Origin of the sequence: uncultured Dokdonia sp. (assembly GCF_947492535.1) — a bacterium.
In the GTDB taxonomy this organism is placed as follows: Bacteria; Bacteroidota; Bacteroidia; order Flavobacteriales; family Flavobacteriaceae; genus Dokdonia.
In genome coordinates this window covers 173,014-230,684 of sequence record NZ_CANLNH010000006.1, presented here as the reverse complement: position 1 = coordinate 230,684, position 57,671 = coordinate 173,014, and the positions used below count along the sequence as shown (strand labels likewise).

59 protein-coding genes (2 of these 59 only partly in view) are annotated in these 57,671 nt (G+C 33.1%); 21 read left to right on the top strand and 38 right to left on the bottom strand.

Going from position 1 to position 57,671, the window contains the following annotated elements:
- A protein-coding gene (locus Q1A60_RS10555; protein ID WP_299764521.1) for a hypothetical protein crosses the window boundary here: on the top strand, positions 1 to 419 show its 3' portion. It extends 811 nt beyond the left edge of the window; 419 of the gene's 1,230 nt are visible here — the last part of the coding sequence; the start codon falls outside the window, past its left edge; its stop codon occupies positions 417 to 419.
- Positions 420 to 528: 109 nt separating this feature from the next.
- Here the strand turns inward: Q1A60_RS10555 and Q1A60_RS10550 are convergent, their stop codons facing one another.
- Positions 529 to 849 (bottom strand): DUF2704 domain-containing protein, encoded by a 321-nt coding sequence (locus Q1A60_RS10550; RefSeq protein WP_299764522.1) that lies wholly within the window; start codon positions 847 to 849, stop codon positions 529 to 531.
- A 284-nt stretch (positions 850 to 1,133) separates the two neighbouring features.
- Here Q1A60_RS10550 and Q1A60_RS10545 point away from each other — a divergent pair, with 284 nt between their 5' ends.
- Positions 1,134 to 1,700 (top strand): YceI family protein, encoded by a 567-nt coding sequence (locus Q1A60_RS10545; RefSeq protein ID WP_299764524.1) that lies wholly within the window; start codon positions 1,134 to 1,136, stop codon positions 1,698 to 1,700.
- A gap of 54 nt (positions 1,701 to 1,754) precedes the next feature.
- On the opposite strand, the gene Q1A60_RS10540 is transcribed toward Q1A60_RS10545, so the two are convergent.
- Complete coding sequence (locus Q1A60_RS10540) at positions 1,755 to 2,696, bottom strand: winged helix-turn-helix domain-containing protein (RefSeq protein ID WP_299764526.1); 942 nt, start codon at positions 2,694 to 2,696, stop codon at positions 1,755 to 1,757.
- A 167-nt stretch (positions 2,697 to 2,863) separates the two neighbouring features.
- On the opposite strand from Q1A60_RS10540, the gene Q1A60_RS10535 reads away from it, so the two are divergent.
- Positions 2,864 to 3,220 (top strand): hypothetical protein, encoded by a 357-nt coding sequence (locus Q1A60_RS10535; RefSeq protein ID WP_299764528.1) that lies wholly within the window; start codon positions 2,864 to 2,866, stop codon positions 3,218 to 3,220.
- Between the two features lie 213 nt (positions 3,221 to 3,433).
- On the opposite strand, the gene Q1A60_RS10530 is transcribed toward Q1A60_RS10535, so the two are convergent.
- The gene (locus tag Q1A60_RS10530) at positions 3,434 to 4,324 is read right to left on the bottom strand and encodes a phospholipase A (protein WP_299764530.1); all 891 of its coding nucleotides are present in this window, start codon (positions 4,322 to 4,324) and stop codon (positions 3,434 to 3,436) included.
- A 177-nt stretch (positions 4,325 to 4,501) separates the two neighbouring features.
- Between Q1A60_RS10530 and Q1A60_RS10525 the strand changes: the two genes are divergently transcribed.
- The 5 genes from Q1A60_RS10525 (at position 4,502) to Q1A60_RS10505 (ending at position 9,480) form a co-directional block, all read left to right on the top strand.
- Positions 4,502 to 6,118, top strand: a complete 1,617-nt coding sequence (locus Q1A60_RS10525) for an FAD-dependent oxidoreductase (protein WP_299764532.1) — start codon at positions 4,502 to 4,504, stop codon at positions 6,116 to 6,118.
- 271 nt (positions 6,119 to 6,389) lie between these two features.
- Positions 6,390 to 6,773 carry a BlaI/MecI/CopY family transcriptional regulator gene (locus Q1A60_RS10520; protein ID WP_299764534.1) on the top strand — a complete coding sequence of 128 codons (384 nt, stop codon included), beginning with the start codon at positions 6,390 to 6,392 and terminating at the stop codon, positions 6,771 to 6,773.
- Between the two features lie 2 nt (positions 6,774 to 6,775).
- Positions 6,776 to 8,134: a M23/M56 family metallopeptidase gene (locus tag Q1A60_RS10515; RefSeq protein ID WP_299764536.1), complete on the top strand. Its 1,359-nt coding sequence runs from the start codon at positions 6,776 to 6,778 to the stop codon at positions 8,132 to 8,134.
- A gap of 84 nt (positions 8,135 to 8,218) precedes the next feature.
- Positions 8,219 to 9,121 (top strand): M23 family metallopeptidase, encoded by a 903-nt coding sequence (locus Q1A60_RS10510; protein WP_299764538.1) that lies wholly within the window; start codon positions 8,219 to 8,221, stop codon positions 9,119 to 9,121.
- A gap of 89 nt (positions 9,122 to 9,210) precedes the next feature.
- Entirely contained in the window at positions 9,211 to 9,480 is a 270-nt protein-coding gene (locus Q1A60_RS10505; protein ID WP_299764540.1) for an EF-hand domain-containing protein, read from the top strand.
- Here Q1A60_RS10505 and Q1A60_RS10500 read toward each other — a convergent pair whose 3' ends face one another.
- The 3 genes from Q1A60_RS10500 to Q1A60_RS10490 form a co-directional block, all read right to left on the bottom strand.
- The gene (locus Q1A60_RS10500) at positions 9,481 to 10,422 is read right to left on the bottom strand and encodes a DUF1353 domain-containing protein (RefSeq protein ID WP_299764542.1); all 942 of its coding nucleotides are present in this window, start codon (positions 10,420 to 10,422) and stop codon (positions 9,481 to 9,483) included.
- 129 nt (positions 10,423 to 10,551) lie between these two features.
- The gene (locus Q1A60_RS10495) at positions 10,552 to 11,502 is read right to left on the bottom strand and encodes a DNA/RNA non-specific endonuclease (RefSeq protein WP_299764545.1); all 951 of its coding nucleotides are present in this window, start codon (positions 11,500 to 11,502) and stop codon (positions 10,552 to 10,554) included.
- 22 nt (positions 11,503 to 11,524) lie between these two features.
- On the bottom strand, positions 11,525 to 16,909 hold the full coding sequence (locus tag Q1A60_RS10490; protein WP_299764547.1) for a CHAT domain-containing protein: 5,385 nt from the start codon (positions 16,907 to 16,909) through the stop codon (positions 11,525 to 11,527).
- Between the two features lie 333 nt (positions 16,910 to 17,242).
- Here Q1A60_RS10490 and Q1A60_RS10485 point away from each other — a divergent pair, with 333 nt between their 5' ends.
- The 6 genes from Q1A60_RS10485 to Q1A60_RS10460 all read left to right on the top strand — a co-directional run bounded on the left by Q1A60_RS10485 (position 17,243) and on the right by Q1A60_RS10460 (position 21,395).
- Positions 17,243 to 17,824 (top strand): Crp/Fnr family transcriptional regulator, encoded by a 582-nt coding sequence (locus Q1A60_RS10485; RefSeq protein ID WP_299764550.1) that lies wholly within the window; start codon positions 17,243 to 17,245, stop codon positions 17,822 to 17,824.
- A 63-nt stretch (positions 17,825 to 17,887) separates the two neighbouring features.
- A complete protein-coding gene (locus Q1A60_RS10480; protein WP_299764552.1) occupies positions 17,888 to 18,505 on the top strand; it encodes a hypothetical protein in 618 nt (205 codons plus the stop codon).
- Positions 18,506 to 19,498 (top strand): 2OG-Fe(II) oxygenase, encoded by a 993-nt coding sequence (locus Q1A60_RS10475; protein WP_299764554.1) that lies wholly within the window; start codon positions 18,506 to 18,508, stop codon positions 19,496 to 19,498. It abuts the gene before it with no gap.
- 84 nt (positions 19,499 to 19,582) lie between these two features.
- Positions 19,583 to 19,879: a hypothetical protein gene (locus Q1A60_RS10470; RefSeq protein WP_299764556.1), complete on the top strand. Its 297-nt coding sequence runs from the start codon at positions 19,583 to 19,585 to the stop codon at positions 19,877 to 19,879.
- A gap of 122 nt (positions 19,880 to 20,001) precedes the next feature.
- Positions 20,002 to 20,598 carry a cyclic nucleotide-binding domain-containing protein gene (locus Q1A60_RS10465; protein WP_299764558.1) on the top strand — a complete coding sequence of 199 codons (597 nt, stop codon included), beginning with the start codon at positions 20,002 to 20,004 and terminating at the stop codon, positions 20,596 to 20,598.
- A gap of 53 nt (positions 20,599 to 20,651) precedes the next feature.
- Positions 20,652 to 21,395, top strand: coding sequence for an acyl-CoA desaturase (locus Q1A60_RS10460; RefSeq protein WP_299764560.1), 744 nt, complete (start codon positions 20,652 to 20,654; stop codon positions 21,393 to 21,395).
- A gap of 149 nt (positions 21,396 to 21,544) precedes the next feature.
- On the opposite strand, the gene Q1A60_RS10455 is transcribed toward Q1A60_RS10460, so the two are convergent.
- The 7 genes from Q1A60_RS10455 to Q1A60_RS10425 all read right to left on the bottom strand — a co-directional run bounded on the left by Q1A60_RS10455 (position 21,545) and on the right by Q1A60_RS10425 (position 28,245).
- On the bottom strand, positions 21,545 to 22,042 hold the full coding sequence (locus tag Q1A60_RS10455) for a DUF4291 domain-containing protein (protein WP_299764563.1): 498 nt from the start codon (positions 22,040 to 22,042) through the stop codon (positions 21,545 to 21,547).
- A 227-nt stretch (positions 22,043 to 22,269) separates the two neighbouring features.
- A complete protein-coding gene (locus tag Q1A60_RS10450; RefSeq protein WP_299764565.1) occupies positions 22,270 to 23,532 on the bottom strand; it encodes a hypothetical protein in 1,263 nt (420 codons plus the stop codon).
- 138 nt (positions 23,533 to 23,670) lie between these two features.
- Positions 23,671 to 24,582, bottom strand: coding sequence for a hypothetical protein (locus tag Q1A60_RS10445; protein WP_299764567.1), 912 nt, complete (start codon positions 24,580 to 24,582; stop codon positions 23,671 to 23,673).
- A gap of 99 nt (positions 24,583 to 24,681) precedes the next feature.
- Entirely contained in the window at positions 24,682 to 25,440 is a 759-nt protein-coding gene (locus Q1A60_RS10440) for a phosphoribosyltransferase family protein (RefSeq protein WP_299764570.1), read from the bottom strand.
- Positions 25,441 to 25,454: 14 nt separating this feature from the next.
- On the bottom strand, positions 25,455 to 26,909 hold the full coding sequence (locus tag Q1A60_RS10435; RefSeq protein WP_299764572.1) for a nicotinate phosphoribosyltransferase: 1,455 nt from the start codon (positions 26,907 to 26,909) through the stop codon (positions 25,455 to 25,457).
- A 112-nt stretch (positions 26,910 to 27,021) separates the two neighbouring features.
- Complete coding sequence (locus Q1A60_RS10430) at positions 27,022 to 27,699, bottom strand: NUDIX domain-containing protein (RefSeq protein WP_299764574.1); 678 nt, start codon at positions 27,697 to 27,699, stop codon at positions 27,022 to 27,024.
- A 51-nt stretch (positions 27,700 to 27,750) separates the two neighbouring features.
- Positions 27,751 to 28,245, bottom strand: a complete 495-nt coding sequence (locus Q1A60_RS10425; RefSeq protein WP_363322585.1) for an Lrp/AsnC family transcriptional regulator — start codon at positions 28,243 to 28,245, stop codon at positions 27,751 to 27,753.
- 34 nt (positions 28,246 to 28,279) lie between these two features.
- Here Q1A60_RS10425 and Q1A60_RS10420 point away from each other — a divergent pair, with 34 nt between their 5' ends.
- Entirely contained in the window at positions 28,280 to 28,990 is a 711-nt protein-coding gene (locus tag Q1A60_RS10420) for a sulfite exporter TauE/SafE family protein (protein WP_363322584.1), read from the top strand.
- Here the strand turns inward: Q1A60_RS10420 and Q1A60_RS10415 are convergent, their stop codons facing one another.
- The 5 genes from Q1A60_RS10415 to Q1A60_RS10395 form a co-directional block, all read right to left on the bottom strand.
- Positions 28,991 to 30,895, bottom strand: a complete 1,905-nt coding sequence (locus tag Q1A60_RS10415; RefSeq protein ID WP_299764579.1) for a hypothetical protein — start codon at positions 30,893 to 30,895, stop codon at positions 28,991 to 28,993.
- 136 nt (positions 30,896 to 31,031) lie between these two features.
- Positions 31,032 to 32,525, bottom strand: coding sequence for a T9SS type A sorting domain-containing protein (locus Q1A60_RS10410; RefSeq protein ID WP_299764581.1), 1,494 nt, complete (start codon positions 32,523 to 32,525; stop codon positions 31,032 to 31,034).
- A 49-nt stretch (positions 32,526 to 32,574) separates the two neighbouring features.
- Positions 32,575 to 34,677: an FAD-dependent oxidoreductase gene (locus Q1A60_RS10405; RefSeq protein ID WP_299764583.1), complete on the bottom strand. Its 2,103-nt coding sequence runs from the start codon at positions 34,675 to 34,677 to the stop codon at positions 32,575 to 32,577.
- 322 nt (positions 34,678 to 34,999) lie between these two features.
- Positions 35,000 to 35,653, bottom strand: a complete 654-nt coding sequence (locus tag Q1A60_RS10400) for a DUF6624 domain-containing protein (protein WP_299764585.1) — start codon at positions 35,651 to 35,653, stop codon at positions 35,000 to 35,002.
- Between the two features lie 225 nt (positions 35,654 to 35,878).
- The gene (locus Q1A60_RS10395; protein WP_300007664.1) at positions 35,879 to 36,112 is read right to left on the bottom strand and encodes a hypothetical protein; all 234 of its coding nucleotides are present in this window, start codon (positions 36,110 to 36,112) and stop codon (positions 35,879 to 35,881) included.
- Positions 36,113 to 36,217: 105 nt separating this feature from the next.
- Here Q1A60_RS10395 and Q1A60_RS10390 point away from each other — a divergent pair, with 105 nt between their 5' ends.
- Both Q1A60_RS10390 and Q1A60_RS10385 read left to right on the top strand, forming a co-directional pair.
- A complete protein-coding gene (locus Q1A60_RS10390) occupies positions 36,218 to 36,586 on the top strand; it encodes a hypothetical protein (RefSeq protein ID WP_299764589.1) in 369 nt (122 codons plus the stop codon).
- A 271-nt stretch (positions 36,587 to 36,857) separates the two neighbouring features.
- Positions 36,858 to 37,226: a hypothetical protein gene (locus Q1A60_RS10385; protein ID WP_299764591.1), complete on the top strand. Its 369-nt coding sequence runs from the start codon at positions 36,858 to 36,860 to the stop codon at positions 37,224 to 37,226.
- A 132-nt stretch (positions 37,227 to 37,358) separates the two neighbouring features.
- On the opposite strand, the gene mazG is transcribed toward Q1A60_RS10385, so the two are convergent.
- The 6 genes from mazG to Q1A60_RS10355 form a co-directional block, all read right to left on the bottom strand.
- Positions 37,359 to 38,132 (bottom strand): nucleoside triphosphate pyrophosphohydrolase, encoded by a 774-nt coding sequence (gene mazG / locus Q1A60_RS10380; RefSeq protein WP_299764593.1) that lies wholly within the window; start codon positions 38,130 to 38,132, stop codon positions 37,359 to 37,361.
- A 62-nt stretch (positions 38,133 to 38,194) separates the two neighbouring features.
- Positions 38,195 to 38,743, bottom strand: a complete 549-nt coding sequence (locus Q1A60_RS10375) for a hypothetical protein (RefSeq protein ID WP_299764595.1) — start codon at positions 38,741 to 38,743, stop codon at positions 38,195 to 38,197.
- Positions 38,744 to 38,858: 115 nt separating this feature from the next.
- Positions 38,859 to 39,275 (bottom strand): DUF5606 domain-containing protein, encoded by a 417-nt coding sequence (locus Q1A60_RS10370; RefSeq protein ID WP_299764597.1) that lies wholly within the window; start codon positions 39,273 to 39,275, stop codon positions 38,859 to 38,861.
- A 105-nt stretch (positions 39,276 to 39,380) separates the two neighbouring features.
- Positions 39,381 to 39,971 (bottom strand): peptide deformylase, encoded by a 591-nt coding sequence (gene def / locus Q1A60_RS10365; RefSeq protein ID WP_299764599.1) that lies wholly within the window; start codon positions 39,969 to 39,971, stop codon positions 39,381 to 39,383.
- Between the two features lie 4 nt (positions 39,972 to 39,975).
- The gene (gene ruvX / locus Q1A60_RS10360; RefSeq protein WP_299764601.1) at positions 39,976 to 40,386 is read right to left on the bottom strand and encodes a Holliday junction resolvase RuvX; all 411 of its coding nucleotides are present in this window, start codon (positions 40,384 to 40,386) and stop codon (positions 39,976 to 39,978) included.
- Between the two features lie 107 nt (positions 40,387 to 40,493).
- A complete protein-coding gene (locus tag Q1A60_RS10355; RefSeq protein ID WP_299764604.1) occupies positions 40,494 to 41,570 on the bottom strand; it encodes a T9SS type A sorting domain-containing protein in 1,077 nt (358 codons plus the stop codon).
- A gap of 252 nt (positions 41,571 to 41,822) precedes the next feature.
- On the opposite strand from Q1A60_RS10355, the gene Q1A60_RS10350 reads away from it, so the two are divergent.
- From Q1A60_RS10350 to Q1A60_RS10340, 3 genes are read left to right on the top strand one after another with little or no spacing between them, the layout of a single operon-like run.
- Positions 41,823 to 42,878: a thioredoxin-like domain-containing protein gene (locus Q1A60_RS10350; RefSeq protein WP_299764606.1), complete on the top strand. Its 1,056-nt coding sequence runs from the start codon at positions 41,823 to 41,825 to the stop codon at positions 42,876 to 42,878.
- A 14-nt stretch (positions 42,879 to 42,892) separates the two neighbouring features.
- The gene (locus Q1A60_RS10345; RefSeq protein ID WP_299764608.1) at positions 42,893 to 43,708 is read left to right on the top strand and encodes a 2,3,4,5-tetrahydropyridine-2,6-dicarboxylate N-succinyltransferase; all 816 of its coding nucleotides are present in this window, start codon (positions 42,893 to 42,895) and stop codon (positions 43,706 to 43,708) included.
- A gap of 9 nt (positions 43,709 to 43,717) precedes the next feature.
- Positions 43,718 to 44,779: a glycosyltransferase family 9 protein gene (locus tag Q1A60_RS10340; protein ID WP_299764610.1), complete on the top strand. Its 1,062-nt coding sequence runs from the start codon at positions 43,718 to 43,720 to the stop codon at positions 44,777 to 44,779.
- Positions 44,780 to 44,857: 78 nt separating this feature from the next.
- Here Q1A60_RS10340 and Q1A60_RS10335 read toward each other — a convergent pair whose 3' ends face one another.
- Genes Q1A60_RS10335 through Q1A60_RS10325 form a run of 3 tightly spaced genes read right to left on the bottom strand, consistent with a single transcriptional unit; the run spans position 44,858 to position 46,993 of the window.
- On the bottom strand, positions 44,858 to 45,175 hold the full coding sequence (locus Q1A60_RS10335; RefSeq protein ID WP_299764612.1) for a hypothetical protein: 318 nt from the start codon (positions 45,173 to 45,175) through the stop codon (positions 44,858 to 44,860).
- Positions 45,176 to 45,212: 37 nt separating this feature from the next.
- Positions 45,213 to 46,154, bottom strand: a complete 942-nt coding sequence (locus Q1A60_RS10330; RefSeq protein WP_299764614.1) for an NAD-dependent epimerase/dehydratase family protein — start codon at positions 46,152 to 46,154, stop codon at positions 45,213 to 45,215.
- Positions 46,151 to 46,993, bottom strand: coding sequence for a glycosyltransferase family 2 protein (locus tag Q1A60_RS10325; protein ID WP_299764616.1), 843 nt, complete (start codon positions 46,991 to 46,993; stop codon positions 46,151 to 46,153). The genes Q1A60_RS10330 and Q1A60_RS10325 overlap by 4 nt, the downstream gene beginning before the upstream one ends.
- A 75-nt stretch (positions 46,994 to 47,068) precedes the next feature.
- Here Q1A60_RS10325 and Q1A60_RS10320 point away from each other — a divergent pair, with 75 nt between their 5' ends.
- Positions 47,069 to 47,827 (top strand): glycosyltransferase family 2 protein, encoded by a 759-nt coding sequence (locus Q1A60_RS10320; RefSeq protein ID WP_299764618.1) that lies wholly within the window; start codon positions 47,069 to 47,071, stop codon positions 47,825 to 47,827.
- A 110-nt stretch (positions 47,828 to 47,937) separates the two neighbouring features.
- On the opposite strand, the gene Q1A60_RS10315 is transcribed toward Q1A60_RS10320, so the two are convergent.
- The 11 genes from Q1A60_RS10315 to lpxD all read right to left on the bottom strand — a co-directional run.
- Positions 47,938 to 48,171 (bottom strand): hypothetical protein, encoded by a 234-nt coding sequence (locus Q1A60_RS10315; protein ID WP_299764621.1) that lies wholly within the window; start codon positions 48,169 to 48,171, stop codon positions 47,938 to 47,940.
- A gap of 182 nt (positions 48,172 to 48,353) precedes the next feature.
- The gene (locus Q1A60_RS10310) at positions 48,354 to 49,166 is read right to left on the bottom strand and encodes a prohibitin family protein (protein ID WP_299764623.1); all 813 of its coding nucleotides are present in this window, start codon (positions 49,164 to 49,166) and stop codon (positions 48,354 to 48,356) included.
- A gap of 27 nt (positions 49,167 to 49,193) precedes the next feature.
- Complete coding sequence (locus Q1A60_RS10305) at positions 49,194 to 51,227, bottom strand: VWA domain-containing protein (protein WP_299764625.1); 2,034 nt, start codon at positions 51,225 to 51,227, stop codon at positions 49,194 to 49,196.
- Positions 51,228 to 51,251: 24 nt separating this feature from the next.
- Positions 51,252 to 51,998 (bottom strand): 3-oxoacyl-[acyl-carrier-protein] reductase, encoded by a 747-nt coding sequence (fabG, locus tag Q1A60_RS10300; protein ID WP_299764628.1) that lies wholly within the window; start codon positions 51,996 to 51,998, stop codon positions 51,252 to 51,254.
- 138 nt (positions 51,999 to 52,136) lie between these two features.
- Positions 52,137 to 53,009 (bottom strand): succinate--CoA ligase subunit alpha, encoded by an 873-nt coding sequence (gene sucD / locus Q1A60_RS10295; RefSeq protein ID WP_299764630.1) that lies wholly within the window; start codon positions 53,007 to 53,009, stop codon positions 52,137 to 52,139.
- A 62-nt stretch (positions 53,010 to 53,071) separates the two neighbouring features.
- Positions 53,072 to 53,485, bottom strand: a complete 414-nt coding sequence (locus Q1A60_RS10290) for a nuclear transport factor 2 family protein (RefSeq protein WP_299764632.1) — start codon at positions 53,483 to 53,485, stop codon at positions 53,072 to 53,074.
- A complete protein-coding gene (locus Q1A60_RS10285; RefSeq protein WP_299764634.1) occupies positions 53,482 to 54,420 on the bottom strand; it encodes a UDP-3-O-(3-hydroxymyristoyl)glucosamine N-acyltransferase in 939 nt (312 codons plus the stop codon). Before Q1A60_RS10285 ends, Q1A60_RS10290 begins: the two co-directional genes overlap by 4 nt.
- A gap of 21 nt (positions 54,421 to 54,441) precedes the next feature.
- Positions 54,442 to 55,008: an elongation factor P gene (efp, locus tag Q1A60_RS10280; protein WP_299764637.1), complete on the bottom strand. Its 567-nt coding sequence runs from the start codon at positions 55,006 to 55,008 to the stop codon at positions 54,442 to 54,444.
- 121 nt (positions 55,009 to 55,129) lie between these two features.
- Entirely contained in the window at positions 55,130 to 55,915 is a 786-nt protein-coding gene (gene lpxA / locus Q1A60_RS10275) for an acyl-ACP--UDP-N-acetylglucosamine O-acyltransferase (RefSeq protein ID WP_299764639.1), read from the bottom strand.
- A gap of 6 nt (positions 55,916 to 55,921) precedes the next feature.
- The gene (locus tag Q1A60_RS10270; RefSeq protein WP_299764641.1) at positions 55,922 to 57,328 is read right to left on the bottom strand and encodes a bifunctional UDP-3-O-[3-hydroxymyristoyl] N-acetylglucosamine deacetylase/3-hydroxyacyl-ACP dehydratase; all 1,407 of its coding nucleotides are present in this window, start codon (positions 57,326 to 57,328) and stop codon (positions 55,922 to 55,924) included.
- A protein-coding gene (gene lpxD / locus Q1A60_RS10265) for a UDP-3-O-(3-hydroxymyristoyl)glucosamine N-acyltransferase (protein WP_299764643.1) crosses the window boundary here: on the bottom strand, positions 57,325 to 57,671 show its 3' portion. 676 nt of this gene lie beyond the right edge of the window; 347 of the gene's 1,023 nt are visible here — the last part of the coding sequence; its start codon lies off the right edge, out of view — the gene reads right to left on this strand; it ends in the stop codon at positions 57,325 to 57,327. The genes Q1A60_RS10270 and lpxD overlap by 4 nt, the downstream gene beginning before the upstream one ends.

Genomic DNA, 57,671 nt, shown 5'->3' with positions numbered 1-57,671 from the left:
TAGCAATAGGTGCATTTACTAATGTCACTCAAGATAGGAGTATTGCTATAGGTGAAAACGCATTTGCTACTGCTCAAGATGCAGTAGCTCTAGGAGCCAATACTCAAGCAACTATTCAAAATACTGTAATTATAGGAAACGGTGAAATAAATGTTGGTATTGGTACAACTGATCCACAAACAACTCTAGATGTAGTAGGTCAACCAGATGTAGTTACAAGACTAGATGGTATCCTTCCTCCTAGATTAACTGGAGATCAATTGGCATTAAAAACCTATACAGCTACTCAAAATGGCGCTATCATTTTTGTTACAGCTGCTACAACTACTCTTTCGGGTCAAGTTATCAATGTTACTTCCGAAGGTTTGTATGTCTTTATGGCAACCACTAATACATGGGAATGTATAGGAGGCTGTTAAGTTTTTCACTAATAGTTTATAGCATAGTGATACCTTTTTACCGCTTTTGTATACATACTCATGCATATAAACAATAAAAAGGTATCTCTCTAAAAATACCATGTAGTATTTAGATCGGGCATTCACTACGACATTGTCTAAATGCTGACATACACTGATGAATTGGTAACGAATTGTTAGTACACGCTACAAATTCATTCCAACACTCATAAAAACAATCAGCAAAACGATACTCAGAATTGAGGATCATTTCTTTAATCACATTAAGTTCTTCTTTTGATTTTTCATCTAAGGCAAACTTTTCTAAAGATTCAAATTTCTCAATGATAATAGCCTCAATTTCTGCATCTGAACAATTTTCGATAGATGGATTTGTATGAAAAGAATTCATACTTATAAATACCACCAATAAAACAATTAAATTTTTCATAAGAATTATATTTTATGGTTATGGCTTAAAGGTATTTATCAATCAAATGCTAGAGGTAAAGGATTATAATACTGGACAGTTTATTTTTTTATAACGTATTGTTTTACAGTATTTAAAAGGGTTTTAGGTTTGTTTGGAATTTAAGTATTGTACAGTATTCCCGATGTATTTTCACAATTTTTGCTTTTATGGGTAAACTTTTACATCTTATTGACACTTCTTTTGCATCATTTTGACATTTTTGTAAGGCTCTCGATTTAGTTTTACTTCAAAATCAAATCATTATGCAAAAATTATTTAGTATTCTTATGATCCTTACTAGTGCTACAGTTACTAGTCAAGTACACTACAATCCTACTACCCATGCCTTAGATCTTCAAAAAAGTGTCTTGCACTGGAAAGGCTCTTATACCTTTAATATAAGTGAACACAATGGTGTGGTCTATTTTAAACGAGGTGAACTCGCTACAAATGGTGATCTAGTCACAGGAGGTTCTTTTGTCATAGATATGCAATCAATAGATAATGTACCTAATAGTAATCATGAAGGACCTATTGAACATTTAAAAGATCCCGACTTTTTTGATGTCTACAAGTTTCCTGAAGCCAAACTTATCATTACTTCTATTGAATATTTTTCGAATACCAATACTCATGAAATATATGCAGATCTCACCATTAAAGGGATCACACAAAATATCAAATTTTATGCAGATATCGACGGAATTAAAAATACGATGAAAGCACATTTTAAAATTGATCGTACACGATGGGGAATTACCTATAATAACAAAGCAAAGGATAAGGCAATCTCTGATGCTATTGAATTTAAAGCCGAGTTATATTTTTAAAAGATGTATTTGATGATTTCTTTCTTTGATTATTAACATTAAAGAAAGAAATCATTATTGATTCACCTCCAGCTTATACCCTACTCCATGTAGATTGGTAATTTTTATAGAGGTATCGTCTTTAAGCTTTTTTCGGAGTTTTGAGATATAGGTATCTAAGCTTCTTCCTACAATCACTCCATTATCCTCCCAAACTCTCTTGGTAAGTTCGTCTCGTTTAATCACTTGATTGGGCTGTGATACAAAAATGGCTAACAACTCACATTCTTTCTTTGAAAGTCCAATTTCTATAGCCTCTTTTACCAATTTATTTTGTTCTGGGTAAAACTTAAAAATTCCAATAGCTGTATGTGTAGTACTCGTATTGTAGGTGTTGCTGGGTACGCTTTCGCGAAAGCGTATAAATAAACGATCCCAATACGCAAGAATCATAAGTATACTAAAGAGTGTAAACAACAATACTAAAAGCATATCTCTACTTAAAACAGGCGGTGGATTTTCTATAAATTGTGTTTTGATTGTAAAACAATTTTCTGGTAAAACCCTACTAGCACAAGGAACAATATCTCTTTCTACATCATTTAAAATACTATAACTATAGGCAACTTCTTGATCTTTACATTGAATCACTTCGACGAGGTATTGCCCAGGAAGTTCTGCCCTTTTAAATGCTTCTTTTACAATGGTAACAATCGTATTTGGAGTGATAGATAAAGGGCGCTCAAATGACACTTCATAATTTAATCTATCTATCTCGATTACAGGTAATACTAAAGAGGTACTATCTTGATGTTCGAGTAGTAATTGGTTACCAACATCGCGCAAAGAGATTTTTACTCTCTCTGAAAAATGTATCTCCTTATGATCTGGGATAAAAAAAAGCCAGAGCATGCAAATGAATACAATTGCAGCAGCTCCAAGATAGCCATATTTTCTTCTTCTCATATCTAGCTGCAAATAACCTGTAAATTCTTGACTTTTTGTAGTGATTGACACTTCTTTTACACTTTTTTGACACTTTTTTATGCTTGAAAAATCACTTGTTTTAAAAAAGTACAATTTTTAAGGATTTTCTTGTAGCAACATGCTGTAGCAATGCTTGCATCTTTGCAGTGTATTATTAAAGTACTCAAGTTTAATTATTAATAAAAACACAAAAAGACATGAAATTAGTAACAAAAAGAATACACGCATTTTTAGATTATCCTGTGGCTATTGCACTAATAGCACTCCCTTTCTTATTAGGTTTGGGGAGTTCTAATCCTTTAGCCCTTCAACTTTCTGTAGCAACTGGAATTGCAGCATTTGTTTTAACCTTATTAACAGACCACCATTTAGGTGCATTTAAAGTTGTATCGTATAAGATGCACTTAATTGTAGATTTTGCGGTGGCTGTGGTATTTCTTCTAGCTCCTTTCGTTTTATCGTTTGAAGGAATAGATATGTACTATTATTTAATTAATGGGGCTGCTGTACTTATTGTCGTGAGTTTGCATAAACCAGAAACCGCTATATCATGATGAGTACCATTTTATAGCAATTATTAAATCTGGTTAAAGTATATTGCTTTAGCCAGATTTTACTTTTTAAAGAAAAAAAGCAAAGCCTATGTATAGGCTTTGCTTACCCCCATTTGATGTCTTATTTAGTTACTAATCAGAATATGAATCAAAATGAAAGGATAGGTCAAAAACACATATAATCCTTTTAATTTAGATATCGTATCAAGTTTACTACCAATGTAATAATGAAATACCCAAACCAAACGTAGTTTGTTTATGATTAAAATCTATTAAATTTTCTCCATACCCATGAAATACTTGGGCTTGTAATTGTAAGTTATCTAATAATTGAAAGGCATAATCAAGTCTCACACTGCCTCTATTCCTATTTCCAGTACGTAATGAATGTTTTGCTAGAAGCCTCATAGTATGTCTGCCTTTTGAAAACATACTAAGTAATTCTGCACGCCCAACATAATCTTCTATACCGGGATTATTATCTTCAATAGGGTCTTCTGGTAAACGCCACCAAGGTCTTACTATAATACTCCAAGAAGGGCGTTCCCATCCAAATTGTAATATCACTCGATTCCAACTTCTAGAAAAGGGATTTGATCTTCCGTTACTTTCATGGTTAATACCTATACCACTTAATACGCCTTCAAAACCAAATAATTTATACGGAGTATGAAAAATAAGCATAAGTTCAGGTTCATAGTTTGTTTCTCTAAAAGGTCTAGAAATATTTGCGCTATATAATTGCCATCGTGATGATTGTGTATAGCCTATCCATAGGTCTCCTCCTATCTTATCTCCAAATAGATTTTTGACGGCTCTAGATTTAAAACTCAACTGAAATTTAAGTTCTGTATTTGAAAATTTTGTAGCTGTCGTTACTGAGTTTAAAGGATTATCACTTACAGGAAGGTTATTAATTGCTGTTGTATAATTTGCAAATAAGATATATACAGGTTTGTAAGGAATAATTTTAAACAGTTTTGTACTATCATTATGAATCAACCAGCGTTCAGATAGTGTACCTCCGTTATTTTGAAATAACGATTGTCCAATACTACTAAACGAAGTAATACAGCATAAAAGTAAAAAGCTAACAATTCTCATGGATGGTCTTTAACTATAATTAGCTGCAAAAATAAAGGTATATCTGTTGTATACGCTTTCGCGAAAGCGGAAACTTTTAAAAAAGAATTTGACATTATAGTTTTTGTATAAGATTCTGTTTAAGAAATAATTACATTTTATATCTTACAGAAGTATTAACCATTTCAAAAGTACCTTATGAAAAATCACATAGAAGATTTTGTAAATACAGCTCCAAATGATCTTAAAATTATTTCAATAGGAAATCCATTGTATCAGTATGCACGTGTAATTTCTAATACTCGATTTGGCCATATGCCTACGAGTATTGCCTATTGCCGTACTGCAAGTCATGTACAGTTTTGTATTCATTTTTGTCGTAATACTAAAGTGCCGTTTAGAGTGCGATCTGGAGGACATCAACATGAAGGGATGAGTTCTGGAAATGGGGTGGTTATTATTGATTTGTCAGAAATGGATACCATTGAATATCTAGATCGTGATCATGCTTGGATTCCAGTTGGCAAACAATTAGGAAAAGTATATGAAGAGTTGGAAAAACGAGGTCAGATAATACCTGGAGGCGGGTGTCAATCTGTAAATGTAGGCGGACTCACACAAGGTGGTGGTTGGGGCCTTTCTATTCGAAAATACGGAATGACATGTGATTCTGTACTTGAATGTGAGATGGTACTTGCAGACGGAACTATTGCATATCCTTCTCCTATCAACATGCCTGACTTATTTTGGGCACTTAAAGGTGGTGGTGGTGGAAATTTTGGTGTAGTGACACGTTTTCGTTTTAAATTATCTTCTCTAGGAAATGTAACTACGTCATTCTCTTTGTTGTGGAAAGATGGAGAACGTGCTGTCAACGCAATGAAAATATGGACAGTTCTTCATGCTGACCTTACTAAATTAGATACTAATTTGTCTACAGCTTGTGGTATGATGGTGGCAGATCCTGAAGAATTACATCTTCCTGAAGGTCATGTGAGTGCTGTACATACACGTATGGGAGGTCTTTTTTATGGTTCTAAAGAAGCATTACTCTCTTTGTTACGAACCAATTTTGGCGATCTTATTCCAGAAGAATCAGGTTTTGTTTCCTTACAAGAAAAATACCATCATCAAGTCACAAAAAGAGTCGCAAGTACACAACAAAACAAGGAACTATTACTTTCAAAGCATCAAAGCGTCATTTCAGATTTTGTAAACCCTACAGTATCTATTGTTACTACTTCTGATAGTACCTGTGGTGATCGTGACTATCGTGTGCTACCCGATGCACCTTCTTCTACATGTGATAGACCGCATCCACATAAAGTGACTTCAGGGTTTCCAAAAGCAACTACAGAAGCAGAACATCACCAACTTGTAGAAGCGATTTACAACTATTTAGGACGTACGTGCTTTTATGTAGATGTTAATAGATATATGAGTTTTCATTGCTTAGGAGGAGCAGTTACAGAAAATACAGATCAGCGTGTTTTTGCATTTCCTAAGAAACCTTATTTATTACAAATTCAATGTTGGTGGGATGATGCAGGGAATGCTTTTACTAATGTAGATCGTAATAAAGCCTATGTACAATGGGTGGTAGATTTTAGAAAGAGCTTATTACCACACATAGAAGGTGCATTTATCAATTTTATAGATCAATTACTTGTACCACATCCAGAAACTCTTGAAGGACGATTACAACTTTTAGAAATCTACTATCAGGAGAAACTAGAAAAACTGCGTACTATAAAAACGAAATATGATTGTAAAAATCTATTTGATTTTGAAATGAGTATTCCTCTTATAGATTAATTATTACGTAGGCTAAGTCCTCGTTTCTTTAGACATATGCATTTTGGGTATACTACCTTTATAATGTATGGTTACTACATCTGTATTTATGGAAGTTATATGCGCTTTCGCGAAAGCGTATAAAGAAATAACCGCTTTCTATATATACTTTATATTTAAGAAACATAGGTTAAATACCTTATTAATAGTGAGTTGTGTAATTTGTAACTATAAAAATAGTAATATGACTATAAATATAGTCATAAACTAAAATAATTTATATATTTGCAGTATGAAAGAACTCACAAAAGCTGAAGAACAGGTCATGCAATATGTATGGAAATTGGAAAAAGCGTTTCTTAAAGATATTGTAGATGCTTTTCCTGAACCAAGACCCGCATACACCACAATATCAACAGTAGTACGTGTCTTGGTAAAAAAGAATTTTCTACAGTATGACACTTTTGGGAAAATTAGACAGTACTCCCCTACGATTGCTAAAGAGGCTTATTTTAAAAGGCATATAAAAGATGTGATAGGTAATTTCTTTAGCGGTTCTGTGAGCAAATTTGCTTTATCCTTTACAGAAGAAGAAGATATGAATCTGACCGAATTGGAAAAAATGAAACGTATGATTGAAGAAAAGATAGAACGTTTAAAAGAAAAAGGTCAATAATAATGTTTGTATATCTTTTCCAGGTGATGCTTATCTTTTCGATACTCTTTTTAGTGTATCAAGTCGTGTTTCGTAAGTTTACGTTTCATGCGTTAAATAGGTATGTATTGGTATTACTACTCCCTATTTCGTTAGTACTTCCGTTGCTTATATACATTCTACCGCCTATTACGGAGCACCCTATAGAAGAAATCCCGCAATTATTTGAACATATAACGACCATAACAACTCCTACTTCTGTAGCGATACATACTACGACTACAGAAAATTCAACTTCTATAAATTATATAGCTATAGGTAGTGTACTGTATTTGATAGGTGTTGGTATTTGTTTGCTCCGTTTTTCTTTAAGTATCTATCGTTTATATCGTATTAAAAAGCAATCTGTTCTTATAAAGAAAGATACGTATCATGTGTATGAATCACCGGTTTCTGATGTTTTCTCTTATTTTCATTGGATTTTTGTGCCTAAAGGAAAGGAGTATGACACATTAGTGATTATGCATGAAAAAGCACATATCCAATTACGTCATACCATAGATCTTTTTCTTACAGAAGTATATATCATTTTCTTTTGGTGGAATCCGTTGATATATCTATTCAGAAAATCATTAAAATCAATTCACGAATATCAAGCAGACCAGTATGTACTTGCAAGTGATGTTAAGACGTCAGACTATTTACAATTAATCGCGCAAAGCTTAACGATAACCAAGCCTAATCACCTTTATAGCTATTTTCAAACACCCATTCTCAAAAAACGAATCCAAATGATGACTAAAAACACCTCACATTATCGATTAAAGCTCACGTATCTGTTGATACTCCCTGTATGTGCCTTGGTAGTCGTTGCTTTTACAAAACCAACGACTAATAGTACACTCCTAAACGATGTTATTGAAATGACATCGTATCCTACAATTCAATTAGCTACTCCTACTCTTCCGTCTATTACCAACCCTACATTTGCTTTTCCTATAGATGGTGTTTCAAAACAACAGATCACAGCATTTTTTGATGCAAAAATCAAAGATCCAAAAACGAAAAAGCTTAAAGTACACACTGGTATCGATATTAGAGCAGAGCTTGGTACTCCTATTATCGCTACCGCAGATGGTACTGTTTTCCTATCTAAAGAAGTGGGCGCATGGGGTAATTTACTAAAAATCAAACATGATGATGGCTATGAGACTTGGTATGCACATTTAAAAGATTTTAATGCTCACTATGGGCAATCTGTTAAAAAAGGTGATGTGATTGGATATGTAGGTATGACAGGAAATTCAACAGGACCGCACCTTCATTATGAGTTACGACTCCATAAAAAGTCAATAAACCCACTTGACTATTTAGAAAAATAAAAAATTATACATAATCCATACTAATTGACGTTACGTATGTAGTTAAGTAACTACATATACATACATCCCTATTTTAATTATTTTATGAAACGTTTCTTTTTTTTAATTACTTTCTTCGTTGCTTTCCAAGGGTATAGCCAAATTATAGATTTAAGTATTGTTAGATTAGATTCTATCTCTTTTTCTGAACGACTTGACATGATTATTACGAAACATAAAAAGGATAGTTTATCTCAAGTTTATATGACAGAAAACTGGGATGCAACTACGTTTAACCCATATAAGGATTACAGACAAACATATCCCTTTGAAATTTCATTTTCAGATAGTGTATATACCTCTCCAATCACTCGTAAAAAAGTAGTGACTTCTCGTTATGGATGGCGTAATCGAAGAGCTCATAAAGGAATTGATATCGATTTGGTTACGGGTGATGATGTTATGGCCATGTTTGATGGAAAAGTACGTGCTGTACGCACATTTCAAGGACTTGGCAAAACGGTTGTTGTAAGACATGCTAATGGTTTAGAGACTGTATATGCACATCTTTCTAAACAGATCGTAAAGGTAAATGACACCGTCACTAAAGGAACCATTATTGGTAAAGGTGGTAATACAGGGAATTCAAGAGGGAGTCATTTACATCTGATTGTAAGCTATCGAGGAGTGTATATCAATCCTGAATATTTATTTGAATTTACAGAAGAAAATAAAATCCGTAGTCAAGAACTATGGGTCACCAGACGCTGGGTGACACCGTATTTGCATAGTTCAAAAAAACAAAGTACTATTATCATTGCTACGTCTGAGGCGGAAGCTCTTCAAAATGAAGAAAAGCAAAAGAAGATTTATATTGTCAAAAAAGGAGATACACTTTCTAAAATTGCAAATCGACATCACACTTCTATAACAGCCATTTGCAAAGAGAATTCGATTAAAAAGACGAGTACATTACGTATAGGACAGCAGTTGGTGGTGAATAAGTAATAAAGAGACTAGTAATCAAATATTCATTCCTTAATTACAATAGAAATATTTTCTTTATTTTTAAATACTAACTATTAAAACACCCCATTATGGCTACAAAAGATATGATCTTAGGTAAATTACAAACGCTTATTACTGAAGATTTTAATAACCCAGAAGCAGCATTTGCCTTTTTTGATAAAGATGGAAATGGAAAATTGAGTAAAAAGGAAATTGTAAAACTTCTTAAAAAAGCAGAAATATCAGGTTTTATAAGAGGTTTTGTAGCGTCTAAACTCATAGAAGGATACAGTAAAGATGGTGATACAGAAGTGAGCTGGGATGAGTTTAAAGCGGCTTTGGATGAAATAAAAGAGTAATTATAAATTCTTTTCTTTCCAAAAGAATCCTCCAAACCACCGAACACCATAATAACAAGAATACCGTTTAAATGTTCCTATACCTTCTTGTTTCATATGATCCAAGAATATTCGATCTGTTTCTAAACGACTTATGTATAGTGGCGTCTCTGTTTGCTCACTTTTAATTAATTGATTTTCGTCTATAAAGAATCTTCCCTTCTTTATATATAAAAAGTCATGTACTAAAGGAGCTATAATAGAGAGTTCGAAAGGTGCTATTAACCCCCATAAAAAACGTGGTATTGTAGCTAAATCAAAATGAAATTTTTCTGGAATCTGTAATGTATAAGGAGTTGGTAGCTCTTTTACTTTAATACCCACATGAACGCTTTCTTCAAGTACCCAAATACGATTTTCTTGATCCCAACTTATCACTGGATTTGGCAGATCTGAACCTCTAATTTTTATTTTAAGGTTAGAAACACTCTTAAATAACTGTATGCGAACTAGACTTTTAGGTAAAATCCATATTAATAGAATAATCAATAAATCTTGAAGAATATGAAAAAGCCCAATTAAAGACTTTGATTGTAATCTTTTTTCACAAATAAGACTATTTATACCATGTGGTCCATCTTTAGATTCTTTTTTCTTAAAATAAGAAATGGGTGTTATTAATTCTAAAGGGCCACATTCTTTTTGTGTTTTCAACTCTGATAACAAATCTATTCTATCTTCTTGAACACCTAATAAAGCTCCTGTATTTGCAAGAGTAAACATAGAAAAACCTACAATAAGTATCACTCTAGTTACTTTAGAGTTGAGATGTTTTGGGAACGAAATTAATGCCGCAAGAATTCCAAAAACGACAGTGCTGTAAATAGTCCATAACGTTTGAAAGGAATCAAATCGTTGGTATAACAAATCCAGTAATTCTAATATATTGTTAGTTTCATTCATAGTTAGTTAATACATATAGTACTGTATACGCTTTATCGCTTCGCTCTCCCTATGGTCGTGAACCTGCCTGCCGGCAGGCAGGTCTCATAAGATCGATTTCGCGAAAGCGTATATAATTTATAATAAACCTTATAGTTTCAAATTGGTCTTAGATTTTGTTCTTCTTCCTGAACGACTTCTTGTCATTACTTCTGTAGACTCAGGCTGTATATCAATCTCATCCAAAATTAGTGCTTCAGGAGTATCCTCAATAAATACCTCTTTTGCTTCTGTAAATTTTAAATTCCCTAGAGCTTCTATAAAAGAAACACGTACTTGATAGGTTTCGGCATCTTTAAAATTTTGAAAGACATCTGAAGATTCTAAAACATCACCTCGTAAGAGGGGTTCTACAATCTTACGCTTGTATAATAGTTGCTTCTGACTCGTCAAGAAGCCAGTTCTATATAACGCTCCTTCACGTAAATAATACACTACTTTAAAAAATAAGGTTGGAATTTGTACAGTCTCCCCTCCTATTTTTGTCACAAACTTTGGATCTTTATCCAGCAGTAATGGCCCAGTGATTAATGAGATTTTTAGTGACTGTTTTACAGTTTCATGGTGTAAAATATAATCTTCTATACGTTTCCAGACACCTCTATTTAAACGATCTACCTGCGGAATAGCATTTGTATAATAAAAGGTAGCAATCGCTGCTTTTTTTGCTGTATGTTTACTTTTTCCCCATTGTACATCTTGTCGTTTTGTAAGATGGCCTCTATCAAAATCACTATGACTCGCTCCATAGAGTTCTTTTCCTAATTGGAATTCTTTTGGGATACGAGTATCTTTTTTCCAAGTATCACCACTAGAGAAAAGTTCATCTCTTGTTATATCTTTAAATAACCTACCATCAATATTTGATGCTGTATAGTATGGAAATTTCCTGAATGGATTATGAAATACACTATAATTGATATAGTCTACATAAAAATCGTCCATTTGGAATGACATACTTCGAAACTTTTCTTCTTCAATAGCATGTATTGTGGGGACATGTACTATATGTCCTTCAAGAAAATCAGCCGTGTATGCCATATTCTACTTCGTTTGTATAGAATTACTCACTTAATTTATTGATCTCTTCTTTAATGTGTTTTAATTGTATGAGCGTTGTCTCATCTTTAAGGTAATATTCTATAAAGCCTATTTGTAATAGCTGTATACTAATATATCTAGGGCTGTATAACTGCTGAAATACATCTTTAAACTTATTGACAATATCAAACTCTTTATTAGCGACAAAATTATCTTTAAAGAGTGCTAATGCATAGCCTAATTCTGCCATTCCAATACGTACTTCTAAATCTACATTTGAGGTGTCTTTTGTATAAATATCCTTGTATAGCGTTAGGAAATTTGTTTTAATGTCTTTTACTCCAGCAAAGGCTTCACAGGTCTTGAGATGTGCAAGTAATGTACTATCTCCATTTAATTCTAGTATATGACCTATAAAAATCATATTTGTGGCAGCATCTAGACATTCTGACTCATATAAATCATTAGAAATAGAAAAACTTTCTGCATATCCTTTAAACGCTTTTAGTAAATAATAAATAGCATCTTTAACTACCGTTTTTGTCTTTCTTTTTGATTTTGGTGTAACACCCAGTTGCATGGATGCAAATTTATATGCATTTGCTATTATGTTTATTCTCCCTGGGTTTCTTCCTATGAGAGATAAAAATTCGATTTCTTGTAACTCTTCTTCTAACGTGTTTTTTTCAAACTTCCTCGTTTTAATAATACAATAATGTTCTAAAGCACCGATAGAAAATGTTCCTTTTCCATATTTAAAAAGTTCTTTAAATTTTTGACAAGCAACATCAACTTCATCCAATTCATTGTATATCAATGCTTCTTTTTCTAGAACTACCGCATCAAGCAGATTTGATTTTTCTGCTTTTTCCATGTATTTATTTAACTTTCGCAATGTCTTTTCTCTATTATTTTTACGATCCCTTATCGCATTTAATAGATTATCCATATCCGTATGCACCTGTGTATCTATCACATAGTCTAATAAATCTTCTTTACTATGTTTTCTGTTACTAAACGTGTAAAACTGATTTCCATAACATTGATATGCTCCCCATGTATTTGTGTTACGATGGTTTTGGAAACAAGACAATCGTGCCTTTTGTACCGAAGTTCCAAAGTTATATCCATCTAACATATTTTTATAAAAGGTATCAGAGAAGTCTTTTGCTGCGGCATCATCTACCGCCCAACCAGAAATGATAATAGCTTTCACCCCCATTTCTATCAATTGTGTACCTACATTGGCAGCCAATCGATAGCGATCTCTACTATAAGAGTCATCACCTGCCTTCATAGCGCCAGAATAACAACAATTGATAAATACAAATTCAGGCACATAGCCTATTTGTCTTAGTTTTTGAGGATCAATAAAAATTCCATCTCCTATAGCAATCCCTACTCTGTTATTCTCGATATCATATAATCCATGTCCTGCAAAGTGCATGATTTTATATTGCTCATTATACAGTTCTGTTGTGATTTTTAATGATGATTCATTAATACAAGTATATGTTTTGTATTTGCTAGTACTCAAGGTATCTGCAACCCGTTCTGCTTCTACTTTTGCCGCAGGAAGCTGTGGCAATGTATCGTCATTATATATAGGATCACCAATGATAAGTACATTTTTATTATTATGCGCTACTTGATCAAAACGTTCTATATCTGCTGTAACCAATTGTCTTATAAATGTAGAACCTACAGCAATAGGAGTATTATCATCTTTAGAGTGATGTAGTAACTCCCATGGAATTTCAGCAGATTTTTTATCGACCTTGATGATTAGATTTCCTTGATTTCTAAATACATCTTTAAAACCATTAGGAATTAACATCTCAAATAATGTTTTTGATAAACGTTTGTCCCACGTAGATGTATTGGCTTGTTGTAATAACAAATGTTTTATATCATTAAAGTCAATATTTATATTTTCTTCTTCAACTCTTGCTAATCCATTAGAAGCATAATATTTAAATCCTTTGTTTTTGCCTTCGTCAGAAGTTTCATTGGTAATATGAAGATTAAACCATGATGTATAGGTATTTGAAGTAAATGATTGTTTCTTCTTAGCTCCTGTTCTACGTACAATCCCTTTATTTAATGTAAATGGAATACGATTATCATCATCATGTATAATTTTACTTAATGAGAAATAAGCTTCACTAGTAATGGATTCATAATAATTGATAACTTCAATACGTGTAATAGGTTTTAAACCTTGTTTTATCCCAGTTTCTTTTATGTATACGTTTGCTTTAGCGACACCTAGTAAAATTCCTTTTAAGGATTCCTCTATAGGAAGTTTCCCATACCCTATTCCCATTAATATGAAAGAGATACCTGATGCATATTTTTTAGCTTGCGGAAGTGTATAGTTATCACGCATAAACATCGCATACTTTAATGCAGCATTTTTAACTGTTTTAGACAGTAAGAATTGCGTGAGTGTTTCTGTCGTACCTAAACCACAGATAATAGCACCTTTAGGTTGTGTTTCTAAATTAAAGAATACTTCACTCTCCCCTATTTTACCTGGATAGTAACCGATAGCCATACGTTGTGATAAACGATTCTCTAAATAGCCATCTAATGCTTTTTCGGCACTTAAAATAAGATCCATAAAGAAGTGACCGACCATTACAGGGTAATTGGATTCTTTTAAATCTCCATTCACCACAGTGACTTCAAAAGCATCTGATGTGATTTCCTTTTGTTTTTCAGTACCAAATACTGCATTTATTACAGCATCCGAATCTGCAAGAGGCTCTACATACTCATGTACATCTGTAATTACCTCTCCGCTTCGAGTCCCTGAAGGCGGTTGTGTATCTAATTTGTTTGTTTTACCACGTTCTAAAAGTTCCATAACTCCTTCAAACATGGATGGTTCATTGGCTAATTCGCCATGACTTGTATTTGTGTAATACAAGTTATTACTCTTTAATAGCTGTTTTGGGATTCCTGTTTTCCAAGTAACACTTCCATCTCCATGAGAAGTCGCTTTATAAATGAGTTTTTTATGTCTAGATAAAAACTTGTTTTTATACGTATAATCACACACTGTTTTATCAGCTTTTCCACATACATAATAGATTTTTTCAAAGAAATCACTTTTCTCTTCAGTATCTAATTCTTTTAAGAATGCGAGGATCTTACTTCTAAAGTCATCAAAATGAGATAATGATTTTTTATTATTAGTAAGATTAGGCATTCGGTGTAAATTGGCAGTACTCTTTACTTTATTCCAGAATGTAGCGGTCCAAAACTTTCGTGTAGCTATTTCTTCTACAGGTAATAATTCAAAAACACCTGGATACTTCCAGAAGATTTCTAATAAGTCTTCTCTATCATTTCTAAAATCAATCATAGCGAGTTGTTTTACGCGTCTACTATGACCAGTAAGAACTTCCATAATAAGGTAAGAACCTAACCATGGCGTACCCAACATCACAAATTTATTTTTAGCAGGTTTTATAAAATCATCCCACGTTTCTGGAAAGTCAATCATAAACTGTCTTGCAAGAAGTCCTCCCATAGAATGTGCCACAATATGGACATTTACATTTGCTTTCAGCATTCGTTGCACAAGAGCTTCTAAACCTACGGCAGCTTCTGATACTGATTTTCGCCAATCAAATTCATAAGAAACTACATCATATTTGGAAGAAAAATGATCCCCAAATTGTTTGTAGAATTTTTCTACGACTCCAGATGCTTTTACATTTTTTGCATCTACTGCAAGTTTATCAACGATGGCTCCTTTGTTTAGAGCACGCATCTGTATCCATTGATCTTTACCTCCTGTACTAAGGGTAGATCCCATAATACCTGGAATTAAGATTAAGATATCTTTCGTTATCTCGTCTAGTTTAGGTTCTGCATAACGTACCCCTGCAAGTGATAATTTATCTAATAGAATACCGCGTTGGCCATTTGCATACACTTCCTTAGTATATAGGTTGTGAACAGATTCATCTGTTGGCGTTAACACCTGTAGAATAGCGTCGCAAGAATTTTTATTTTTAAAATAGTTAAAGTGATTTGTCTCACTATCTTTTGAAGTAAATGTATAAAAACCATCTATTCGTTTTACCCCATGTGTCATACTACTCGTATCAACTACAAGGTCATTTGCAGCTCTATAAAATAGATTAGAAAGGATCACTTTAAGAGAATCAAAATTGACACCTCCTACTTCTGAATCACCAATAATATTATATAATTCACTCTCTACAGTAGTATCTGCCGAATTCAGCATTTTTTGAAATAACGAACCTGGAATCATACTATTTAATCCCGGTAAAACATCTGGATCATCTTTTTGACTAATCAGCTCTAATAAGAATGACTTCACAATCCCGTATAAAGGATTTTTAATTCCAAAAGCTAATGAGATTGTATTTAATAACAGATTAAAGAAATGATCAACACGCTGAGATAAAATAGTGGTACCATTTGCTGGCGCTGCAACACGTACAATTTTGTGGACTGTAATTTGTTTTTGAAGTGCTAGTGTATTAATCTCTTGTATGATATCATATTCTTGTGGTTCTTTACTACCCTTGGCTTTTGCTTTTTGTTTTTTCTTAAGGAAAATATCTTGTTCGTTTTTACTAAAACCAACTTCATGATTTTCATTATTGTTATAATCACATTTAGCTAAAATATCAGCAATGAGTCCACCACGAGAGTGACTCATAATATCCAAACTACATTTATCAGGACATGCTTTTAAAAAGTCTAAGGCATTTTGAAGCGGACTTTCAGATAATGTATAATGGTCAAGTGCCATTATATTACTCTTATATTTTCCTACAATCTTTTTCCAAGCATCGCTATCATTCAATTGTGAAAATGCATCTAAAGAAGATGATATCGTTCCATGTATCAGTAATAAGTAATGATTATTCGTGTTATTTTCTTTAAACGGAACTCTTTTAAAGGCAGTATCTATAGCATACAAACCTGGCTGTGGTTGTATTTTTTTATCATATTTTATACCAAGCGCTTCCATCGAAGCAGCAGCAAGTGATTTATTAGCACTAAACACACTAAAAACCTTGACAACAGCTCGTTTTATAGTGCCTCTAGTTTCTCCTTGCGATGATATTTGTGTTTCAAAAATATAATCATCATCGGTGGTAGATCGCTTATTAAGAATGCGTTCATCATAAATCTCTTGGATATCCTCTGGATGACCGATCCATTCTGTATGATCAGCAAATTGTAATGCAACTAAATCATTTTCTTCAAAATCAACTTTAATTTCCGAACTATCAGATCGTGTAGTAGAAAGCTCTACATGCTTTTTAAGTGTAAAATTTGTAGCAATTTCTGAAGGTAATGACATTTTAATTTCACTTACCTTTCTTTCTTTTCCGTAAAGTTTTGCCTTTTTAGTCATAATCTAACCTTTATTTAATAGGTACTACACAGCATAAATATTCAATAGCATATTGCTATGAATAGTGTACACCATGCACCATCAATGATATTTTTAATTATTAGAAAGGGGAATTTGTCTCAAAAAGGGAGTCTAAATATACAAAAAAGTTATTAGGTATATTACTGTCTCTCAATTTTATACATCTCCTTACTTTTCTATTTAATAATAGGGTTTTCTTAGTAGTCAAACCATACTTTATAACGGGTATGTTTTTAACCTAAGTGATGCATTACCTGGGGTTAAATACGCTTTCGCGAAAGCGTACTCAGGAAATAATAGTACATTTATCATATGTCTATTCCCACAGAAACATTATTTGATTTTATAGCCTCTAAAGTGGATCTTTCTCAAGAGGATAAAATAGCTATAGCAGCTAAGCTCTCTATAGCGTCCTACAGCAAATATGATGTTATTGTTAAACAAGACCAAGTTTGCACTTCATTACGTTTTGTAGTTTCAGGAGTTTATAGAGTGTATCGTATTAAAGACGGGAAAGAAATCACAAGTTATTTTAATTATGAAGCTAGAAACCCTTTTGTGGCTTCGTTTGTAAGCTTGTTAAAAACTGAGCCAAGTACAGAGATAGTTGAGTGTATTATCCCTGGGCAATTACTCTCTATTTCATATAGTGATTGGACTTCTTTGTATAGTAAGAGTGCCGCATTAAATGCGTTTGGAAGATTGATGGCAGAATACAACTATATTCTGGCTATAGAGCGTATTGAGTCACTACAATATAAAACGGCATCAGATAGATATCTGTCTTTTTTAGCATTATATCCTATGTTATTTAATAGGATTCCGCATCATTATATCGCTTCCTATCTTGGTATCACTCCAGAATCTTTAAGTCGTATACGCAAGCAGTTATAACGTTAGCTTAAAATCTTATCATACATCAATGCAAATCATTCTCATAGTTCTCAATTTTGAGCTATGGAAAATAAACACATATATCAAGAGTGGTTAACCCTTTCTCAAACAGTACATAGTGACAATTCTATTGCCTGTTTTGAGGAAGTAGAAAAGCATTACACACATGTAAAGAGGCATTATCATACCTTGACACATATTTATAGTTTGTTTCATCAAATTATGGAGTTAAAATGTTCTGAAGCACAAAAAGGACTTCTAGCACATGCTGCTTTATTTCATGATGTCATTTATAAGGCTACGGCAAAAGATAACGAACTTAAAAGTGCGCAATTTGCTGCGCTATGGCTAGAGAAATTAGGAATAGATCAGGAAAGTCAAGAAACTATTACTCAATTAATTATTGCGACTGCTTCTCATACCGCTCATGATCCATTCATACAGCTATTTCTAGATATGGACCTTTCTATTCTTGGTGCTACTTCAAAAAGATACTATCAATATTGTGATGCTATTAGGAACGAATACGCAACAATTCCTACCCTGCTTTATAAAGCAGGTAGAAAACGATTTTTAAAACAATTATTAAGTCGTGATTGGATTTTTCAAACCAAACACTTTCAAGTAGCCTTTGAAGAAAAAGCACGTATGAATATTCAAAAAGAACTAAAAACCCTATAAATGTCATATAAAATATCATATATCCAAAGTGAACCTATTATCGAGATAGATCATTTTATTTCTGATTCTGAATGTGATGTATTACTAACTTCTAGAGTGCAACAATTCCAAAAAGCCAATAGTCATTATCCAACATACTATAGAAATAACGATCGATATGTTGAGGATACTCCTTCCCTAGCCAATCAGTTATTTATAAAACTAAAAACGTTTGGTCTTCAATCTGAAAAGGACTTGTTAGACATGGTATCCATTAATGAACGTATTCGATTTTGTAGATATCAAGAAGGACAGTCTTTTTCAATACATCAAGACGGCGTGTACTATATTAATGATATGCAAGCATCAAAATATACTTTTTTACTGTATCTCAATGATGATTTTGATGGAGGATTCACTGAATTTTACACAAATAAATCAGATACAACGCCTAGTAAAATAGTTGCTCCCAAAAAAGGAAAACTCCTCGTATTTGATCATGCTATCTGGCATAAAGGAAGTGTTGTTACCAAAGGAAATAAGTACATTTTGCGATCTGATATTATTGTAAATATACCTTTACAGGATACACACCATCAAGGATATATTTGGAATTTGACACAGCTTGACAAGACTCGATTTATAAGTTGTGGGCGTGATCGTTATATCAAAATTTGGAATACCAACTTAGAATTACTGAACACATTCAACATACATACGAAGTCAGTTATAAAAGTGATTAGAGCAGATAAAGACCATTTTGTATCCTGTTCTAGAGATTTTACACTTAAAAAATGGACTATAGATGGCAATGTAGTTCGTTCTATACGCTTTCGCGAAATGCTAATTTCCTTACATAAAAACTGTGATCATACAATTATAGCAGCGGGTACCAGCGGAACCATATATTATCTTTCTAATAAACTCACTATTATTGATCGTATTGAAGTTCATGAAGATTGGATCTGGGATCTTATCGTACTTCCTGACGGACGTATTATAAGTTGTAGTTAAGATGGTACAATTCATATCACAAATCTATCTTCTAAAACCTCTTTGTGTCTCTATACGTATACGGCTCCTCTATTCTGTTTGTATTTGGATGATAACACCTTGTATGTAGGAGCTAAAGATGGAATGGTTATACAAATGAATCTCATATCTCAAACTACAGAACACTACCAAATACATCAGGATGCCGTAAGAGCTATTAAAAGTCACAATAACACATTAATGACGTGTGGAGAAGATAATCGTGTAATAATGACAAAACTACCGTCTAAAAAATCTCAAGAATATCTAAAGACCGATAATTTTATACAAGATGTTTTAATTATTAAAAATACAATCTATACCGCTGGATTTGATGGACGTATTCTAAAGAAAGATCTATAAGCAGATAAAATATTTCAAACATGTGGTATACGCTTTCGCGAAAGCGTATAAAGAAACACGACTACTTAATTATACGTTAATTTTCTACCTTCTCATATAGAAGAAAGGTATCTTGCAAGGTAATGAATACTACCCCGGAAACTACCTTAGAAGTTGTACGAGCACACTTACATCAGATTTCTGAAATCACTGATGCTGATTGGGATTTCTTTTCTTCTAAACTTACTAGACGTGATATTCCTAAGAAAACAATTTTCTTAAGATCGGGTGTTGTAGAAAATCATATTTCTTTTATTATAACGGGTATTGTACGGTTGTATATCCCAAAACCTGAACCTACTAAAGAAATTACCTTTGGTTTTAGTTTTAAAGAACAGTTTATTAGTGCCTATGATTCTTTTTTAACGCGTAAACCATCAGTATATGAATTGCAAACACTTACAGATACCACACTTTTAAGTATTTCTTACGACGACTTACAAAAGGTGTATGCAACGACCAAAATAGGGAATTTGATAGGCAGGCTTACAGCTGAACGACTTTTTTTAATCAAATCAAAAAGAGAGCAAACCTTACTTAATTATACTGCAGAAGAACGATATCTTGATGTTTTCAAAGCACGTCCAGAGGTGATTAAAGAAATACCGCTTAAGTATATTAGTTCTTATATAGGCGTTACTCCACAGGCATTAAGCCGTATCCGGAAACGCATTAGTTAACCTAGGTTCATTGTAATCGACTGCTCTCAACTGTAACTTTGCAGAAAAAAGAGATGGTTATACTTATTTTAGTTGGTGTCTTGTGGTATTCAAGCTTATTTTTCCAATCATTTTTTCTACATAGATATGCGGCACACCAAACGTATACGATGTCTAAAACAACAGAGAAAATCACATTTATCTTAACATGGCTTTGTCAAGGTCCAAGTTATTTGAGCGCGTATGGATATGGAATCATGCATCGCATGCATCATGCGTATACAGATACTGAGAAAGATCCGCATTCTCCAAAATATGACAACAGTCTTTTTGCGATGATGTGGAAAACCAAAAACATCTATCAGGATATCAATAATAAACGTATTACTGTACATCAAAAATTCACAAAGAACATCCCACAATGGAAACGTTTTGATTCATTTGCTGGTTCTAGAGGTTCAAGAGTTTTTTGGATTGTTATCTATACAGTGTTGTTTGCCTTTTTAACTACAGCCTGGTGGCAATGGTTACTGCTTCCTATTTTATTTGCTATGGCTCCTATTCACGGTGTCATTATCAATTGGTTTGGACATATTTATGGGTACATTAACTTCAAAACAACTGATACGTCTAAAAACTTATTTCGATTTGATTTTTTAATGATGGGTGAAGGATATCATAACAATCATCATAAGCATAGTAACAGAGCGAATTTTGGAGGTGTGCATTGGTATGAAATAGATGTCACCTATTTGATCATGCGTATACTTGATAAAATAGGTGTCATCCAGCTTAAAATGAGTGCTTTAAAAGCATAAGTTTATTTATTACTATCTAGACGCAAATGCGTTGCGACTGCTACATCTTTAGGGATGTAAGGAGCTTCAGAAGGCACTACTAAATCGTCTAATCTATTAGCTAGAACATGTTGATACTGCTGACGTACATACTCAGAAATATCTTCTATCTATAGGATATCTTCTTTAGCATACATGGCAATTTCTTCATTCCGAATACCGATTTGGATGGCTCTTCGTTCTAATTTCGCACCGTATGGATCGTGATCTGGATCCCATTGTAAACGAATACTAGAATTCTTTACCGCTTCTTGCCAAACGTCTCTAGTTGTATATATATCTTCTTGATAATTAGAATAGACCGCTTTTGACAGATAACGTTCAAATGCGTCTCTTTTTACATGGATAGCAAGCACGATTTCCTGTCCTTCTTTAGTACCCCAGCCATTACGGTACATCATCCATAAAAAGTTAGGTTTGATCCACGTCATTCTAGTAAGTTTGAAGGGACCTCCAAAAAATTGATTTCTATACGCAAAATTTCCTATCGCAAGTCGATAGGATTGGTATACGATTACTTTTTCATCATCGTATTGTGCCATGATATGATGTCCTTCTTGAGGCCATTCTTTTATTTGTTCTTTATAAGGTTTTAATTTAAGTTTCATAATTTGTTATAAGTGCTTTCAGTTCTTTGTTTTCAGGATATTGAAAACGAGTTCCGAAGTACATTTTTGTTATTTTTATGTTTCCAATTATATTAAGTACAATGATTCGCACAAGAAGCATAAGGATTATTATATACTATATGTTTCGAACTGGTAATAAGCTAAATACAAACATCTAAATTTTATCATTTTATTTTTTTACCGTAAATATTGTTAGTTATAAGTGTTTATTTAATGATACTCAGGTAAAAATCAGCAACTTTTGAATAAAACTCTAATTCAATTTTCCCATATGAAGTTTCATAATATTCAATACCGTCAATTTTTGATTTTTCTAAGTACTCAACTTGAAGTCTTAAACTGATTAAAGGCGCAATAAAGTTATGATAATTTGATTTTCTATTGAGTTCGAATACTAATTCGAATTTATTAAGTATCTCATATACTGAATGATTAAATTCTTCTTTACCATTAAGAGTAAAGTGTAGTAAGTTTTTTAATAATTCATCATCATATTGGTTGCTTTCAGAATAATTAACGAAAATGGCAAAATTTGATTCATGATCAGATCTTATATTATAATTTTTCAGTTCTGAAAAATCTTTTGTGGAGGGAAATACTATACCATTGAAATTATTCTCTAAGAGAGCAGTGGTAGTCATTTGAGGTAATACATACTCTGAGATGAAACTAGACTTTTTTTCAACAGGAAAAGTTAATATTTGAGAAAATATAGATTTCTTAATATCTTTTTTTATAGAATTTCTATTCGGAGTTAAAAAACTGTCATCATAATCTATTTCATGATCTTTAGCTATCTCAGGAAGAGTTTTAGCTATCGTGTCAAACAAAGTATTTTTAATTGTAAAATATTTTTTAGAATAAAAATCTTTATAATATGGTATAAATGCAGATATAGCAAGATTGTTTATTGGAGTTGACAATTCTTTTTTTATACCATAAATAGATTTTCCAAGATATAACATTGGTTGTCCAGAAACACTGAACCTTTGATTCCCAACTAATCCTCTTTTATTAAATGGTATATGTAAAAAGTTGTTAATATCACTTTTATTGAAGGTTTTATCATATATTCTTGCTCTAAAATAAATAGTTGAATAAGTAAAACCACTTTCAGTTTCATTTAATAAATCATTCTGTTGTAGAAAACTCCAAATCTTATCCGTAGCTATTTTTGTGTTTTCTGAGATATAACTAATGTAAATAGAAATTATATCATCAAATGTGTCTTCAATAACACTAATGTTATTAAGTGTTTCTTCCAAAAAAGAATCTGTCCATTGAACATATTCTGAATTATTATTTCTGAATTCACAATCACATTCAGAAATGCTTTTGAGTTTTTTTATGTTCTCTAAAAATGATTCTTTGTATTTTTTCAATTTGAGTTCAAATCTATCAAGTCCAAAGCAATTTTTTTTTAACTTCTTTTGATTATTATTATCAATAAAACAAGCAATACAACTCATTATTTTTTTATTTGTTAATGATTTTGACTATGAATATTTATGTTAGCTAATACTTAACTTTAAATATATCATACTGAAAGTCTTCGGGGGGGCTGAGAGGTAGACGGTAATGAATAATTCATTCATTCATAACAATTGTTACTTGGGATCTCTTAACTCTTCAATAGATTTAATACCTATTTTCTCTAAAAGTAACTGCTCATGATTTTCTTGATCTACTAGATTAAATTCAGTTTGTTTTCCATCGAGTTCAACTATAGCATCATTTCCAACAACAACCTGATCTCTAGATTTATATATTGAACATTCCCCAGCTACATACAATGCAAGTTTATCCGTTGCCGCAGGTGTTATCGCTATGTTAAATCCTTGACCAACGGTTCTTACACTTGGATAAAGTACCCCATCTAACCCTTGTCTAGTGACGATTTCTGTAAAAATTGCCGAGATCATATAATCATAATCTGCTTTAATATCTTCTTTTGCAAATTCACTTGACAAATAATCTTGAAATTTTAACGACTTCTCAATTATCTCTTCAGGATATTGAGTTATAAAATTTTTAAATGCGTTTACTAATTCTCTTGTGTAATTACTTTCATTATAATATGAGTCGTGGTGAACAATAGCCATTAACTTAATGTCTTCTTGAACAACCCAGCGACCAAATGAAATTTTTTGAAATCCACTTTTAGTTTTATCTCTTAACATTGGAATAGTCTCTGTTATGCCAATTATTCGCATATTATCAAGTTCTCCTTCTTCTAATTTATCTGGAACAGATGTTGCATAAAACATAGTTTGATTAGGAGTACTTGCTCTTTGATATGTTTTATTAAATTCTTGTGGTTTAAAAGATAAATCAGATTTTTTATAAAATCGTTTGTTTTTTTCATTGGGTCTTGCGCGCATTACAGATTTTCCTTTGTGAAGGGTCACGATTACAGCACCAACTGGTCCAATTTTGTTAAATAGATCTCTTATTTCTGCATCTGGATATTTAGATAGGTCTAGTTGTTTAAATTCTTCAATTATATTGTCTATTTCCATTATCTTATAATTTATATGTAATTAAATCTGTTAGTATTTCTTTATACGCTCCTACCTACCGGCAGGCAGGTTCGCGAAAGCGTATCATCATTTATTGTATTATATCACATTATATTGCGTTACAAATGGATCTTCTATATCTCTATAACTATTGGTACAATACACATGATCAATACTTTGTTTTACTTCTTCAAATCCATAATTGAACTGTGCATGTGTCACATATAAAAATACCTTGGAAGCGCCTTGTTTTTTGAGCTCATCTGCCAATAATTTAAAAGTGCGGCCCCCATCTGCAATATCATCTACAATGAGACATTCTTTGTTTTTTACGTCTCCCTGTATGCTAATCATAGGTTTTCCATCTACACGTACTTTATTAGAAGGGATTAGATTTGCTTCTAGTCGTTCTGCAATGCTATGTGATGTTTTATAAGCACCTGCATCTGGACTTACTAAAACTGGATTTCCAATCGTATTATATGTCTTTTCCACATACTCAAAATGATCTATTTTGATAGCATTTTCAATCAATGCTAAGGATACATCACTATGTGGATGTAAAATCTGTACCTGATCAAATCCCATACTGTTTATAAAACGTGTAATTACTTTTAAATCAAAAGACTCTTTCTCGTGAAACCGTCTGTCAGAGCGCTGCCCTATCAAACAATACAATGTGAGTGTAGCAGTAACCGTTTTATCTAAAGTATGATATGCATCCCAAGCTTCTTTTATAGACGCTGCTGTAAACAGATCTTCATAAGAATTCCCTCGTAAGGAAACGTTTAAATCTCCTTTCGTTAGTATACTAGCTGTTACTTGCCCGTCTTTAAATCGCTTTATAGTGTATGACATAATGATATATAATTTTAAATAAATTGATTAATTCGGTTTCTGATTTCTTCTAAGGTTACTGATCTTTTAAAAATACCATTTTCATAGATGGTTTTTAGTTCGCCTTCTTGTTCTTCTTGCTCTGTTACTTCATCTCTTAACTCATAGGTATCTCCTACTTTAATGACTTTGAGTAATCCCTTTGCTGATTTCTTAACACCATTATCGGTAATAGGGTCTTTAAATATCTCTCTGCGTTTTCCATCTACCACCACCGAAGTAGCTTTCATTGCAAATCCAAAGGTATCTCTGGTTTTAAATTGATATGTAAAAGACCCTATTCCTAGCACCACACTTGTACTTGCAAATCCTTTATCGTGTAACCGTTTACAAATTTCTTCTGCTCTTTCTATAGTAATACTATCACCATAAATAGCTCCTATATGTGGATTTAATACTTTAAATCCTTGTTTGTTTATCGTTCCTCCAAATACATCCCATAGCAACTCTACAACTCCTTTTTCTTGTGGTGTTTCTCCTCCTAATTGATTGTTTTCTCCACAAATAATAGCCACAGGATCTCCACTATCTGGACGTATCACAAGTTTTCCATCTCTGTTTACGATTTCTTCTTTTAGAACAGGAAGATATTCTGTGAGTACTTTCCATAAATCCCAGGTATCACTTACTACAGAAAGAATTCCAGTAGGATATGTTTTCATTAATGTTTTAAAAGTGCCTATTTCATCATCTTTAGTTCCTGCACACATCACCGAATGTTCTGTTGCATTTACAGAACCAATTACAAATCCTTGCGCTTTGTAATAAGAACGCAATCCTCTTATTACGGGTAAGGTATCTGATCCTAAAAATACAGATGCATGTCCCATTCCTGATGCTATTGAACTTTCTAACCCTCCCATACCTCTCATAGAAAAATCATGCCCTTGAAAATCTATAAAATCAATATGGTCTTTATCAGTAAGCAATGCCCAATGTTTAAAAATACGCTTGTATTGTAATGCAATTGAAGCCGATGTCATAGGTTGCCATAACATCGCAGATAATATGGTTTCTAAAAAATTAGTAATCCAATAAAAATCTTTATGTGTATTTACAATGGTAATCATTGGAATACGAATAGGTACCTCTACTCCTTCTGGTAATGACTTTACGCGTATAGGTAAATATTGCAACTCATGTAATTGTTCAAAATGTGTTACATCATAATCAGTTCCAAGATATAAGGACAGCTCTTCTTTAATTTCTTTACACACCTCTGACTTTGATTTTGAAAAGAAATGGTCTTGAAAATAATTATGTAACCACTGAATCACATATTGTTGTCCAAATGAAACTACCTTGTCACAACCTTTGGGCGCATAGGTATTACTTCTTGGCGTCCAATTAGAATATACTTCTTCTGTTCCTACCGGATATTGTTGATGATGTCCTGTCTTATACCCGTCTGTTACTAATATACTATTCATATTCATTTCTATTTGTGTAAATACAACGCAAATATAAAGTGAAGAAAAAAAGTAAGCAAGTTTTATTTGCGTTATTTCAACACAAATATGATAAATTGTTGGTTTTCAGTATTTAAATTTCGAAAATAATTCCTTCTTTCTTTAACTGGAAATAGCGTTTTTGATTAAATTGGAATAAATTGGCAGGTCTCCCAGATCCTTTAGATACTTTTTCATCTAATTCATCTAATACATTTAATCCAAGAATTTTCTTTCTAAAATTACGTCTATCTATAGGCCTTCCTAAGAGGGTTGTGTATAGTTTTTCTAAATCAGAGAAAGGAAATTTGGTATCTAATAACTCAAAGCCTATAGGTTCATAGGTGATTTTAGCTTGTAGTCTAGCAATGGCCGTAAGGAGAATCTTTTGATGATCAAAAGAGAGTTCAGGAAGCTTATCTATAGTAAACCATTGTACTTGGGACGCATCTGTAGCGGCAAAAATTTTGAAAGTATTGGGTCTTACCAGACCTACATAGGCTACTGTGACTACCCTACCTCTAGGATCTCTCTCTACATCTCCAAAGGTGTAGAGTTGTTCTAAGTAATTTATTTTAACACCCGTTTCTTCCTGTAACTCACGTTCTACAGCAGTTTCTAAGGATTCATTATTTAAAACGAACCCTCCAGGAATCGCCCATTTCCCTTTAAAAGGATCGTATTTACGTTTAATAAGTAATACAGAGATGACGCCTTCTTCATATCCAAAAACTACTGCATCTACAGAAAGTCTAATTTTTTGCTCAACCATATTGTGTATAGTGTACACAAAGATATTGAATTCTCTTTTTATAGAAGTTTTTTATGAACGTAAGTCAGATAAAATTAAATGTGTTGTAGGTTCTCCATACATAATAATACTATCTATAAATTGTTCTAAGTGAGATTGGTCCTTTAAAATCACTTTCATAAATATATTATGCGTGCCTGTAATTCTATACATTTGGCAGATTTCTTCATATTGTTTCAAGACATCACAAAATACTTTGAGTTTCCCACTAAAAACTTTGAATGAAATTAAGACTTCAAGTCCAAATCCTAGGTTTTTATGATTGAGTTTTAGACTATAACCTGCAATGATTTCAGCATCTTCTAGTTTTTGAACACGCTCACGAACCGAAGAAGGAGAAAGACCAATTTTCTTTCCAATTTCTACATAAGATTCTCTAGCATTTTTTTTTAATTGATTTATAATTCTATGATCAATTGCATCTACCATAAATAAGTTTGTTATTAATGTAAAATTCCATTTTAAAAAGTGAATATACTGATTATATCCAAAATATTTATTTTCCAATAACAATAAAGCACTTTATTTTTGTGGTATGAATATGATGATATTACTACTTATTATTGGCATTTTTATAGGGTTTTTTATTCAAACTATCATTGGTTTTGCGGGAGCTTTAATATCGCTCCCTTTTTTACTTTTTGTGATGCCATTACCAGAAGCAATCTCATATATTACTATTTTTTATGCTATTTCAAGTCCTATACATATTTATAAAGAGTGGGAACGAATAGATAAAAGATTACTTAAAAAATTAATTCTATCTTCTATTATTGGAGTTGTAATAGGTGGTGCTGTATTATTATATAGTCAACCAGCAGTACTAAAAAAAGCATTAGGTGTTTTTATCATCTTATTTGTTATTAATAAACTAAAATCAAAAAGCGATTTTAAATTTTCACCTAAGATTGAATATGTATTTGGTTTTCTTGGTGGCTTTTTCGCAGGTGTGTTTTCTACAGGAGGCCCTTTATATGTTATTGCTGTTAAAAATGCTGTTATAGATTTGAAAACATTTAGAGCCACTATGTTTGCAATACTAGGTCTTGTTACTTTAGTTAGAATTCCTGTACTAGTATTTGGAGGTGTATTACAATTTGAACAATTCTATTATGTCTTATTAGTACTACCTTTTTTTATATTGGCTTTATTTTTAGGCAAAAAAGTATATTTAAGACTTAACGAAGCTACCCTTACCAAAGTTGTTTTAGGATTACTTATGATTTCTGGAATAATGTTACTTATTAAGTAACTATTTCATTTTCTTATAAAACGGATCTACATTTCTATAAATAGATTTTATTTGATCATTTGTTAATACGTATAGGTGTGCTATTGGAAGTTTATTTTTATCATACCCCTTTATTTTTGAGGTGTTCTCTTTTATCCATTTTTCAGCAACTTCTACAATCATCGTATTTGCCATACCACTTCCTGTAGTTCCCGTACCTGAAACCATATTGGCTAGTTCTAATTTTGGAGATTCGCTAAATACGATTTGTGATAAACGTGCTCTATATTCTATCGTGGCAGTTCCTAGAGCCGTGTACTCTTCTTGTAAAACAACCCTATCTAAAGAATGCCTTCCTTCATGTGCAAACATAGTGGCATTGTCTCTATATAAGTCATAGTGTTCTATAAACTTTAATTGTAAGGAAACTCCCTTATACGCTTCTTTTGTTAATTGATTATAGAGTTGATCTAAAGCATCTAATTCCAATTTAGTAGCGAGTCCAGCTAATACCGTATTCTTATCTGACGATACAGACGATTCGTATAAGGTTTTGCGTATTTTAGTTGTAGCTTTTTTCCTTTTTACAGAATCAGTAACATTTTCCCAGGCACTAATTCCTAAGTATTTGAACATTTTCTTTACTCTAAGAAATCCACCAGGTATAGCAAAACCTCCTGCTCCCCTATCTTCCCAATACCAACTAGGATATCCATTAGAAACCATCATATCTAGTTCTGTAAAGTTAAAATCTGCACGATGACCGTATTGTTCTACTTTTCGAATTCGTTCGTTTACAATTTGTCCCATGACTAATCCCATAATTGGAGAGCTACTTGTTCTGCCTAAAATGGATACCGTACCGTATTTAGAGCGTATGAGTCTTCTATAGTTCTGCATAGAAAAAGTATCTTTCACTTTTTCTGTAGACAGCAGTGTTGTATACATGGTTTCACTTTCAGAGACGATGTGATCTATATATGCATCGGTATCTCCTTCTTCTAGCGTCATTTTTCTATAATACTCATCAGTATATGCAGTGAGTTCCTCTAAATGTTTACTATAGGATATAATGTGTTGTACTTGGATATTATTTTTTATATGATCATTAGAATTTCCAAATTTCATAGCCATGATTCTTGCATAGGTATAAAAGCGAGATTGTGCCAATGCATTTACAATGGCAACTTTATCGTCGTTCAGTAGGGTTTCTTGGTTCCATTTTGTAAGCGTTTTTTGAAGCGTTTTAGCAGGTTCTTTTAAATAGGCGTATACGCTATTAATATCAGAGAATCTATAATACGAAAACCATGCTTTTAAAGCAGTATTCCCATCTTCTAACAACAAAGAAATTCCTAGTAATGTATCTGTTGCATTTACATTTGTTGGATTTACAGATAATACATCCTGTAAAATCATAGAAGCCTCTTCTAACAGTGTTTTATCAAAAGAAGTGTTGTTATCATGTTGCGCTATTGCTTGTATAAGAACGGCATTGCAATATTTGTATTTTGCATACTGTTTATCTGCATCTGAAGTAGCAATTTGCGCTGATTTTTTTGCAGCAGTAAGTGCTTTTTTGTAATCCCCATCTTCTTGTGCTATTCTACTTATAATAATCCAAGTTTCTGATCTGTAATCACCTATACTATCTGCTTTTAACAATCGTTTATAGGCAGTCTCCTTATCTTTATAAAACTTCCAGTCTTGTACTGCTAGAGCTCTGAGTGCTTTACATTGTTCTTCTTTCGTTGCTTTTTCATGTATACTCACCTTATTAAAAAGATCTTTAGATTTTTTTAATTGCAAAGAGCCTTCTGCTCTATAGGCAGCTTGTAATTGTGTACTTGGTTGTCCCTCTTGAGCAGAAATTTGACTAGAGAAAAAACATAGAATTACTATGATTATTGTTTGTTTTATAGACATTAGATGGTGACTTTACATAACTATTACAAACAAATATAACTAAATAATTAGTTTTAACTAATTGTTTAGTTATATGATCTATATATTATTTAAAAATTAGTCTAATTTAATAGTAGGATTTTGAAATCAAAATTATTTAGAATTTGATTACTCTTTTTATTATGCTAGAATCATCTGACTTGATTTCTAAAAAATAAATACCAGCTTTTAAAAAGGAAATATCAATTGTTGGAATGTTTGATAAATTAGTGTAATTTTTAATCATTTTTCCAGTAACATCATATAGTTTTAAGTCTAATAATGATGTCAAAGTTGTTTCAAATGAAATCACTCCATTCGTAGGGTTTGGATAGATACTAATAGTATTTGAATTGAAACTTTCAACATTTAATAAATTTGAAGTATCATAAGCTCTTACATGTCCTGAATCAAATCCTTCATTATTTCCAGCATCATTCCCAGGAGCTCCAACGAATAAAATATTTCCATCGTTACTAAAACTAATTGCTGCCCCAGATGCATCTGTACTTGCTTCACCATCTATATCTGTTCCTACTAGAATCCAATTGCCATTAATAAAATCGTATACTCTTACATGACCTGCATTATTATCTGCATCATCATTTGAAGGAGCTCCAATGGCCAAACGATTACCATCATCTATTAAATCAACTACCCCAGAAAAATCTCCAGCATTTTCACCATCAATATCTGATCCTACTTGTATCCAATTTTCCCCGTTGAAATCGTATACCCTAGCGTGCCCAGAATTTGTGCCGTTTCCATTATTACCTGGTGCTCCAATAGCCACTCGAGTTCCATCATCACTAATACTAACAAATTCTCCCGAAAAATCTCCAACAGACTCTCCATCTATATCTTGCCCCATTTGATTCCAATTAATACCATCATAATTGAATACTCTTACATGACCAGAATCATTTCCATTATCATTATTATTTCCACTTGCTCCAATCGCAAGGATATTTCCATCTCCATTAAAACTTATGGATCTTCCTGCTCCATTTATCAAATCTTCTCCAAGAATTTCTTCCCCTATTTGGATAAAATTATCATCAACAATATCATATATAACAACAGATCCTGAGTTAACACCATTAAGATCACTCTCTGGATGTCCAATAGCAAGTCTAGTTCCTCCATTATTTATTGTCAATCCATCACCAAATCCACTATCTTCACTACTTTGAGAAGTGATATCGTTACCTACTTGAATCCAATTTTCTCCATCAAAATCAAACACTCTTACAAATCCAGTTACACTTTGCTTGTCAAATCCAATTCCTGAAGCAATTAATCTATTTCCTTCATCATTTAAAACAACAGATGCCCCAAAGAAACCAAAAATCAACTCGCTATCTATATCATTTCCTACTTGAACCCAATTTTCTCCATCAAAGTCAAAAACCCTCACATGTCCTCTATTAGTAGAGTTAAGTACAGCTCCAATGGCAATACGGCTACCATTTGCATTAGTACCTATAGACCCGCCAGATCCATCAAAAATATCTTCACCGTCAATATCTTCTCCTATTTGGACATGTATTTGTGCATTCAGAGAAAATAAAAAAGAAGAAAATATAAGTAGTAGAAGTATTTTTTGTTTCATAATAAAATGGTTTATACCAAATATAATTATTTTATGCTCTATAAGTATATTATATGGCTACATCTGGAGCGGTGAGTCTTCCCCACATTTTTTCCATTGTTTTTATTTTTTCTTTCTCTCCCATTTGGTGTAGGATATTATTTACTGCATTGTATGCAGAGTCTAAAGCTCCTACAATCCAGCCATGGTGTACAGAACAGCACTCCCCTGCTATGTTTAAGTGTCCATCAAATTCAGGCGTTAATAAGGTTTGATATAAGTTTGTAAACTGTCCCGGTCCAAATAATGCAAAAGCGCCTCCACCAGCATGATTATCCCAAAACCATGTTTTAGTCGTTTCTTCTGGTTTATAGCCCGCAAAGGATCCATATACATCTGCCTCTGCTTCTGGATATAGATAGGCGATTCCTTTTAAACATTCATTTACACGTTCTTCATCAGAAAGTGCTCCCATACGTTCTGCATCTTGTGCCCAACAATATATTTGTAAAACACCGCCTTGGGCTTCATAGCCATAAGAAGGATATACAATTTGTCTATTAGATCTATCTGATGTACCAACGCCAAGACCTTCCCCTTGACGCTCTCCAAGTCTTGCCCAAAATTGGTCTTTAAAAGTGATAAATGCTTTAAAAGAAGGCATATAATTACATTCTCTTATAGCGCGTGCTTTAGAAAATGATAAGTGATCAAAAAAGTTTGTTTTAAGTTCTCCACTTAAATACGCTCCGTTTGGAAGCGTACTAATTACATATGGATATTCTTTCGTGAGTGTTTCTTCTTTAGTTCCTTTTGCTACTTTTACTTTTAAACGTATTCCTCCATTTGTATCAAATAATAATGGATCGTGTTCTACTTGTGTAACTCTGTGGTTCATAAACACACGTTGTTTGGGTTGTGATGGTTTCCCAGGAACTGGTTTAGGAGGATCAGCTGGAGGGACTGTCGATGGGGGTTGCGCATCTTTTGTTAAGTTTGTAGGGGAATAGCCTTTTTGACCATTTTCACCTTTTTTCATTCCAATTTCAACCTGAGCTCTATGACCATCTTCGGGAAGTACTCCTTGTTCTAAATTTAATACCGATCTACAGGCATCAGGAAAATGCTGCATCCCTTTATTCATAGTGATCATATAGATATTTGGATCGCTATGATCATATGGATTCATACTGCCTTCCCAATCATATAATGCCAGTACCATCTCTACAAAAGAGACTGAATACATCCCCGTACCTACATTTAATGTTTCTAAGTAACTCGCTACATTATAGGGTAAATGATCTTTCTTTTTACCCATTTTTGGATCATAATATTCTTCTAGGTCTTCTAGCTTAAATACATTTGTTAAGTATCCCCACATGGAGTAATTATCAAACTTCATCAATTTTTCAAAAGCCTTGTCAAAATCTTCATCTCTAAAGGCGTCCATAAAAGGACCATTTACTTTTTCAAGAACCATATTAATAGGTAGATAAGGCTCTCCTTTAGAATGTTTTGAAGTTGGTGTTACCCAAACCTCAGGAAGATCTCCTCCTTTATCTTTTCCAAAATTAAGATCATTTAATGCTGCATTTTTCTTAATAATAGGCGCTTCCATGTTATTATAACGTAGACGTTGTACATCTGAATCATAATAAAATTTACGCCACTCCACTATTTTATCAACCATCTTATTGCGCTTAAGAACAGCATTTAATGATAATCCTAGATGTTGAACTGGTAACATATCAGGAGAAAATTGAGGAATACGCATCCCTCCTACTTCTCCATATAAGCAAGCTGTATCTGGATTTTTTGCATCATATTTAGTAGAGTACCAAGTATCTATTCTTCCGCCTACACGGTCGGAACTTTCAAAGACCTCACATTCTATTCCTAATGATTGAAGAATGAGTCCTGAATATAAACCTGCAAATCCGCCACCTACAATTCCTACAACAGGTGTGTCTGTCGTTTGTTGACTGCCTCGTAGTTTTGTAAGACCACTCTTTGTTTGCGATCGTTGTTTTGATAATTCAGAAGCATAATTTTCTCCATGATTTTTGATAAGCCAATCAGAAAATGCATTACGCATCGATCCTTTTGGTGCTTGACTTCTTTTCCTAGAGACTTTCTGTCTTCTGTTTGGGTTATTAAACGATAGATAACTCATTGATATATTAGATTATAGGGTTATTTATATTGTTTGAAAGTATGACAAACAATTGGTTCTCTAGCAAATCTAATTGAGAATTCTATTTTTAGTATAGGTAAAACTACGTGTTTTTTAATGAGAATCCCTTGTATATATGTATTGGATAGTGTCTTTATACGCTTTCGCGAAATAGAGCCTGTGAGATTCACGACCATAAGGAGAGCAAAGCGTTAAATCGTATACTTTATTGGCAATGCCAAAAGATTTAATACTTCTAAGCAAGCCTCGAAATTAAAATTTAGCTTCGTGTACATGCCTCATGGACTTACCCCGAGGTAGTTTACTTCTTAAATCGAATAGCATCTTGTAGTGTGAGTGTTTTATCCCAAACAATAGCAACACCAATACTTTCTTTTGTTTCTTTGATATATTCATACATAGACGCAAGTCCTACAGAAGCACGTAGCTTAGGTAGTTGCTCTAGATTCTCAATAGGCCAAACGGCGTTTTGATTATTTGTATTTTCAAACGTTTGTGTACCATATCTTTGTGGTAAGCCAGCATTCATCTGTAATCTATCATACATAGTTGCTGCATCATCTGGGTCTAGATATCCTAAAGAAACCATCTCCTCTACTTTAGGATAATACATACGCATTAAGGCATCATCGCTATGCTGTAATATGAGATAGATGGCGGTATGTGCTTCTTTGCTAAGTTCTTTAGGCCAATCACAATTAGAAAAGAGGGTTTTTAAGTACGCTTGATTATATTGATCTTGCTGTTGCATTTTAGTAATCATTGCATATTGCTTCAGTTTTTTACTTACATCCTCTTCTTTTATAGGATCTGCGAGTAATGGCATTAATTTCATTCGGATTTCTTGTCCTTTATTTTTAAGCGCAACAAGTTCTTTGTTTATTTTTTTAATTGAACAGTCTATTACTTTTGGAGGGTATATGGTGGTAGAAAATGTACTGAATAATAAAAGCATACAGCGGTTTGGTATTTTAAAGATTAGATGCAATTAAATTTTATTAATAATACAACACAGTGGCATATAATGTGGTGCTTTATACGCCATGTGTTGCATTGGTTTTGAGAATAGACATATTGAGTGCTTCTCAAACAAGTAGCGGTTTATTATAGTCTTTTTAGGGTGCTATAAATATATGCATCGCCACTAAGGGGTGATTTATGATTAAAATAGAGTACTACTCTATTTCTTCTTTGCTAATTTTTTAAGTCTCTCAGAAACAATTTGCATTTTAAGAGCAATTAAACCTTCTACAGCTAAAGCGATATCTGGGTTGTCTGTTTCCCCTCTAAACCATCTGTGAACAGTTGTTCTCTCTGTATCTGACAAGACAGCAATCTTTACAATATCACCATATCCGAGCTTAGATTTAAGCTCTTTACGTTCCATTATTTTACTTTCTATGTTATTATTCATTACTTTGTGCAACAGTTTGCTCTAATGAATTACAAAGATAGAGTATTACTCTAATATTACAAAATAAAATAGAGCATTATTCTATTTTAAATGAGGTGTTTACGTATGAGTATTAATGATAGAACTAAATTATTTGTAAAGTCTCAAGAGATCACAATGAAGGCTTTTGAACAGTCAATTAATGCTTCTAATGGGTATATCAATAATATTACGCGAAGTATTAGTCTTGAAAAAATAGATCTCATTGTAGAAAAATATCCATTACTAAATATCGAGTGGTTACTGACTGGTAAAGGGCAAATGCTTAAATCTTTGATGGATGTTCACGAACCTGAATCTCAATATATTAAAGAAGATGCAACAACAAGAGCTTCTATCACTGCAAAAGCGTTAGTCAAAATTGATGCTTCGGTTACACACTTATTACATGAGGTTTCTGAAATAAAGGAACAACTTATAAAAAAGAAGAAATAATACTTCTTAATGCCCATTTTATATTCTCATATACATTTCTTATTTGTTAAAAGACTGTTTTTTAAATTATAAGCGGTCATTCTTCACTTTTATAATACGCTTTTTGAACATTCCTCATTACTTTGCTATAAAGTGCTATTATTTTACTTTTTATGTTATTATTTATTACTTTGTGCAACAGTTCGCACTAACAAAAGCGACAATAGAATAACACTCTACTATTATTAATTTAAGTAGAGTGTTATTCTATTTTTAGATTGCATCTATAAATATGAGTATAAAGACTAGAACACGATTATTTGTTGAGTCCCAGCAAATCACCATAAAAGCTTTTGAGAGATCAATTAATGCTTCTAATGGCTACATCAATAATATTACACGAAGTATTAGTCTTGAAAAAATAGATTTGATTGTAGAAAAGTATCCTATCTTAAATATAGAGTGGTTACTTACGGGTAAAGGTGATATGCTTAAAGCATTAACCGATTTGAATGAACCTGAATTACAATATATTCACGAAGATGCAACCACCAGAGCAACAATGACTGCAAAAGCATTGGTAAAAATAGATGCCTCTGTCACACAATTACTTCAAGAGGTTGCTGAAATAAAAGAACATTTAGGGAAGAAAAGGAAATAGTGTGTAATTTTATACGTTATACGTTATACGTTATACGTTATACGTTATAGGTTATAGGTTACATGATATCTGTGATTATTTTATATACCACACTATTAATCATTAACCATTAACCGTAAGCATCCAGTTTGATTATAACTTCTTTGCCTCTTCCCAAAAAACATCCATTTCGGCGAGTGTCATATCACTTAGATTTTTACCAAGCGTCGCAGCTTTACTTTCAAGATATTGAAATCGTTTTATGAATTTCTTATTGGTACGCTCTAAAGCGCTTTCTGGGTCTACTTTTAAGAAACGTGCATAATTAATCATAGAGAAAAGCACATCGCCAAATTCGGCTTCTATTTTTTCTTGATCATTTGCATTGACTTCGTCTTGCAACTCCCCTAGCTCTTCTTGTAATTTTTCAAAAACTTGTTGTGGTTCTTCCCAATCAAACCCTACCCCAGCCACTTTATCTTGAATGCGGCTGGCTTTTACCATCGCGGGTAAACTACGTGGCACACCTTCTAAGACAGATTTCTTTCCTTCTTTAAGTTTAAGCTTTTCCCAGTTGCGTTGTACTTCCGCTTCGTCTGCTACTTCTATATCTCCATAAATATGAGGATGACGATCTACCAATTTATCTGAAATACTATGCGCTACATCGGCAATATCAAAGTCTTTGGTTTCACTTCCAATCTTAGCATAAAACACAATATGCAATAGCAAATCTCCAAGTTCTTTCTTGATTTCTTCTAGATCATTATCTAGAATCGCATCGCCTAGCTCATAGGTCTCTTCTATCGTAAGATGACGTAAACTTTGCATGGTCTGTTTTTTATCCCACGGACATCCTACTCTAAGTTCGTCCATTATGGTTAAGAGTCTATCAATGGCGTCTAGTTGTTGCTGTCTTGTGTTCATAGGTATATTTCATTTCCGCGAAGGCGGAAATCTTAATTTTTAAATTGAATTGTAAGAACTTTCTAATTAACTAATTTTTGATACTCACCTACCATTTCTAAAATTTCAGATGGTTTTTTACTAATCATTTCTAGGTCGACATTTTCATATATCATTAATTCATTGGCTATTGTATTCATTTTCTCAAGTCTTTTTAATATTGCTGAATTTCTTTTCAATTCATTAATACCAATAAGAAGCTTTTGGATCTCTTGAATCTTTATAATGTAATCTTTACTAATTACTCTTATACAAGTATTACAATAATTTTTATTTGAATATTCTAATTTAGAATATTCAAATATACTTTTGCACCATAAACAGTTCTTAGTGACAATACTATTATTATACTCTATTTCTTTGTTTATATTTTCTTGTTCCTCTGCTGCTACTTTTGATCCTATTATTAATCCGCCTACGACTCCAATACTTCCAAATAAAATTACTTGGATTCTTTGTTTATTCTCTAATTCTGATTTTTTAGTATAAAATGAATCAAATATAAAACCAAAAAACACACCCAAAACTAATCCTACAATAGCTCCTGTTAATGGGTATTTTAAATTTTTCATCAATTTATTGATTAGTATTTATATGATTGGTGTTAAATATATACTATACCTCTAAACTAAAAAAGCCTTTGCAATCTAATTGCAAAGGCCGTATGCTTTTATAAAAAGTTATGCACTATTCTTCCTCGTCTGAAGTAGCCTCAGGAGCAGAAAAGTCCATCAAATTATTTTTCTGTAAGATATTGTACCATTGTACTACTTTCTTAATATCACTAGGATATACACGATCTTCATCATAATCTGGTACCACGTTAAAGAAAAACTCTTCTAGTTCATCTTTAGAAACCTTATGATGTATGGTAGGTCCTCCATTTTCTTTCGTTTTTATTTTTTCAAATACTTCACGTAATGGAATTTCTTCTGTTAGTGTATATATTGCTATCTCTGAAAGAATACTCACGTTATGGCGTAATCCTACAGATATACGCTTTCCATCTAATAAAGATTCTGCGACAAACCCACTACGCGTTTGTGTTTTTAATTCGTAAATACCTGGTTTTCCAGAAATGGATAATATTTTATCTAAACCCATATGTTTTTTTATCAAATTTGGTCGGCAAATATGCATTGCCCTAATGTAAAATCAAAATTTATTGTATAAGAAAATGTGGTCTTTGTCATTTATTTAACACTTTCCTTATCTCTTTTTAGAAACTGCTGGGAAACGCATACGATAATCGGCATCACATTTTCCTTTAGAGATATTAGCAAGCCTTCCTTTTAATATACGTTTCTTAAGGCTCGATAGTTTATCTGTAAACAAAACTCCTTCTATATGATCATATTCATGCTGAATCACACGTGCAATGATTCCGTCATACGTTTCTGTGTATTCTTTAAAATTTTCGTCTTGGTACTTTATAGTAATCGTAGATTCTCTAAATACATCTTCTGTAATGCCTGGAATACTTAAGCATCCTTCATTAAATGCCCATTCATCTCCAGTACTTTCTAAAATCTCAGCATTTATAAATACTTTTTTAAAGTCTTTAAATACGGCCTGCTCTTCTTCTGTAAACTCCTTATCGTTTGCAAAGGGAGACGTATCTACTAAAAACATTCTAATAGAAAGTCCTATTTGAGGAGCCGCAAGTCCCAATCCGTTAGCACCATACATGGTTTCAAACATATTATCTATAAGTGCAGGAAGCTTAGGGTAATCCTTAGTAATAGGTTTTGCTTTCTTCTTTAAAACGGGATCTCCGTAGGCTACTATAGGTAAAATCATATACTTATTTATTATAGAGGTAATCTTGTAATATTATTGTGGCGCTTATTTGATCAACAAGTGCTTTGTTTTGTCTTTTCTTTTTTCCAATTCCGCTATCAATCATTGTTTGGAAAGCCATTTTAGAGGTAAAACGTTCGTCTTGACGAATGATCTTTAAATCTGGAAAGGTCTTGAGTACGCTTTCGCGAAAGCGTATAATGTGTGCTTCCACATCTGAAGCTTCATTATTCATACGTTTAGGCTCTCCTATTACCATCGCCTCAACCTGCTCCTTCTGAAAGTACTCTTTTAAAAAGGGCATTAACTTTTTGGTCTCAACCGTGGTTAACCCAGAAGCAATCATCTGAAGTTCATCAGTGATTGCAATTCCTGTTCGTTTGGTCCCATAATCTATCGCAATAATGCGTGCCATCTCTAAAATTTGGTGCAAAAATAAGCAAAACCAAAGGATATGTGAGCAAGCATAACTACAATATGTTGAGTCTCCTATTAATCAATAACTATAGCGTAGTAAACATTTTAGTTCACCAATATTTTTTTTGATAACACTTGACCATTTAAAGTAATATTGAGTAAATACATCCCGCGAGCTAAAGATGATGATTCTAATGATACTTGTTTTTCTCCAATACTATTATTTTCTGAAAATAGCGTACGTATTAATTTCCCATCTATAGAATATACAGACATAGAAACCTGACTCGCTTCTTGCAATGTAAATGAAATGATACTTGAAGATGTTATAGGATTTTCTGATAAAGAAAATTGAATAGAATCTAATACAGCTTCTTCTATAGCTAATGGGTCTTCGACATCTGCAAAAAGTACATTATTGAAAATTGGAATTCCTATAGTAACAGTACCACCTACATCTTTGATGTCTATATCTGCTGGATTATTAATACTAGGAACATCTATTATAGCGCTTTCAGAAAAATCACTAGTATAACGTGTAATTGCAGCAGGATTCCAAGAAGAAACATAAAATTCATCTAAGCTTTCACTATATATAATACCATCTATATTACCTAAGCCAGTATCTGCTATTACATCACTCACACTATTATTGGTAAGATCTAATTGTCTAATACTTGCATTACTTGTAAATGTTACAAATAGTAACCTATTATTATCACCGTCAAATAAAATACCATTTGGAGATGTCCCTGCATTGGAAGTTAGTATAGTACTTGTTGGATTATCTATATCAGATACATCTATTTGATGAATATCTCCTAATGAAAAATCTGTAACGTATAATTGATCGACTCCATTATTAGCCATTCCATTCAAGAAACCGACGCCACTAATAGAAAGACTCATCACTTGAGCAGCTGTGTCAAGATCATATCCTCTTAGTACATTAGAATCTAATGCATACAGAATATTTCCTATAATTTCCATACCATGGGTGGCACTCATAGTTCCAAAAACACTAAGATTACCATTGCCATCATCTATAATAATATTAGACCCATTGGCAACTAACCATCTATCATTGGCTTCGTCGTAAGCAACACTTTCTGCTGATTGATAATTTTGAGCATTACTTAACATAAAACTAAAAATGCATAGAATTGTAAATAAATTTTTCATAGTTATATTTTTATCAAAAATATGAAACATTTCCATCAAGATCTCTTTTATTTTTTCTTTCCCTTATCTTGTTATTTAGCCAGACTATACAGGTTATTATAGTATTCTTAAAATAAAAAAGGATTGTTTTTTTAATACAAGACTATATACCAGAATAGTAAATTCAGGTATCTATCTTGTTAAATTATAGAAAATCTAAGGTTGTATACAAATATGAAGTTTTATCTTTGATCTTTATTGTAACAACCAAAAATGAATCTTCGATTTCCCATTAGTATACTAGTGATCCTATTTGTTGTGTCCTGTGGTAAGCAAACAACAAAAGAAAAGGAAATAGTACGCAAAAAAGAAGATTTAAATCTATCTGATATCAATCTAGTCATTCATTCTGATATACCTATTGATAGCGTATGGGTAGCAGATATTGGACAAAAAGAAAGCTTCTTCCTTCCTTATAAGGATACCATAAAAGTAGATTTTCAAAGAAATCTTAATGACCTTTATAATGTATATGTACATACAGAAGGAAAAAGAATAGGAAAACAGTTTTGGTTAGATGGAGAACAGTTACTCATAGATTTAACAGTAGAAGAACAGCAAGTAACAGTAGATAAGGTTGATAGTTCTCCTTTATATACTGCTTCGTTACAATTTACAGATACGTACCGAGAATTAATTGATTCTAAGGTAGATAGTTCAGCAATAGATAAATTTCTCATTTCTGAAATACGTACACATATAGATACACCACTTTCGCATGCAATTGTTGGGAATTTCTTGTTTCGTAACCAAAACCATCGTGATAAAGTAGATAATCTCTACCGAATCATGCGTATGCAAACGGATAGTCTTCAGGATCATTTTATAAATAATACAGATCGAATGATTAGTATTCTAAACACGGGAGCTGTACAATTTGATCAGTATGAGTTAGGAGATATCAATGATCAAAAAACGAATATTACCTTGGATCCCTCTAAACAGTACTTATTAGATTTTTGGTTTGTAAGATGTGCACCATGTATAAGAGATCATAAACGTATTGCCAAAAACTATACTATTTTTGAAGAAAATAATATAGAACTTATAGGAGTCTCTAGAGATGACAAATTCTCCATATGGAGAAACTATCTAGAAAAACATGAGTATCCATGGGTGAATGTACGAGAACAGAAACTAGAAAAACGATTGACTTATGATTTGTCTATTTGGGAGTTTCCAACCTACGCACTCATAGATCATACAGGAAGTATACAAGCTCGGTTTAGCAGTTTTGCTCAATTTGAGAACTATATAAATAAAAAATAATAAGAAAAATTGAAATGAATCAGTTACAAAATCTAATTGAAAAAGCTTGGGACGATCGTTCTGAGTTACAAAATCCAGTTACCATTAATGCCATTCGTGAAGTAGTAGATATGCTTGATCGTGGTACACTACGTGTTGCCGAGCCTACCGATACTGGATGGCAAGTCAATGAATGGGTAAAGAAAGCAGTCGTATTATATTTTCCAATTCAACAAATGGAAACATTAGAAGCAGGAATTTTTGAATACCATGATAAAATTCCGCTAAAAAGAGATTTTAAAAACCGTGGTATTCGTGTGGTACCTAATGCTGTAGCACGCCATGGAGCGTATATCTCTAGCGGTGTTATCTTGATGCCTAGTTATGTAAATATAGGTGCATATGTAGATGAAGGAACGATGGTAGATACATGGGCAACCGTAGGAAGTTGTGCCCAAATAGGTAAAAATGTACACTTAAGTGGTGGTGTAGGAATAGGCGGTGTATTAGAACCATTACAAGCAGCTCCGGTAATTATAGAGGATGGTGCTTTTATAGGGAGTAGATGTATCGTTGTAGAAGGCGTACGCGTAGAAAAAGAAGCTGTTTTAGGGGCAAATGTTGTATTAACCATGAGTACAAAAATCATAGATGTTACTGGTGATACGCCTGTTGAAATGAAAGGAAGAGTTCCTGCACGTTCTGTAGTGATTCCTGGAAGTTATACAAAGAAATTTGCTGCAGGAGAATATAATGTGCCGTGTGCTTTAATTATAGGAAAACGTAAAGAAAGCACCAATAAAAAAACCTCTCTTAATGACGCTCTAAGAGAATATGATGTAGCAGTATAATCACGCTATATGGGTAAAAAAATATTAATTATACAACACAAAATGATAGGCGATGTTCTTACATCGTCTATTCTTTGTGAAGCAATAAAACATAAATACCCAACCGCAGAAGTTCATTATCTTATTAATGAGCATACTTTACCTGTATTAGAGAACAATCCATTTATAGATAAAAAGATAGTGTTTACTCCAGAAATGGAGAAAAGTAATAAAGCACTTAAAGAGTTGTATACCTCTTTAGCTTCCTATATGTATGATATTAGTATTGATGTCTATTCAAAAATAGGAAGTGCTCGTATAGCTAAAATTACGAAAGCCCCACAACGCATCGGGTATAAAAAATGGTATACAAAACTTGTATTCACAGACCTATATTCATATCACTATACTCCAGAAACTGAAGCAGGGCTCGCTATAGAGAATCGTATGAAGCTACTTCAAGCCATTGATACTGATTTTCCTAAAGCATTAAAACCTAAACTTTATGTGACTGATGAAGAGACCGCTTCCGCGAAAAAAATACTAGCAGGCGCTAGAACACATCCTGATCAGAAATTATATATGATAGGCATTTTAGGAAGTGCTTCTAATAAGACATACCCTCTGCCCTACCTAGCCACCTTATTAGATCATATTGTACACTCGACAGAAGCTCGGTTACTCTTTAATTATATTCCAAAACAAATAGATCAGGTAGACGCATTGTATCAATTGTGTTCAGAAAAAACACAGCAGCATATCTTAAAAGATATTTATGGAAAAAGTTTACGTGAGTTTATTGCGTTAACGACACAATGTGACGCACTAATAGGTAATGAAGGTGGTGCTATCAATATGGCAAAAGCACTGGATATTCCGACATTTACGATCTTCTCTCCTTGGATACGTAGAGCTGCTTGGGCATTATATGAAAATGATCAAAATCATGTAGTTCACCTACAAGATTATGAATCTAATCTTTACGTTTCTAAAAGCCTTAAGGATATTAAAAAACGACATGCGTATTATTATTCATTACTCACTCCTGAAAAAATTGAAGGGAAATTAAATGAGTTTATAGGAGTTGTATAGTTTTATAAATAAATCCTTAATTCCAATCCTAATGTAATAACCTTTTTTAAGAAAGACATCAAGAAATCAATATCTTCATTAATATCTTTCAGTTCGTACTCGCTTGTTGTCCAGTGAAATAATATTTTTTTTAGAATCTATTTTAGGAATAAACTCTTCTAAATTTAGTATTCTACGAACTCTAGATAGTTCTTGATTTAAATCTTTAACGGTATCTAGATTTAATATTTGTAATTCATCAATCCACTTATCTGAATGAATATCTAAATCTAATAATATTGGAAATTCTTTTCTAATCCTTTTAGGTAGATATTTAGAACAATCAAGAAGAAAGTAAGGTGTTGTTTCTAAAACAACTTTTCTTTCTTTATTAATCGCTTCCATCCATCTTCCCATGTTCTATGATATTAATGATAGATCTAAATATATATAATTAAAGAAACTTCTCTTTATACCAAGCCACTTGTGCGCGCAGTCCTTCTTCAAAATCAGTTTTAGGAGTATACTCTAATAGCATTTTTGCTTTATCTATTGTAGCAGATGTTTTTAACTGATCTCCAGGACGCTTTCCTGCTTTTTCGATAAGAGCCTTCTTCCCTATGATCTTTTCTATCAATGCAATACCTTGTCCTGTTGTATGTACATCTGTACTTCCTAGATTAATAATCTCACCGTTACATACAGTTTTATGATCGAGTATCTTTTCTAATCCATCTGTAATATCGCCTACATAGGTGAAACTACGTTCATGATGCTCACTCCCTTCGTATAATGGGAATGATGTACCTTCATAGATAGCTTTAATAAGTTTTGTGTATAATTTTTCTGGACGTTCTCTAGGTCCATATACTGAAAACAAACGAATAGAACACGCATTCAGTTTATCCAATCGTTGTGATGCGAGGACTAATTGCTCTGCGGCTAATTTTGTAACTCCATAATCAGATACAGGCATAGGTGCTTCTTCTTCTGTAGATGTAGCGTGTAATCCATAAATAGAAGACGTGGCAATATTTATAAATAACTGAGTATTCTTATTTTGATGAATAGACCATTGCAACAAATTTTGAGTTACTTGGATATTATTGCGTTCATAATCTGTAAATGGTGTCTTTGCAGAAATACCAGGTTGTGCAGCAAAATGATAGATAATATCAATATCATTAGGTAAAATAGAACCTAAATCATCAAATAAATCTGCTCTAAGAAGTGTAACACCCGTATTTTCAATATCATTTGCATTGATTTCTTTTAGTTTAGGGTCATAGTAATCAGAAAAATTATCTATTCCTACTACTTGATGACCTTGAGAGACCAAACGTTCACAAAGATGAGAACCTATAAAACCAGCAGCTCCAGTGACTAATATTTTCATTCTTTTATATCGTCATCTTTTTTAATACCGTAATACGTGTACGCATACCCTTTTTTACGTGTATTCTTCCTAATTGCAGCATTACGTTCTAATGTTTCTTTTGTTTTATATCCTCTTGGGTGATCAAGATGTAAACACAAAGCACTATAACGTATTTGCTTTGATTTTAATCCCATATTTATTAATCGTTCTCCAAGCTCTCTATCTTGTCCGCCATATTGCATACGTTCATCAAATCCATTGACACTAAGAATATCTTTTTTCCAACCACTAGAATTATGACCATTCCAACTAGCATTCGTAGGTGTTATAAAATTTAATACGCTAGCTAATGTATCTGTTGCAGAAATTTTATTATTCTTGAAGGATGTTTTTAAACCATTATTTTTAAGCCATTCCAAATCAAAACATTTTTGTTGTTCGATATCTTCTTGGTTAATTAATTCTGAAATATTCATGGGAAGCTTAAAATATCCTCCTGAAAGAAAATAATTAGGTTCTCTATATTTAATATGTTGTTCTACAAAATCATTTTTTGGAATACAATCTCCGTCACTCATGAGAATATAATCTGTCGTACAGGCAAGGATTGCTTTATTTAGAATGCGGGACTTTTGAAAACCATCATCTTTCTGCCAAACGTGAATAATAGGAACAGGGAAATGTTTTTTAAAAGTATCAATTACTTCTTTAGTTTCAGTACCTGATCCATCATCTGCTATGACTATTTCAAAATCTTGAGTTGTTTGTACAGCATAACCCCATAATGTTTTTTTAAGCCATTCTATAGCATTATATGTACTTATCACTACTGATAAGGTTGGTTGATTTTTAGTCATGGTTGAGTCATAATATGTACAAAAATAAACTTTTAATTATAAAAAAGTTAGTAGTTTTGTTGTCCTACTAAATTTATGGAAAAATTAACGGCTATAATCCCTACAGGTAACGAAGAACACAACATTCGTGAAGTTCTCGAATCTGTATCTTTTGCAGATGAGATTATGGTAGTAGACTCCATGAGCACTGATAATACACTCACTATTGCTAAAGAATTCACAGACACTATTATACGCCGTAAGTATCAGTATTCTGCGTCGCAAAAGAATTGGGCTATCCCACAAGCTACGCACGAATGGATATTACTAGTAGATGCTGATGAGAGGGTGACTCCTGAATTACAAAAAGAAATTATATCGATTCTTAATAACCCACCTACAGACGGAACGGTAGCGTATTGGATTTATCGTACGAACCATTTTATGGGAAAACGTGTACGATATAGTGGATGGCAAAATGATAAAGTAATTCGATTATTCAGAAAAAGTAAATGTGTATATGAAGACAAAATGGTTCATGCAGAGATCATTGCAGATGGTCAAGTTGGTTTTTTAAAAAATCGTTTTCATCATAATACATATATCACTTTAGATAGCCATATTAAAAAATTAAATAGATATGCTGCCTGGCAAGCTAGAGACTATGATAAGAAAACAGGACGTCTCGGTATATTTCATTTTGTGATTAAACCTTTCTGGGGTTTCTTCAAACATTATTTTGTTCAAATGGGATTTAGAGATGGTGTGGTAGGCCTTATCATAAGTTATTTACATGCTTATGCCGTCTGGATGCGTTATGCAAAACTATGGTTATATAGACGCGGTTTGAAGTAATATGCACTCTTTATACGCTTTCGCGAAAGCGTATACATTCACTTTCCAAATAAAAAACAGTAACTAATACGGTGACTAATTACTGCTTTATCTTGAAATTTTAAACAATTTTATCTGTGAGCCTGATGTCCACAAGATGCGTCCCATCCTAGACTTCCCCATGCGTTAACCCAAGCAGTAGCAGAGCCTGAACTTTGATTTCCATAAAATGTATGACTTACGACATCTTTTGTTCGAATACATGCAAATGCATGATCTTCAAAAATAGCGCCTCCATTTGTACTCTTTAATTGCACTTTATTTAATTGTTTAACTCCTTTAAGAAATAACATGTTTTTTAGCATAACTTCATTGTTTTAAGATTATAACTTAAAAATACATGGGACTAAAAAGTAACACAATAGCAATTTCAAAAGTGCAAGGGGTAATTGTAAAAGCGATTATAAGTATCTTAAAAAGACAAAACCCATTTGAGAGTTCCAAATGGGTTTTGTAAAATAATCTATGAACTATAGATATAATATTATTAATTATTCCCTAAAATAAGTGGTAAACCACTATCTCCAGATCCTACTACAATTACTTTAGCATTTGGAGATTCTGAAAGTCTTAATGTTGCTTCGATACCTTTATCTCGTAATATTTGATCATTAAGGGATGCACTTAAAATTCTGTTTGCATCTGCTTTTCCTTGTGCATCAATACGTGCCTTATCTGCTTCTTTTTGAGCTGTTACAAGTCTAAATTCATATTCTAGTGATTCTTGCTCTTGCTTTAACTTACGCTCAATGGCTTGCTTGATAGTAGGTGGCAATGTTACGTCTCTAATTAAAACTCTTTTCAGAATAATATACTGTTCATCAATAATCTTTTTTGTTTCCTCAAAAATTTCATTTTGAATAGCATCACGCTTACTAGAATACAGTTGTTCTGGAGTATAACGTCCTACAACACTTCTAGCAGCACTACGAACTGCAGGTTGTAAGACACGAGTTAAATAGCTTTCCCCTTTTTCGTTATGCAACCTTCCTAAGTTATTGACATCTGGCATATATTGCACAGAGGCATCTAAAGTAATGTCCAATCCATTTGAAGATAACACAGACATTTTTTCTGGAATTTCTTGCTGTCTTACTTCATATACAATGACTTTATTCCAAGGTGCAATAATATTCAGACCTTGTCCTAAAGCTGGCTCATCAGAATTAACCCCATTCCCTAAAGTATGTAATACTCCAGCATATCCAGAATCTATCGTTACAGCAGATTTTGCCACTAAAACAATTGCTATTATTAAAACAATTACTATAGGCAATCCAATTTTTGGTAATTTATCCATGATTTATTTTTTTGGTTATTTTAATGATTATGTAAGACCATTATATTTTCGCATAAACCACTCTATTGCAAGTAGTAAAGCTAAAACACCTAATAGCCATTTCCAGTCTATTAAAGGTACAACATTTTCAGTGCTTTTTTGCACTGGTCTATACCTAGTATCATTTAGTAAAAAAGTAATTAATGGGTCAATCGTTGAAATAGTATATCGTTTACCATCTGTGTTTATTGCAACTTGTGACAAGGCCGTTACATTAGCATTTAGAAACTGTTGTTCTACTTCAAAAGGAACTATTGTAAAGGTGCCAGACCTTGCTAATCCTTGATTTTGTACCGTAACTGTAAATGAATAATCACCAGGTGCAAGATTACTCAAATCAATTTCATAGGCATTACGTTGTAGTAAAAAAGGAGCATCATAGACCTCTTCTGTCTCTTTATTAATCACTTTTATAGTAAGCGCAGCTCTATTGTCAAACACATAATTCTTGTCAAAATATTGTGCGTAGAGTTTTACAGATCCATTCCCGTAATAAAAAGAATCATAATCTAAGTTAAGCCTACTCTTTCGTTTATTTGAAGCGGCATATTGAATTAAGTTATCAATAAAATTATCAAAATCTTCAAAACTCTTAGTATCTATATAACTTTGTGCTCTCCAACGCCAGAGTCCTTCGCCAAATACATATACCCCTCTCCTACCATTTTGATCTGTAGTAGCCAATAAAGGAGTATCTGTCGTAATGGTTCCTATTTTTTGATATAAGGCAATATCAGCTTCAGTCTTTAATGTGATGTCTCCAAAACTTGTGGTAAGTGGAGGGAAATCAGAAAAATTAAGATCATTTAGAACAAACGTAGAGAAATTTGGATTACTTATTCCTTGAACATCTTCATCTTGCGTTGTGACCTCATGGTATACTTCCGTTTGCAATTGATTTACAACATTCCAATCTGTTTTTGGACCTGTGATCGTCATACTATTCTTCCCTAAAGCTTCAAGCTCTCTATATACAGGTTGAAAAAGACCATTAGGTTGATATAAAACAACGAGTTGGTACTCATTTAATGTACCAACAGCTTCTGCTGGTTTTGCGTAGGTAACACTACGCAATCTATTACTCTCTATACTTTTCTTAAGCATACCAACATCTGGATGAATGATATCAGAAACAATAAGTACATTGGTTTTTTGGTCAATAACTTCTACCGCAAAGTTTTTACTATTATTTTTTGTATTCTTTTCATTCTCAATAGCCTGAAGACTTACTGTATATTGTCTTACGCCAACGGTACTTGCAGGAATTAGTGCGGTAATGATTTGTGATTTCTTCTGATTAGAAAAACTAATGTTTTGTTGATATACCACTGTATTTCCTGAACGTATCGTTAATCTAGAAGAAACGTCGCGATCTCCATTATAATTTGTAAAAACTTCTACTGGAAATTTATTATTGATATAGGCATATCTATTCACATTTACTTGACCAACAATAAGATCGTCATATACAAGGGTATCTCCTACAACAATAGGATATACATTCTGATTGAAGTTTTTACTAGTGTATTCAAATGCTTCTCCAAATGTCTGATTTCCATCAGATAAAAGTATAACCGGTGCTACATCATTTCTATATAAAGAAGTAAATGAAGAAAAAACGTCAGCAATATTTGTTTGCCTTTCGGCGAAATTTACAGAATCTAAGGTTGTTACTTCTGTTCCAAAACCAAAATACTGGATATCAAAGGCATTGTTTAAGTCTTTGTTTTCGCGAAAGCGTACCAAAGCATCTTCTACGCGAGTATCATATCCTAAATATCGAATACTCGCAGAGTTATCTACAGCAATGGCCAAAGAAGGTTTTTCTGTATAGAATGTTTCTTGTTTGTATTTTGGATTAATTAGTAGTAATAAAAGTCCAAAAACAGTAAAAAAGCGAAATAAAGCATATACTCTATTTCGCTTTGTCTTATAGACAGCCTTATAAAAATATTGAAACAGAGCAACAGCTAAAGCGATAATTGCGGCTCCAATAATTAATAATAAGGTGGTGCTTGTCATATAAATGGCTTCTTAGAAAGAGTCTTAGGTTAACATTCCTCCATCTACATTAAGTACTTGTCCTGTAACATATGCACTTAAATCACTAGCTAAGAATACACATGCATTTGCAATATCTTCTGGACTTCCTCCTCGTTTTAATGGAATAGCGTTACGCCAGCTATTTACGGTATCTTCATCAAGTTTTGCCGTCATCTCAGTTTCTATAAATCCAGGTGCAATGACATTGGTACGTATGTTACGTGATCCTAATTCTAATGCCATAGATTTTGAAAATCCAATCATACCTGCTTTTGAGGCAGCATAATTTGCTTGACCAGCATTTCCTTTCACTCCTACTACAGAACTCATATTTACAATACTTCCATGACGTTGTTTAAGCATTGTGCGTTGCACTGCCTTTGTCATATTAAAGATAGATTTAAGATTTACTTCGATCACTTTGTCAAAATCTTCTTCAGACATACGCATTAAGAGATTATCTTTTGTAATTCCTGCATTATTGATAAGAATATCAATACCTCCAAAATCTGCGGCTACATCTTTTACAAGTTGTTGTGCTTGATCAAAATCGGCTGCATTACTTTTATATCCTTTTGCCTTCACACCTGTTGCATTAAGCGTATCTTCTAGTGCATTTGCTGCATCTACAGAAGAACTGTATGTAAAAGCTACATTTGCTCCATGCTGAGCAAAAACTTCGGCAATACCTTTCCCAATACCACGACTGGCTCCGGTAATAATGGCTGTTTTTCCTTCTAATAATTTCATATATGTTGGTCGTTTAATCTTAGTCTTTTCTATAGTATCAAATATAAGGAAATGCGTAAGGGGTTGCACAAAAAAACCTCTTGAAAATTCAAGAGGTTTTTAAAGTTTATGATACTTTTATCATAATATGTTGAGCTATTATCCTAAAACTTCAGCAATCTTTTTTCCAATCTCAGCTGGACTATCTACCACATGAATTCCACATGCTCTCATGATTGCTTTTTTTGCTTGTGCCGTGTCATCACTTCCACCTACAATCGCACCTGCATGCCCCATGGTACGTCCTGCAGGAGCAGTTTCTCCAGCTATAAATCCTACTACAGGTTTTGTGCTACCGCTATCTTTATACCAGTTTGCAGCATCTGCTTCTAACTGACCTCCGATTTCTCCGATCATTACAACAGCTTCTGTCTCTGGATCATTAATTAATAATTCTACAGCTTCTTTTGTCGTAGTTCCAATAATTGGATCTCCTCCTATTCCGATAGCCGTAGTAATTCCAAGACCTTGTTTTACAACTTGGTCTGCTGCCTCATACGTAAGTGTTCCTGATTTAGAAACAATTCCTACACGACCTTTCTTAAATACAAACCCAGGCATGATTCCTACCTTAGCTTCTCCCGGAGTAATAACTCCTGGACAGTTAGGTCCAACTAAACGACAATCGATATTTTTTATATAATCTGATGCTTTGATCATGTCTGCAACAGGAATACCTTCTGTGATTGTTATAATAACTTTAATACCCGCATCTGCAGCTTCCATAATTGCATCGGCTGCAAAAGCTGGTGGGACAAAGATAATAGTTGTATCTGCTCCTAGTTTTTGAACCGCTTCTTCTACAGTATTAAAAACAGGACGATCAAGATGTGTTTGTCCTCCTTTTCCAGGGGTAACACCTCCTACTACATTTGTACCATATTCAATCATTTGACCAGCGTGAAAAGTTCCTTCACTACCTGTAAATCCTTGAACAATAATTTTCGAATCTTTATTTACTAAAACGCTCATTGTTTGTTTTTAAGTTTTGCTTTGCAAAAATAGTTTTTTATAGGCTTTTGTCGAAGGTATTTTTACAAATTTACACCTCGATATGAAATCATCGCTTCTTGGTCTTCTTCAGCCGGTTGACTCATTTGATATCCACGATACATAAGGCTATCTTTTATTTCCCATATAGCTATAAAATGTGCAACAGGAACTTCTTCATTAGGATTTTCTATCATTCTAACAAAATAGGTAAACCGTATCGTTACGTGATCTCCTTCTTCTAACAAATGAGTAATATCACATCGTACAGATTCAAAAGATTTTGATGCCTCAGATGCCATCGTAAGAATATCATTCATACCCATATGTGAATATCCTGTTCTTGCATTCCAAAAAAGTTCCATCTCTGGGTGAAGGTATTTTTTTACATTTTCAGTTTCATTAAAAAAATCTGAAGTATAAAAATTGCTTACGATATTTTTACCGTTTGTACTCATTTTTTATTCTTTAATTGTTCTATAAGTTCTGGAACCATCCTAAGATTGGCTATCTCTTTATATTTTTCTCTAAAATCACCAGCTGGCGTACCAAAATAACTTTTTTTGCCTTCTAACGATTTACTTACACCGCTTTGTGCAGAAACTACAGCTTTCTCTCCTATTGTAATGCCGCTGGTAATACCTACTTGTCCCCATAATGTGACTTCATCTTCTACGATAACACATCCAGCAATTCCCGTTTGTGAAGCAATCAATACTTTTTTGCCAATTACAGTATCATGTCCTATATGTACTTGGTTATCTATCTTAGTGCCTTCGCCTATCGTAGTATCACCTGTAACACCTTTGTCTATGGTACAAGCCGCACCTATATCTACATGATCTTTTACAACGACACGTCCTCCTGATTTTAGCTTGTCAAATCCTTCTGGACGTTTTTTATAATAAAAAGCATCTGCTCCTAATACAGTACCAGCATGAATCGTAACATGATCTCCTATGACGGTATGATCATAAATACTCACATTAGAATGTATCAAACAGTTTTTACCTATAGTAACATGATTACCTACAAATGCAGTAGGCTGTATGACTGTGCCTTCTCCTATTACTGCAGTATCTGCAATCGTTTTTGAAGCACTAACAAAGCCTTTAAAATACTCGGTTAGTTTATTAAAATCTCTAAATGGATCATCTGATAGTAATAAAGTTTTTCCTTCTGGACAGTCTACCTCTTTATTAATCAAAATAATAGTGGCAGCACTTCCTAGTGCTTTACTATAATATTTTGGATGATCTACAAACACAATATCGCCTGGTGTTACTACATGAATTTCATTCATGCCTAACACTGGGAAATTTGCATCTCCTATAGGAGTTGCATCTATGATAGTAGCAATTTGTTGTAATGTATGTGCTTGTGGAAATTTCACGAGTGTGTTTTTGAAAAAGAATTACTCCTTAATTCTTTCTTTATACGTTCCTTTAGCCGTTTCAATTTTAATTTTGTCTCCTTCATTAATGAATAAAGGTACATTCACTCTTGCGCCTGTTTCTACAGTTGCAGGTTTTGTAGCATTTGTAGCAGTGTTCCCTTTAACTCCAGGTTCTGTATGTGTTACTTCTAAGATAACACTTGCAGGCATATCTACAGATAAAGGCGCTTGATCTTCAGAATTAATTAATACGGTTACTACATTCCCTTCCTTAAGGAATTCTGCCGCATCTATTGTTTCTTTTTGTAGTGTGATCTGATTATAGTCTTCTACATTCATAAAGTGATAGGTATCCCCTTCTGGATATAAAAATTGAAATTTATGCGTTTCAACACGTACTTCTTCTATTTTATGTCCCGCAGAAAAGGTATTATCTATCACTTTTCCGGTGGTTACACTTTTCATTTTTGTTCTTACAAAAGCAGGTCCTTTTCCTGGTTTTACGTGTAAAAACTCAATGATTTTAAAAATATCATGATTATAATGAATACATAATCCGTTACGAATGTCTGATGTTGTTGCCATATTTGTGTTGCGTACAGATTGTATTGTTTATCTATACTGCTATTTAAGGTTAAACGATTATTATATGATCTAAAGATCTGGTTATATACGCTTTCGCGAAAGCGTATACAGAAATAGTCTATTAATTAGAGCTAAAATATCCTTTCATAATACCACGTTGAGAATTTCTGATAAATTGCAATATCTCATCTCTTTCTGGAGTAGCTTCCATTTCTGCTTCTATAATTTCTACCGCTTGTGTATTATTATAGTTCTTTTGGTATAGAATTCTAAAAATATTTTGAATCTCACGTATTTTTTCTGTGGTAAATCCACGACGACGAAGTCCTATAGAGTTAATCCCTACATAACTTAACGGCTCTCTACCTGCTTTTACAAATGGAGGTACATCTTTTCTCACAAGAGAACCACCTGTAACAAAGGCATGACTCCCAATCGTACAGAATTGTTGTACCGCAGCCATTCCTGCTAAAACCACATGCTCACCAACAGTAATATGTCCTGCTAGTGTACTATTATTTGAAAAAATACAATTATCTCCTACAATACAGTCATGTGCTATATGACAATAGGCCATAATCCAACAGTTTTTTCCAACTTCTGTTTTCATACGATCTGAAGTACCTCTATTTATAGTAACACACTCCCTGATGGTTGTGTTATCACCTATAATCGTGACTGTATCTTCATCATTAAATTTTTTGTCTTGTGGAATGGCTGATATCACCGCTCCTGGGAAAATACTTACGTTTTTACCGATGCGGGCTCCTTCCATGATAGTAACATTAGATCCTATCCAGCTTCCTTCTCCTATCACTACATTATTATGAATAGTAGTAAAAGGTTCTATAACTACATTTTTTGCAATTTTAGCACCTGGGTGCACATATGCGAGTGGTTGGTTCATATATAGTTAGTTGTTCTTTACTTTAACAATTTGCGCCATAATTTCGGCTTCTGATACTAGTTTGCCATTTGCATAGGCTCTTGCTTGCATTTGGCATATTCCTCTTCGTATAGGAGACATCAAATCTAGTTTAAAAATAAGAGTATCGCCAGGTACTACTTGTTGTTTATAACGTACTTTATCAATTTTTAATAAGTACGTAAGGTAATTTTCTGGATCAGGTACTGTACTAAGTACAAGAATTCCTCCTGTTTGTGCCATGGCTTCAATTTGCAAAACACCTGGCATTACTGGTGCTCCAGGAAAATGACCTACGAAAAACGGTTCGTTCATCGTTACATTTTTCATTCCTATTACATACGTATCAGTAAGCTCTAATATTTTATCAACCAATAAAAATGGAGGACGATGCGGTAGCATTTCCATAATTTGATTTACATCCTTCACTGGAGGTGCGTGTAAATCTACATCTGGCACATGATTACGACGTTCTGCCTTTATAATTTTTTGAAGTTTCTTTGCAAACTGGGTATTTACATAATGTCCAGGCTTATTTGCAATAACCTTTCCTTTTATACGCGTTCCTATTAAGGCTAAATCTCCTATAACATCTAATAATTTATGGCGTGCTGCCTCATTAGGGTGATGTAATGTAAGATTGTCTAAAATTCCATTAGGTTTTACAGAGATGTGTTCTTTATTAAAAGCTACACGTAGCTTTTCCATTGTTTCAGGAGATAATTCTTTATCTACATAGACAATGGCATTATTAAGATCTCCTCCTTTAATTAATCCATGCTCTAAGAGCATTTCTATTTCGTGTAAAAAACTAAACGTACGACTATCAGAGATTTCTTCTTTAAATTCTGAAAGGTGTTTTATACTTGCATTTTGAGTGCCTAATACTTTAGTACCAAAGTCAACCATGGTTGTAACTTGATACTCATTTGCAGGCATTAAAATAATCTCGCTTCCAGAATCTTCATCTACATAAGAAATTACTTCTTTTACTACATATTCATTACGACATTCTTCTTGCTCTTTAATTCCTGCTTTTTCTAATGCTTCTACAAAGAATTTTGAAGAACCATCCATGATAGGAGGCTCAGATGCATTGAGTTCTATTAAAATATTATCTATTTCTAAGCCTACACAAGCAGCAAGGACGTGTTCTGTTGTTTGAATAGTAACACCATTTTTTTCAAGATTGGTTCCTCGTTGGGTGTTTGTTACTAATGAAGCATCTGCATCAATAATAGGGCTTCCTTCAAGATCTACACGTTGAAATTTATATCCGTGATTTTCATTAGCTGGTTTAAAAGTCATTGTTACGTTATCTCCTGTATGTAATCCTACACCAGTCAACGTAACTTCCTTAGCTATTGTACATTGTTGAGTTCTAGCTTCACTCATTGATTTATCTTTTTTTCGAGTTGATTAACCTTTTGAACTATTTTAGGTAAGTTTTTAAAATGCACATATGATCGGTTCCAATCTGCATATCCAAATGACGGAGATCCTTGTAAAACTTCGTCATCCTTTATATTACGTCCAATTCCAGACTGTGCTTGAATACGAACACGATCCCCTATTGTGATATGACCAGCAATTCCTACTTGTCCACCAATGAGGCAATTTTTTCCGATTTTTGTAGAACCAGCAACTCCTGTTTGTGCTGCAATAGCCGTATGAGCTCCTATTTCTACATTATGAGCAATCTGTATTTGATTATCTAGCTTTACGCCTTGTCTAATTA

What these genes read in the sequence shown, in the direction of transcription:
- mazG (WP_299764593.1), bottom strand. Translation starts at nt 38,132, where the DNA reads ATGAACACAAGACAGCAACAACTAGACGCCATTGATAGACTCTTAACC.
- Q1A60_RS10440 (WP_299764570.1), bottom strand. Translation starts at nt 25,440, where the DNA reads ATGTCATACACTATAAAGCGATTTAAAGACGGGCAAGTAACAGCTAGT.
- Q1A60_RS10290 (WP_299764632.1), bottom strand. Translation starts at nt 53,485, where the DNA reads ATGAGTACAAACGGTAAAAATATCGTAAGCAATTTTTATACTTCAGAT.
- Q1A60_RS10535 (WP_299764528.1), top strand. Translation starts at nt 2,864, where the DNA reads ATGAAATTAGTAACAAAAAGAATACACGCATTTTTAGATTATCCTGTG.
- Q1A60_RS10420 (WP_363322584.1), top strand. Translation starts at nt 28,280, where the DNA reads ATGATGATATTACTACTTATTATTGGCATTTTTATAGGGTTTTTTATT.
- Q1A60_RS10355 (WP_299764604.1), bottom strand. Translation starts at nt 41,570, where the DNA reads ATGAAAAATTTATTTACAATTCTATGCATTTTTAGTTTTATGTTAAGT.
- Q1A60_RS10550 (WP_299764522.1), bottom strand. Translation starts at nt 849, where the DNA reads ATGAAAAATTTAATTGTTTTATTGGTGGTATTTATAAGTATGAATTCT.
- Q1A60_RS10310 (WP_299764623.1), bottom strand. Translation starts at nt 49,166, where the DNA reads ATGGATAAATTACCAAAAATTGGATTGCCTATAGTAATTGTTTTAATA.
- Q1A60_RS10350 (WP_299764606.1), top strand. Translation starts at nt 41,823, where the DNA reads ATGAATCTTCGATTTCCCATTAGTATACTAGTGATCCTATTTGTTGTG.
- Q1A60_RS10305 (WP_299764625.1), bottom strand. Translation starts at nt 51,227, where the DNA reads ATGACAAGCACCACCTTATTATTAATTATTGGAGCCGCAATTATCGCT.
- efp (WP_299764637.1), bottom strand. Translation starts at nt 55,008, where the DNA reads ATGGCAACAACATCAGACATTCGTAACGGATTATGTATTCATTATAAT.
- Q1A60_RS10515 (WP_299764536.1), top strand. Translation starts at nt 6,776, where the DNA reads ATGTTTGTATATCTTTTCCAGGTGATGCTTATCTTTTCGATACTCTTT.
- lpxA (WP_299764639.1), bottom strand. Translation starts at nt 55,915, where the DNA reads ATGAACCAACCACTCGCATATGTGCACCCAGGTGCTAAAATTGCAAAA.
- Q1A60_RS10410 (WP_299764581.1), bottom strand. Translation starts at nt 32,525, where the DNA reads ATGAAACAAAAAATACTTCTACTACTTATATTTTCTTCTTTTTTATTT.
- Q1A60_RS10495 (WP_299764545.1), bottom strand. Translation starts at nt 11,502, where the DNA reads ATGGCATACACGGCTGATTTTCTTGAAGGACATATAGTACATGTCCCC.
- Q1A60_RS10485 (WP_299764550.1), top strand. Translation starts at nt 17,243, where the DNA reads ATGTCTATTCCCACAGAAACATTATTTGATTTTATAGCCTCTAAAGTG.
- ruvX (WP_299764601.1), bottom strand. Translation starts at nt 40,386, where the DNA reads ATGGCACGCATTATTGCGATAGATTATGGGACCAAACGAACAGGAATT.
- Q1A60_RS10330 (WP_299764614.1), bottom strand. Translation starts at nt 46,154, where the DNA reads ATGAAAATATTAGTCACTGGAGCTGCTGGTTTTATAGGTTCTCATCTT.
- Q1A60_RS10460 (WP_299764560.1), top strand. Translation starts at nt 20,652, where the DNA reads ATGGTTATACTTATTTTAGTTGGTGTCTTGTGGTATTCAAGCTTATTT.
- Q1A60_RS10340 (WP_299764610.1), top strand. Translation starts at nt 43,718, where the DNA reads ATGGGTAAAAAAATATTAATTATACAACACAAAATGATAGGCGATGTT.
- Q1A60_RS10395 (WP_300007664.1), bottom strand. Translation starts at nt 36,112, where the DNA reads ATGAATAATAACATAGAAAGTAAAATAATGGAACGTAAAGAGCTTAAA.
- Q1A60_RS10445 (WP_299764567.1), bottom strand. Translation starts at nt 24,582, where the DNA reads ATGGAAATAGACAATATAATTGAAGAATTTAAACAACTAGACCTATCT.
- Q1A60_RS10345 (WP_299764608.1), top strand. Translation starts at nt 42,893, where the DNA reads ATGAATCAGTTACAAAATCTAATTGAAAAAGCTTGGGACGATCGTTCT.
- Q1A60_RS10400 (WP_299764585.1), bottom strand. Translation starts at nt 35,653, where the DNA reads ATGCTTTTATTATTCAGTACATTTTCTACCACCATATACCCTCCAAAA.
- Q1A60_RS10455 (WP_299764563.1), bottom strand. Translation starts at nt 22,042, where the DNA reads ATGAAACTTAAATTAAAACCTTATAAAGAACAAATAAAAGAATGGCCT.
- Q1A60_RS10530 (WP_299764530.1), bottom strand. Translation starts at nt 4,324, where the DNA reads ATGAGAATTGTTAGCTTTTTACTTTTATGCTGTATTACTTCGTTTAGT.
- Q1A60_RS10475 (WP_299764554.1), top strand. Translation starts at nt 18,506, where the DNA reads ATGTCATATAAAATATCATATATCCAAAGTGAACCTATTATCGAGATA.
- Q1A60_RS10405 (WP_299764583.1), bottom strand. Translation starts at nt 34,677, where the DNA reads ATGAGTTATCTATCGTTTAATAACCCAAACAGAAGACAGAAAGTCTCT.
- Q1A60_RS10430 (WP_299764574.1), bottom strand. Translation starts at nt 27,699, where the DNA reads ATGGTTGAGCAAAAAATTAGACTTTCTGTAGATGCAGTAGTTTTTGGA.
- def (WP_299764599.1), bottom strand. Translation starts at nt 39,971, where the DNA reads ATGATTTTACCTATAGTAGCCTACGGAGATCCCGTTTTAAAGAAGAAA.
- Q1A60_RS10370 (WP_299764597.1), bottom strand. Translation starts at nt 39,275, where the DNA reads ATGGGTTTAGATAAAATATTATCCATTTCTGGAAAACCAGGTATTTAC.
- Q1A60_RS10335 (WP_299764612.1), bottom strand. Translation starts at nt 45,175, where the DNA reads ATGGGAAGATGGATGGAAGCGATTAATAAAGAAAGAAAAGTTGTTTTA.
- Q1A60_RS10450 (WP_299764565.1), bottom strand. Translation starts at nt 23,532, where the DNA reads ATGAGTTGTATTGCTTGTTTTATTGATAATAATAATCAAAAGAAGTTA.
- Q1A60_RS10375 (WP_299764595.1), bottom strand. Translation starts at nt 38,743, where the DNA reads ATGAAAAATTTAAAATACCCATTAACAGGAGCTATTGTAGGATTAGTT.
- Q1A60_RS10385 (WP_299764591.1), top strand. Translation starts at nt 36,858, where the DNA reads ATGAGTATAAAGACTAGAACACGATTATTTGTTGAGTCCCAGCAAATC.
- Q1A60_RS10465 (WP_299764558.1), top strand. Translation starts at nt 20,002, where the DNA reads ATGAATACTACCCCGGAAACTACCTTAGAAGTTGTACGAGCACACTTA.
- Q1A60_RS10490 (WP_299764547.1), bottom strand. Translation starts at nt 16,909, where the DNA reads ATGACTAAAAAGGCAAAACTTTACGGAAAAGAAAGAAAGGTAAGTGAA.
- sucD (WP_299764630.1), bottom strand. Translation starts at nt 53,009, where the DNA reads ATGAGCGTTTTAGTAAATAAAGATTCGAAAATTATTGTTCAAGGATTT.
- Q1A60_RS10510 (WP_299764538.1), top strand. Translation starts at nt 8,219, where the DNA reads ATGAAACGTTTCTTTTTTTTAATTACTTTCTTCGTTGCTTTCCAAGGG.
- Q1A60_RS10500 (WP_299764542.1), bottom strand. Translation starts at nt 10,422, where the DNA reads ATGAATGAAACTAACAATATATTAGAATTACTGGATTTGTTATACCAA.
- Q1A60_RS10325 (WP_299764616.1), bottom strand. Translation starts at nt 46,993, where the DNA reads ATGACTAAAAATCAACCAACCTTATCAGTAGTGATAAGTACATATAAT.
- Q1A60_RS10505 (WP_299764540.1), top strand. Translation starts at nt 9,211, where the DNA reads ATGGCTACAAAAGATATGATCTTAGGTAAATTACAAACGCTTATTACT.
- Q1A60_RS10525 (WP_299764532.1), top strand. Translation starts at nt 4,502, where the DNA reads ATGAAAAATCACATAGAAGATTTTGTAAATACAGCTCCAAATGATCTT.
- Q1A60_RS10520 (WP_299764534.1), top strand. Translation starts at nt 6,390, where the DNA reads ATGAAAGAACTCACAAAAGCTGAAGAACAGGTCATGCAATATGTATGG.
- Q1A60_RS10480 (WP_299764552.1), top strand. Translation starts at nt 17,888, where the DNA reads ATGGAAAATAAACACATATATCAAGAGTGGTTAACCCTTTCTCAAACA.
- Q1A60_RS10270 (WP_299764641.1), bottom strand. Translation starts at nt 57,328, where the DNA reads ATGAGTGAAGCTAGAACTCAACAATGTACAATAGCTAAGGAAGTTACG.
- Q1A60_RS10435 (WP_299764572.1), bottom strand. Translation starts at nt 26,909, where the DNA reads ATGAATAGTATATTAGTAACAGACGGGTATAAGACAGGACATCATCAA.
- fabG (WP_299764628.1), bottom strand. Translation starts at nt 51,998, where the DNA reads ATGAAATTATTAGAAGGAAAAACAGCCATTATTACCGGAGCCAGTCGT.
- Q1A60_RS10545 (WP_299764524.1), top strand. Translation starts at nt 1,134, where the DNA reads ATGCAAAAATTATTTAGTATTCTTATGATCCTTACTAGTGCTACAGTT.
- Q1A60_RS10320 (WP_299764618.1), top strand. Translation starts at nt 47,069, where the DNA reads ATGGAAAAATTAACGGCTATAATCCCTACAGGTAACGAAGAACACAAC.
- Q1A60_RS10390 (WP_299764589.1), top strand. Translation starts at nt 36,218, where the DNA reads ATGAGTATTAATGATAGAACTAAATTATTTGTAAAGTCTCAAGAGATC.
- Q1A60_RS10415 (WP_299764579.1), bottom strand. Translation starts at nt 30,895, where the DNA reads ATGTCTATAAAACAAACAATAATCATAGTAATTCTATGTTTTTTCTCT.
- Q1A60_RS10315 (WP_299764621.1), bottom strand. Translation starts at nt 48,171, where the DNA reads ATGCTAAAAAACATGTTATTTCTTAAAGGAGTTAAACAATTAAATAAA.